Raw genomic sequence first — 55,283 nt, 5'->3', positions numbered from 1 at the left:
CGCAAATAATTCATCTAATAACTGGTTATCAAGCGGTTTGATGAAGCGAGCATTGACAACTTTCACATGAGTCCCTTGTGCCGCCAACGTTTCAGCAGCCTGTAATGCCATTGGAATAGTCGTACCGAACGTCAAAATTGCCGCGTCCGTTCCTTCGCGAAGTACTTCCCATGAGCCAATTGGAATCGGACTTAACGTTTCATCCATTGGGACACCTAGACCGTTACCTCTTGGATAACGCATCGCAATCGGACCATCATTGTACTCAATCGCTGTCTTAACCATATGCTGTCCTTCATTTTCGTCTTTTGGCATCATAATAACCAAATTCGGCATATGCCTTAAAAATGCAATATCGAAAACACCTTGATGGGTTTCTCCATCCGCACCGACAAGTCCTGCTCGATCGATACCAATGAAGACATTCAAATTTTGCCTTGCAATATCATGGAGCATTTGGTCATACGCGCGTTGCAAGAAGGTCGAATAAATCGCAAGAAATGGTTTCATGTCCTGTGTAGCAAGTCCTGCTGCCATAGTTGTTGCATGCTGTTCAGCTATCCCAACATCAAAGAAACGATCTGGGAATTCTGCCGCAAATGATTCCAGTTTAGAACCCACCGGCATTGCGGGTGTAATCGCGACAATACGGCGATCCTCACGTGCAATTTTCCGGACGGTTTCTGCCACCAATCCACTCCAAGAAGGCGCAATTGATGCAGATTTAACGAAATCACCTGTTTCAATTTTATATGGTCCTGTGCCATGCCAAGTACCTATCTTATCGTCTTCAGCAGGGCTGTAGCCTTTACCTTTTTTGGTAATGACATGCAGAAGAACAGGTCCATCCATCTTCTTCGCATACTGAAGATTGCGCTCCAACTCAGTGAAATCATGACCATCTACCGGCCCCAGGTACGTAAAACCTAACTCTTCAAAAAAGACACCTGAGACAAGTAAATACTTCAGACTATCCTTGACGCGTTCTGCCGCAGCGGCCACTTTACCGCCTACTGCCGGGATTTTTCTGAGAATGTATTCAAGTTCATCTTTGGCATTATTGTACTTGCCTGCAGTTCTCAGTTTCCCCAATACAGTGTGGAGAGCGCCAACGTTTGGTGCAATTGACATCTCATTGTCATTCAAGATGACAATCATATTCGTTTTCTCATGGCCGATATGATTCAATGCTTCAAGTGCCATACCGCCTGTTAACGCTCCATCACCGATAATTGGAATAACGTAATTGGATTCTCCCTTGACGTCGCGTGCAGCCGCCATACCCATCGCCGCCGACAAAGACGTCGAGCTGTGACCTGTTTCCCACACATCATGCTCGCTTTCAATCATTTTAGGGAAGCCGCATAAGCCTTTAAATTGTCTGAGCGTATCGAAATCACCTGCACGTCCTGTAAGGATTTTATGGACATATGCCTGATGTCCAACGTCCCAAAGAAATTTATCAGCCGGACTATCAAATAACCGATGCAAAGCAATTGTTAATTCTACAACACCCAGATTCGGTCCAATATGGCCCCCGGTGACAGATAATTTTTCAATAAGGAACTTCCGAATGTCTTCGGCAAGCTCTACCATCTGTTCCCTGTCGAGCTTTTTAATAAAAGATGGACTAGTAATTTCAGTGAGATCCATCAACATCACACACCTTCATAAATTGATTGTCACGTTTAACTCCTAAATTACGGCTGAGCGCAATTCACAAGTTGTGACATCCGTCGGAGGCTAACTTGATCCAGCCGGGTTAAAACCCTAACAGAAAAATATAGCTATTTCGTATTCATCCCAAAACTTAAAGAAATGGGGGATTTCGTCCGAAGCGAGTTTAGTACATTATATCAAGAAGGACGATCCGCACAACACTTTCGTTCCTTCACGATTGCCGATCGACAATATAATCCGCAAATAACCCAAGAAGTGGCTGGTCTTTTTCAAGAAAAGCAAGCGCTTCCCCTGCCAGACGATGATGTTCTGCAAGACGTTCTTTTGCACCATCAAGACCGAGCAGTGATGGATACGTCGACTTGTCACTACTGATGTCACTACCAACCGGCTTGCCAAGTGCTTCCGTTGTTGATGTAATGTCAAGAATATCATCTTGGATTTGAAAGGCAAGGCCAATATTCCATGCAAATGCCTTTAATTTTGCTGTTTTTTGTTGATGAAGACCTGCGAGAATAGCGCCTGCCTCGATAGAAAATGACAATAATGCCCCTGTTTTATTGACATGGACATTTTCCAATTCCATTAGCGATAAGCGTTTTGATTCGCCTTCGATGTCAAGCATTTGACCACCGACCATACCAGCAGAACCTGAAGCCTTCGCTAACAGCTGGATAAGTTGTAATGCATCCTCTGCCGACGTGTCCTGAAGGGTCGCTAATGCCTCAAATGCTAACGTCTGCAGTGCATCACCCGCAAGAACGGCTACTGATTCACCATACACTTTATGATTCGTCAATTTCCCACGCCTATAATCATCGTCATCCATACATGGAAGATCGTCATGGATAAGCGAATACGTGTGTATCAATTCAACAGCACAAGCTACCGTTACTGCATCGTCCGATTGGACTCCCAAATCTTCGAGCGTGGCAAGAACAAGAAGTGGTCGGATACGTTTCCCGCCGGCATTAACAGAGTAAGCCATCGAAGATTTCAATGTATCAGACACATTCGTGGCCGCAAGCAAATGATTCATTTTGTCCTCAATAATAGGTTGATAATCCGAGATAAAGCGTTGTAGTTTTTTATGCATTAGAATCAGCACCTTTTGTTGGATCGAATGGTGATGAATTGCCGTCTTTATCGATAATGGAAATAAGCTGTTTTTCAGCATCCTGTAATTTCCCATGACAGTATGCTGAAAACTCCATTCCTTGTTTATAAAGTGTGATAGCATCCTCCAACGGGACATCCCCCGTCTCCAACTTCTGGACAACTTCTTCTAATTTTAACATCGCTTCTTCAAAGCGAATCGGCTCTTTTTCCACTTAACTTTCCTCCCCATCATTCATTGTTATCGATTGGACCATCGCTTCCGCTGTTCCATCCTGCAACTTAATTTGAATGTTTGACCCAATTTCCATAGACTTAATAGAATTGGCGACGACACCATCCTGATAGATGATTGAATAGCCGCGTTCCATGACATTGAGCGGATTGAGCGCTTGTAGCATGCGAATAGATGCCTGAAAGCGTTCGCTTTGTATGTGGACATCGTGCTGAATCGTCCTTGTTAGACGTTCTGTTAACAGGGTCACATTCCGATGCTCAACCTTAATTCGCTGATCCGGCGAGAAAGTGGTAAGCATGCCACTTAATCTATGGAGTTCTGACGCTCTTCGACTCGTAATGTCTTGACTACTTCGCGACAATCTTCCTTCAAGCCCAATCAACCTTTCTGTAAAAGGCCGATAGAGACGTTCAGGGAATTGCAGTGGATAGGAAGTTTGTAAGGTGGTCAATCGTTTACGTTCATTCTTAATTTGATTGGATAAAGAATTATACATTGCACGTTTTCGATCCAATAATCTTTCGATTAACTCATCGCGAGCTGGAACCGCCATTTCGGCAGCAGCGGTTGGGGTTGGTGCTCTTCTATCCGATACGAAATCAGCAATCGTCGTGTCCGTTTCATGTCCAACAGCACTAATAATCGGGATTCGGCAGGAAAAAATGGCTCTTGCCACCGCTTCTTCGTTAAATGCCCATAAATCCTCAATCGAACCACCTCCACGACCAACAATCAGCACATCGATTGCCCCATGGGCTTCTGCCTGTGCAATCGATTGAACGATGGAAGGAGCAGCTTGTGCACCTTGTACGACCGCTGGAAATAAAATGATTTCAGCAAGTGGATAACGCCTTTCAATCGTTGAACAAATATCTTGGATCGCCGCACCTGACTGCGCAGTCACGACACCTATCTTCTCTGGAAATGCAGGTAGCGGACTTTTCCAGCGCGCATCAAACAATCCTTCTTTTCCAAGACTTTCTTTCAATTGTTCAAAGGCTAGATACAATGCACCGACGCCATCTGGTTGCATCGATTGGACATACAATTGATAGTTTCCAGTCGTTTCATAGACAGTAACATCTCCCGTAATCAGAACATTCATCCCATTTTCTGGTCTGAACTTCAACTGTGCCGCGCTTGAACGAAACATTGCCGACTGGATCCGGCTCTTTTCATCTTTTAATGTGAAGTATATATGCCCACTTGGATGACTTTTAACATTCGATAGTTCACCTTTAACAAAGACGTTACGCAGATGGGGATCCGCATCGAATTTTCGTTTAATGTATTTCGATAATGCTTGTACAGATAAGTAGGGATTTCCAGTCAACAGTCCCACCTCCCGATTTCCAACGTATAGAAACGCTGTCTTTCCGATGAAAAACAGCGTCCGTTCGGTATTTTATAGTTATCGTGAACATTTACCTTCTGCGCAGGCCTGCTCCGCACTTTGAAGAGTATTTTTCAATAACATCGTAATCGTCATTGGGCCAACCCCGCCCGGAACAGGAGTAATGGCAGAAGCTACTTCTTTTGCAGTTGCAAAATCAACATCTCCACATAACTTTCCATTCTCGTCACGATTCATGCCGACATCAATAACAACAGCGCCATCTTTAATATGGTCGCCTGTAATGAATTTCGTTTTGCCAATCGCGACAATCAGTATATCCGCTTGCTTTGTAAAGGATGCTAAGTCCTCTGTTTTAGAATGGCAATATGTCACGGTAGCGTCACGTTGCAATAATAATTGCCCCATAGGCTTGCCTACAATATTGCTACGTCCAACGATGACCGCATGCTTCCCGCTAATTTCTGTACCTGTACGTTCAAGAAGTTTGATGATGCCATAAGGTGTGCAAGACAAAAATGCTTGCTGCCCAATAATCATTTTTCCAACATTCTCTGGATGGAATCCATCTACATCTTTTGTTGGATCGATTGCACGAATAACTAGATTTTCATCGATATGCTTTGGCAACGGAAGCTGAACAAGGATGCCGTTGATGGAATCATCATTGTTCAATTTTGTTACATATGACAGCAATTCTTCTTCCGTTACAGTAGCCGGTAGCTCAATAAGTTCGGACTTCATGCCTACTTCTAACGTAGACTTTTGCTTGTTCTTCACATATGTATGAGAAGCTTGGTTGTCTCCAACAAGAATTACTGCAAGACCTGGTTGACACCCTTGGTCTTTTAGTGCAGTCACTCTTCCCTTGATTTCTTCTCTAATTTCTTTTCCAATCGCAATTCCATCAATTAATTTCCCAGTCATTCTAGTTCCTCCAAACGGCTCCGATTATTTTTCTTCAAATTTCGATAGCACACCATTGACAAAACGACCCGATTTTTCATCGCCAAACGTTTTACAAAGTTCGATGGCTTCATTTAAAACCACTCGATGTGGCACTTCTTCATTAAACATCAGTTCATAGACAGCAAGTCGTAAAACTGTACGTTCAATTTTTGGGAGACGATCCAACGACCAATGTTCCAATTTTTCCACCAATGTCTGGTCAATCGCTTCCTGATGCTCCATAGTTCCCCGAACCAATTGCTCGTAAAACGTGTTGACGGGTAGATCTACAATATACCTAATAGCCTCTTCAATCGTTAGTTCTGTGTTATCAAGTTGAAAAAGAGTTTGTACCGCTTTTTCCCTTGCTTCTCGTCGTTTCATAAAATTTCTCCTCCACTACTGTATCTCTAGGGCATTATCATAGCATAAACAGGGTGCCCGGATACAGTAAGACAAGCTGAAAAGCATCATCCGGCTAGGACGATGCTTTCAGATCATACCGTTTCCGTTCCCACTTCGAATTGGATTCCCGTTATATGGACGTTCACTTCTTTCGTTTCAAGGGAAGTCATATGGAAAACCGCATGGCGAATCTGCTTTTGAATTTCAGTTGCAATGCTAGGCACAGAATAGCCATAGTCAACGACACAATAGACATCGATGATTAAACCTTCTTCTGACCAAGCCGTTTTGACACCTTTACCGTGAACCACTTTGCCGAACTTCTCCGCAACACCTGTGGCAAAGTTTCCCCTAGTATTCGCAACCCCTTTTACTTCCGTTGTTGCGATTCCAATTATCACTTCAAGAACTTCGGGAGCAAGCTGGACACGTCCAATCTCGACATTCCCCGACGGAGCCATTCCAACGAATGATGGAATTGTCTTTTCAGGCATTCCTATTCTCCTTCCTTTTAGTCCATAATCGAGTATTTTTCAAGGAATTTTGTATCGAAGTCACCCGACTTAAAGACTTCATCGTCCATAAGTCTTGAATGGAAGGGAATAGTCGTATCTACACCTTCAATGATAAATTCATCGAGTGCTCGTTTCATCCTCGCTACCGCTTCTTCCCTTGTATCCGCATGAACAATTAGTTTGGCAACCATTGAGTCATAGAACGGGGGAATGGAATAACCTGTATACATAGCCGAGTCGACACGAACGCCAAATCCACCCGGTGGAATGTACATTGTTACTTTCCCCGGTGACGGCATAAAGTTTTTCGATGGGTTTTCCGCATTGATGCGACATTCAATGGCCCATCCGTTGATTTTGATGTCTTCTTGGCGATGACTTAATGTCTCACCCGACGCAATTTTCAATTGCAATTGAACCAAGTCAATCCCCGTAATCATTTCTGTAATGGTATGTTCGACTTGGATACGGGTATTCATTTCCATGAAGTAGAATTTTTGATTAATATGATCAAAAATAAATTCTACCGTTCCAGCACCACGATACTGAACAGCTTTTGCTGCTTTAACAGCTGCTTCCCCCATTGCCTGACGTAGTTCAGGCGTCAAAGCCGGTGAAGGCCCCTCTTCTAGCAGCTTCTGCATTCTACGCTGTATGGAACAGTCACGCTCCCCGAGATGGATGGTATTGCCGAATTTGTCTGCCATTACTTGTACTTCTACATGACGAAATACTTCAATGAATTTTTCAAGATAAACACCCGGATTACCGAAGGCAGCGGCTGCTTCCTTTTGGGTAATCTTGATGCCACTTTTTAGTTCTTCTTCATCCCTTGCTACACGAATCCCTTTCCCACCACCACCTGCTGTCGCTTTAATGATGACTGGAAAACCGATTTCTTTCGCAATTTGAAGTGCTTCATGTTCATCTGCAACAATACCAGTCGATCCTGGAACAATCGGAACACCTGCTTGTCGCATCGTTTCACGGGCAACATCTTTTGTGCCCATACGAGAAATGGCATCAGCAGTTGGTCCGATAAATTCAATATTGACTTCTTCACAAAGTTCCGCAAAACTTGCATTCTCTGCTAGGAAACCATATCCAGGGTGAATCCCTTCACAGCCCGTCATTTTTGCAACGCTAATGATATTAGAAAAGTTAAGATAACTGTCTTTCGATAGTTTAGGTCCGATGCAATAAGCTTCATCCGCTAGTTCAACGTGAAGGGCATCCCGATCGGCTTCCGAATAGACCGCTACGGTTTTTATACCAAGTTCTTTACAAGCTCGAATAATTCGAACGGCAATTTCACCACGGTTGGCAATTAATACTTTTTTCATTTGGCAGTCCCCCTCAATTTGATTTAACGAGGAAGAGAGGTTGTCCGTATTCAACGAGTTGTCCGTCTTTTACGAGAATCTCCACGATTTCCCCTGAAATTTCAGCTTCAATCTCATTGAAAAGTTTCATCGCTTCGACGATGCAGACGATGGATTCAGGCTTTACTTTATCACCATTTTGCACATAAGCTGATTCCTCCGGCGAAGGAGAGGCATAGAATGTCCCAACCATCGGTGAAATAACCTTGTGTAAAGATGGATCCTCCGTTTGTGGAGTAGCTACAGGTACTTCTTGTACAGCTACTGTAACCGGTTCTACCACTACCGGTTGAACGACAGGTGCTTCCTGCTGAACAATAGGTGCAGTTGCGATAACAGATGGTGCAGTGTTTGACTGTCCGTTACCTTTTTCCAGTTTGATTTTTTCTCCATTTGATTCAAAAGTAAATTTTTCGATTGAAGATTGATCGATTAATTTAATAATTTCACGAATTTCTTGAATTTTTAACATGATCGATTCCCCTGACTACATTATAATTGCGTTCCCCTCTATTTTAGACGTTTTCTCTCCATAATGAAATAGATATTAGTGATTTGTTATTGAAATCATCATTAAAAAAGAAAAAAGACCCTTATTTAGGGCCTTCACGTCTCCTTTTTTCATTCCTCAGTTCCACCTGTGAATTGAACTTTAACATCCCCTACATCCTCCCAGCTAGTTAACACATGCTGAGTGATTTCAGCCGCCAAAGTTTTGGACTGTCCCTCTGTGGACATGACTGTCACTTTCACTGCACCATCCTCCTCCGCACGTACGAATGCTTCCGGATAGCCAAGTGCGATAATTTCCAATTCCATAAGTGCTTCTGCAGTCTCCCGTTTGTCAATCTTCGCCATTTGATCTAACGCATCACTCTTCTCGGCGGCTGTATAGTCGGGAGATCCAACTTTCATCGTCAGTTGTTCACGTATTTTACTACGCTCATTACTGGCCTCCATGCGCATTGCTTCAAAAAGATACTGCTCTGCAAAAACGGGTGCTGTTTTGCCAGTGCCGTCCCCTTTCTCAGTTAGCGTCGGGGAGTCCTTCGACTCTTTCGCGAAAAGGGTTATGCCATCTAAAGTCATTGGTTTTTCCTTGAAGCTATAAATTGAAATCACTGCAACCAGACTAAGTAATGTTAAAAACCATACTGTTCTTTTATTCGTTCTCATTTGTATTCCCCCTATTATTCATTTCAACAATAACGATCCGATGTTCGGGTAATTGAAGGACGGTCGTCAAGATTTTGGACAATTGGTTTCGAATCTTGAGGTCTTTTGCACCTTCGGCAACGACAAGTATACCTTGTAGCTCATTCCCCTTTGCAGCTGTTGCGGTGGACGGTGAAAAGTAATTAGCCAACGGATTGGTAGCCTCTACATTTTCATAGTGGGGGTATAATAATACCTCTCCAATCCCTTCCACGTTCATCAATGCTTGTTCCAATTCTACGAATGCCCGGCTCTCCTCCTTCTTCCCCTTCTCCCCCCCGATACCTCCAAGACTAGAAGTAATAAAAATGATGACTAGGATAACGATCGTCCCGAGAAGGATGGGATGGATTTTACTTGTTGTTTTTTGCATATCATCACCATTTCCGTTCATTGAGCCGGTTATAGGACCTGTCATCAATGATTCATTTTATGCAATTTCATTAAAGGCTATGACCAAAAATTAAGAAGATTGACCGAATCATCCAAATGCCCATCGCAAGTTTAATAAGGGGCAGGAGATTATCTCCCGTTTCTTTCGGGAATATCAGTAAAATCGTGGAAGATAACAGCGTAATTAGCAAGACTCCTGTTAAAAAGATGCCATTTTCTCACCTCATTTCATCGTCGTCATTAGTTTGATAAGGATGACTGAAAAAAGTGCGGTATAGATGAAAGCGAAAGCAATTAGAAACGACACCGCACATAATACGAATAATGTTCTTCCGATATCATCTAAAATGCCTGTGATATCTTCATTGGCGAACGGTTCAATTAGCGCAGCGGTCCATCTATAGAAAAAAGCCGTTAGCAACGTTTTAATGGATGGGACGAGTGCGACTGTCCAAATGGTCGAAATGAGCCAGCCTCCAGCAAAAACGCTCACCCCCGACGAATAGCGGCCAATTGTCCCCATACTATCGGTCATGAATGAACCGATTAACGGGACATTTTGACGGATCAGTTCTTTAATTGGCTCGCTTGCAAAGCCTGACAACGCCCAAGACATCGAGCCACCCACAGTGATAAAGATAGAGTAAGCAGCCACCACAGCCGACACCGTTCCAAGAAGGGTCGTCCGAATAAGGTCCGCCATTTTAGAAAACGAAACTTCCGGGAGTATCCTCGTCACAAGGTCAAAAATGAGAGCCGCAGTCAATAATGGAATGAGGACCATTTCCGTTAGGACAACAGCACCATTGGCAAACAGCAGCATTGCAGGCTGAAAATTAAGTAGACTGAATGCCCCACCTGCCGCAATCATACTTGCAGTCAAAATTGGATAGACCCCGATGAACATCATCGAAATGGAATGTGCTATATCCCGAATCAGGGCCAGATGCTCGAACGCAGGTTGTAAGACGACAGCAATGACAATGAAGATCATCATCATCCTCGTCCACTTCGTAAATGAAGGGAATAAAAAATCGACCAACAATGCCATAAAGGTTGCAATGATTACGATGACGAAGCTTGATAGTACAGTTCCGAGTATCGATTCAATAAAGGTAATCATAGATGCCCAGTCCGATCATTTTGTAATGAGTGTCGACAGTATTTCGATGAGTTTGGTGGTCTGCGTAATCCACAAGGTAAGAATGGCAATTTTTACAGCAAAATGCATCAGCACCGCAAGCGAACCGTACCCCGCTTCTTCAATATGTTTGGCGATAAGCTCAGAAACATAAAACAAAATGGCGCTGCCAATCAATAGTTTTGCAAATGGATCCGGCAACGCTTCGAAAATGTTCGCAATCTTTTTACCAAACGGAAAAACGATCGTACTCAGTACGTAAAATAAAAAGAATAAAAAGAGGGATGTATACAACAGCGGTTGCAACTTAGGTACGGCAAATGCGATGAGCAGTAGAATGAGAAAGACAACTATCGTTTGGATTAGAATGAACATCAGACTGTCATCGACAACCATTGGAAAAATTCCATGATTTCCGAAAAGAAGATTTTAAGGAAACGCAACATTTCCGCAGTGATGTAAATATAGGCTATAAAAAATAGGAAATAGGAGAATTCCTTTTTGCCGGTCTGTTCGAAAAAAACATGTAGTAAACCGATAACTAAACCAATACCGGCAACACGTAGTAAATCATTCAACTCCATCTGGCGCTCCCCCCATTGCACTATCCTATGTGCAATGGGCTTATCATATGAATAAAAAAACACTTTGCTCCCCAATTGGGTTGCAAAGTGTTTTTTGTCTCTATTCCATATTAAGCACGTGAAACGTATTCGGATTCTTCCGTGTTGATGATTAGTTTATCGCCTGCGTTAACGAAAAATGGCACTTGAACAATAAGGCCTGTTTCAAGTGTAGCGGGCTTCGAACCACCGCTTGACGTATCACCTTTAATACCTGGCTCTGTTTCAGCAACTTCTAGTACGACAGTTACTGGCAATTCAACACCAAGAATTTCTTCTTTATATTGAATCACATGCACTTCCATATTTTCTTTCAAGAATTTTAATTCTTCTTCGATTTGTTTTGCAGGAAGTTCGATTTGTTCATAAGATTCATTGTCCATGAAGACATGATCGTCACCATTTGCATACAAATATTGCATACGTTTATTGTCGATTTGTGCTTTCCCAACTTTTTCACCTGCACGGAACGTTTTTTCATTGACGTTCCCTGTACGTAAATTACGCAATTTCGAACGGACGAATGCCGCGCCTTTTCCCGGTTTAACGTGTTGGAAATCTATAACGCGCCAAATATCCCCGTCTACTTCGATTGTTAAGCCTGTTTTAAAATCGTTTACTGAAATCATGATGATTCCTCCATTTACTAGATTATTAGATAGCTCGGTGATTTTCGAGCCCGACAGGAAGGTGGCCAAAAGCCACCAATTCCTGTCAACAGCAGTGCCGTAGTGGCCCTTATATAGGGCATCCAAGAACTTCTACTGGCTTACCTTATAAGATAAGTAGTTCTTTTGGTGAATGTGTTAGACGTACGTTGCCGTCCTCCGTCATCACGATATCATCTTCAATACGCACGCCGCCGATTCCCGGAAGATAGATCCCCGGCTCAACAGTGACAGCCATATTTGGTACAAGAACTGTTTCCGAACGGAAGGATAGTCCAGGTCCTTCATGTACTTCTAAGCCGATACCGTGTCCCGTGGAATGACCGAATGCCTCACCATACCCTTTGGACGAGATGTAATCGCGTGCAATCGCATCTGCTTCGATTCCTGTCATCCCAGGTTTAATCTCTTGTAAAGCTAGTTCTTGTGCAGCACGTGTTACTTCGTAAATTTCTTTTAGTTTGTCCGAAGGTTCCCCAACTGCAACCGTACGCGTAATGTCTGAAATATAGCCTTCATATAACGCACCGAAGTCAAGCGTGACAAGATCACCTGATTCAATCACTTTATCTGTTGCAACACCATGTGGCAGCGCCCCACGTAAGCCAGATGCCACGATAATGGAGAACGATGAAGATGTTGCCCCTTGTTTACGCATCGCGAATTCTAGTTCATTCGATACTTCAAGCTCGGTTACGCCAGGTTTGATGAATGTGCAAATATGTGCAAATGCATCATCGGCAATTTTAGCAGCTTTTCTCAAAATCACAAGTTCGTCTTCCGTTTTTACCATACGTAGTTTTTCAACAAGTCCCGAAACCGGTTTTAACGTCGCTTTAACTTGTGCATTGTATAACTCATAAAGACCATATGTCAAATCATCTTTTTCAAAACCAATTGTTTGAAGGCCCATACTTTCGGCTTGTACGGCAACTTCTTCTATAATGGTTTTCGCATGTTGGACAATACGGAAGCCCTCAATTTCTTTTTCTGCTTGTTCCGTATAGCGGAAATCCGTGATAAACACAGCGTCGTCAGATGAGATAATCGCCAGTCCAGCTGTCCCCGTAAAACCTGTCATGTAACGACGATTGAATTCATTAGTAACAAGTAGTGCATCAATTTCTTGTTCTTTTAGTAATTCACGTAATTTTGTCAGTTTCATCATTTCATTCCCCTTTTCTACGGAGGAGAAAAGCTTGAAAGGCGAGTTCATATCCGTCTGTGCCGAATCCCGACAGCTGGCCAATGCAGACCGGTGCAATGACTGATGTCTGCCTGAATGGTTCTCGACTATGTATGTTCGAAATATGGATTTCGATAACAGGTACTTGAATCGAAGCAACCGCATCACGTAAGGCAATGCTGTAATGCGTAAATGCACCTGGATTGAAGACAATGCCATCGAGACCGATGTCTTCCGCTTCATGGATCTTGTCGATTAAAGCACCTTCTATATTGGATTGGAAGAATGCCAATTCAACTCCGTGCTGTTCCGCAAGACTATCCAGTCTACGTTCGATATCCTCCAACGTTTCCGCACCATAAATGCCCGGTTCTCTTTTTCCAAGTCTGTTTAAATTAGGACCATTCAGAATTAATAATTTCACCCCATACCATTCCCCTCACCGTTTTCTTTCTTATTTTATCATATCGGTGTTGTCTAGCAACTCATTTCATACTTTCCCCTGAAAATTTCTTCATAAAAACAGCTGTCCCGGTGATAAATCGAAGAACGATGGCGATGATTGCAAGAAATGGGATAGACACAGATTTGATAGCATCGAAAGGCGTTTTAGGCGAACCAATCGTCCATTCAATAGCAAAGACAGCTATGATTGCAATGATAAGTGAAGTTACGGATGGCGGAATAGACGTTGTAAATGAAACAGCATAATAGACAACAGCTAATACAATGGTAAGTGCAATAAAAAGTAGCGTCCACTGGATTGTAAAATGAGCTGATGTAGCGAATTGCCCTTTCTTTGCCCATCCAACAGGCGACCAGTCGATGAAATTGAAAAGATGCAAAAACATGAGCGATAGTACCGTAAATAAAGCACTGAAAAGTGCCGTCCACAGTAAGGTTTTATTGATCATGGAAATCCCTCCTGTCTAAAGTGTCGGATGGTTCTCTATTTTTTAAACATCAATTGTGGAGTGTACGGCCGTTTTTTAGTACAATGGTTAAATAGGTTTTAGTTGATACGATAGAAAGTGTGGGAATGTATATGGGAAAAGAACAACAACCTCCTACTTATGGAGGACAAGCACTTGTAGAAGGGGTTATGTTCGCTAGCAAGGATCATACTGTGACAGCCATCAGGCGCAAAGATGATTCCATCGATTATTATCATCTGCCGAAAGAAAAAAATAATACGCGGATGAAATTGAAAAAGATTCCGTTTGTCCGTGGTATCGTTGCCTTGATTGAATCAGCCGGTATCGGTTCGCGTCATTTGACATTTTCTAGCGATCGTTATGATGTCATGCCCGGGGAAGAACAACAACAGGAGCCCGAAGAAACATCCAAATTAACCATGGTTCTCGGCGTAGCTGCAGTCGGTGTTTTGTCGTTTCTGTTCGGAAAATTCGTTTTCACACTTGTCCCGGTATTCCTAGCAGAAATGCTGCAGTTTATCGCACCTGGGAAACCCGCACAAATCTTACTAGAAAGTTTGTTCAAACTCATTTTATTACTTACGTATATTTCACTTATTTCGATGACTCCTCTCATTAAGCGAGTCTTTCAATACCACGGTGCGGAACATAAAGTTATCAATGCCTATGAAAATAATTTACCGCTGACAGTTGATAATGTACAAGCACAATCCAGGCTTCATTTCCGTTGTGGCAGTAGTTTCATTCTCTTCACAGTAATTGTCGGCATGTTCATCTACTTCCTGGTGCCAACAGATCCGCTCTGGCTACGTATTGTTAATCGGATTCTTCTGATCCCGGTTGTACTTGGTATTTCTTTTGAAGTATTGCAGCTAACCAACGCAATGCGTAATGTTCCTGTGCTGAAATATTTAGGCTACCCTGGATTATGGCTACAGTTATTGACGACAAAAGAGCCCGATAACAAACAGGTAGAAGTGGCGATTGCATCGTTTGAAAAATTATTAGAGATTGAAGAATACGGCATTAAAGTATTGGAAGCACCCGCTAAGACGGATACGAATTCTACAATTGAAACTATTCCTGTGAATTAAAAAAACGGAAGGCGCCGAATCAGGCACCTTCCGTTTTTTCAACTTGATTCAGCTGAAGTCAGCCACTTCAATAAATTGCGGGATGAATGTAAGAAGACATTCAAAACCGGGGGCTCAAACTCACTGCAGATTAAGGAGGAATAAAGTTCAATTCCTCCCAGTTGAGTCTCCGGCGGATGTCATAAACTTTGAAGGGAATTAATTGCGAAAGCGCAATTAAAAATTTGGACGCAATTACGCCAAGTGTAATTTTTGAATAAAGTTTGAGTGAATGTATGGGACCAACCCTTATTTAGTAGCCAAAGAAACCATTTTGAAAAAAGGTTGATCAAAGTGGTTTCTTATCTTATCGACGAGTTTGCTGTTTTGATAAAAAAGATTGGATATTTTATTTAATTTTCTCAGCCAGCTCCAAAATTATTCCTTCTGGACCACGAACGAAGCATAATTTATAAGCGTTTTCGTAGTTTTGTATCTCACCAATAAGTACTGCGCCTTTCTTTGTCAATTTGGTAACAAGGGCTTCAATATCTTCAACAGCAAAGGCAATATGCTGGATACCCAGAGTATTTGCTAAAGGACGCTGGATGCCATTTTCATCTGATGGCATGTGAAATTTTACTAGTTCTATATTTGCGTCACCGTCTGGCGTTCCCAACATTACTAGTTCTATATTTGCATCACCGTCTGGCGTTCGCAACATTGCAGCTTCCTCTTTAACGTCTTGAAGCCCTATCATCCGCTCCATCCTCTCCGCCCACTCACCTTCCACTTTTCCTTCCCCTAGCATTTCAAGGCCAAAGTCAAGAAAAAATGCTTTCGCGGTTGGAAGATCATTGACTATTATACCCACATGATCTATTCTACGGATTTTCATATCTCATACCACCTTTTTCCTAGTTTTATCATATATGTTCCTAAAGATTTCTTCTCGACTGCTTAATAGCTTTCCCTCTTTATTCAACAAACTGTCCCTTTAACGGAACAATTTATTTTCAATTAACAATTCATTAATCCACCTTTTAATTCAGATGTTCTTTCCCTTCATTATAAAAATACCCCTTTAGATAACCATATCCAAAGGGGGAAAACATCTCGACTTTATTCAAAACATCGTATCTTTTTTTATAAACATCGCGACTTTATTTCAAACCTACACCAAGGCGTAATTGATTTGATTATAAACCGCATTTCAATTGTGCATTACAGTTTGTACATGTATTACAGCCGCCCATTTCTTCAACTGTTCCTTGACGACAGACTGGACAAGTATCGCCCACTTCAGAGCCAATTGTGACGTTAGTTGACCGTAAGTCATGAACGGTATTGACTAGTACGACTTTCGGCTGTGCCGAAACGACTTCTTCGGTAATATCTGCATCCATATTATTTTCTTCAGCTTTCAACGTCAATACTTGGGAATCACGGCTACCATCAACATAAACAGTACCGCCTTTTGCTCCACCTTTATATAGACGCTCATAGACGCTCTCGACCTGTTCAACCGTATAGCCACGTGGCGCGTTAACCGTCTTAGATATTGAGCTGTCAATCCAGCGCTGAATGATACATTGGACATCCGCATGCGCTTCAGGTGCAAGGCTCATCGAAGAGATAAACCATTCCGGTAACTGATCCGGATCTGCTTCAGGATTATTCTGTAAATATTCTTCTACGATACCCGCTTTAACCTCGATGAATTTCCCGAGGCGACCACTGCGATAGTAAGTGAAGGAGAAATATGGTTCTAATCCTGTGGAAACTCCTACCATTGTCCCAGTGGATCCCGTAGGTGCAACAGTTAGTAGATGCGAATTGCGTATACCATATTCCAAAATCGATTGACGGATATCTTCCGGCATTTTTTTCATGAAGCCCGTGTTGATAAATGCTTCACGAAGTGCTTTTGTTTCTTCATCTGTTTGGCCGATGAGGAATGGGAAGCTGCCTTTTTCTTTTGCAAGTTCGACTGATTCACGGTAAGCCGTCGTTGCAATCGCCTCGAATACGTTGTCAACAAGTTCGTTACCTTCTGTCGAGCCGTATTCCTTTTCACAATAGATGAGCAAATCAGCAAGACCCATGACACCTAGTCCTACACGACGCTCGCCGAGAGCTTGTACTTTATTTTCTTCAAGGAAATAAGGTGTCGCATCGATGACGTTATCTTGCATACGAACACCAACTCGTACCGTTTCCATCAATTTTTCATAATTGACTGATTTTGTTTCTTTATCTGCAAATTCGGCAAGGTTGACGGCAGCAAGGTTACAAACACTATACGGTGCGAGCGGTTGTTCCCCGCATGGGTTTGTCGCTACGACTTGCTGACCATATGCTTTCGCATTTGTTTCATTGTTGGCATTGTCGATGAAGAAAATGCCTGGTTCTGCGGAATATGTTGCACAGATATTAATTAGGTCCCAGAGTGCACGCGCTTTGATGGTGCGGTAGACACGCACAGCGAATCCTTGACGCTCCCATTCGCGAACATCCCCAACTTTATGCCACTCTTCATTGTAAGCTGTCATTTCAACTGGTGAATATTTTTCCACTGCTGGGAACCTGAGCTCGTAATCTGCATCTTGTTCGACAGCTTTCATGAAATCATCCGTCAATGTGACCGAAATATTGGCGCCTGTGAGGAATTCCAAATTATGTACGGAATACGTCCCACCGTCGCGTAATTTCGATTCAGCATCGCGCATGATTGCTTCATTGAAGCCCCCCATACCTGGGATTGTCCGATAGTTCAAAATACCTTGATACATCGCTTCCTCTTGTACAGTCAGCGGTTTGAATTTCAGTTTATCACTGGCAAGCTTTTTAATCAGTTCGTCTTCTGTATGCTCCAGAAGGTAACGAAGAATACGCGGATTCTGCATTTTAGAGATGATAAATTCATAAATGTCAGGGTGCCAGTCCGCCAACATAATCATTTGAGCTCCACGTCTTGATCCACCTTGTTCCACAAGATGTGTCAATTTCGCTATATCGTCTAGCCATGAAACCGACCCAGACGATTTACCGTTGACACCGCGTGCAAGTGTGTTGCGTGGTCGTAATGTTGAACCATTCGTCCCTACACCGCCGCCTCGGCTCATAATCTCCATCACCTGTTTGCGATGATCGGAAATGCCTTCACGGGAGTCTGCCACAAAAGGCATAACGTAACAGTTGAAAAATGTGACTTCCGTATCTGAACCAGCCCCGTATAGTACTCGGCCCGCCGGGATGAAGTTCAAGTTCGACAGCTGATCATAGAATCGTTCAAATGATGCTTGGCGCTTGTCTTCCGTCGTTTCAACAGAGGCCAACCCAGTCGCATTACGCTTCGCAATCTGCTCATAAAATACTTCAAGTGGCTTCTCAACCGCATCGATTGGTCGTGTGATGATGCCTTTTTCCTGCTCTTCGGGATTATCAATCGCAGAACGAAATTCTTTTTCAATCCAAATATCCGCCTTGCCATTCTTATCGTCAATCGCAGTGATAAATCCAAGTCCACGTGCTGGGAACTTTGGATCCTCTTTTACTGTCAGTACGACAAAATCTCCCGCTTTCAGGGTTTTCTTTTCCGTATCCTTGAACGAATACCGATCAATCATAACGAGCCTCGAAACACCACTATGTTCGATTTTCATATCTGCTGTAATAGGATGCACTTGCGGGAATTTCGCAATATCTGCATTCAGTTGCACCTTGTCCAAAATTGGTTCTTGATGCTTTGAAACAATGACCATTCAAGCATCCTCCTTTTTAAATTCCTTCGTCCAACACAACATGTTGTGTTGGTTCTTTCTTTTAATCTACTACATATTGAGTAATTCTTCAACGACGACGTTTTTTACATTTTTCGTCAAACGCTTTATTCACGCCATTTGGATTGTCCGCACCACAAAAAATAGTACAAAAGTCACAGGCGTCATTTTTTAAATGTCCAGTCATTATTTGCATATTTTTGTCGTTCGATTTCCATGACAAATTCAAGTTGCTCCGATGTTAATTCCAATGGCTCAAGTTGCATTTCGAGCGCATCTTCAAATCCTTTCGCAAACGCCTCAACACATTCCTCAACTGACACCGTTCGGTCAATTAATCGATCAATCGCCACTGCTTTTTCCGGCAAACTGACACGCATTCGTTCGCGCTGCTCCTCCGATTTGAATTTAAATAAAGAAACAAGCTTGTCTTCGTCAAGACTTAAAAGTATCGCACCGTGCTGCAAAATGACACCTTTTTGCCTCGTCTGCGCACTACCGGCTACTTTCTTGCCTTCAACGACTAGCTCATACCAGCTTGGCGCGTCAAAGCACACCGCACTTTTCGGCTTTTTTAGGTCATTCGTTTGCTCGACCGTTTCTGGAACCGAAAACTTTGCGTCGAGACCTAAATTCCGAAACCCTTCAAGCACCCCTCCTGAAATAACGCGATACGCTTCCGTCACGGTTTCGGGCATATCTGGATAGCTTTCAGACACAATAACGCTATATGTAAGTTCATGCTCATGGAGAACTCCCCTTCCTCCGGTCGGGCGCCTCACAAAACCAAGGCCATGTTTATTTACTTCTTCCATGTCAATCTCTTTGTCAACGCTTTGAAAATAGCCAATCGAAAGCGTTGCCGGTTGCCATTCGTAAAATCGCAACACTGGTCCGATTTCCCCTTTGCTATGCCATTCCAACAATGCTTCATCAAGCGCCATGTTGAACGAAGCGCTGCATTTCCCCGAATTAATGAAGTGCCAAATCGTTTTTTTCATCCGAATTCCCCCTTCACAACGAATTTCATTTTATCATTCCCATTGAACTAGTGCCACCAAATCTTTATAATAGAAAAGTAGAAAGAAAGGGGAAAGTTGTTGTGGATTTTATTATCTTAGGGGCCGTTGTACTTATAGCGATTGGATACATGGTCGTAACGATGCTACGTCTTCGTAAAGCCGTTACAAATTTGACGCAAGATCAGTTTATCGAAGGTTACCGGAAAGCGCAGCTCATCGATGTGCGTGAGGCGAAAGATTACGATGCAGGCCACATTCTCGGCGCTCGTAATATCCCGTACTCCCAGTTCCGTCAACGTTTCAAAGAAATTCGTCCGGACAAGCCTGTTTACTTGTACGACCAAAATGGCGGAAAAAGTGCACGTGCTGCATTATTTTTAAAGAAAAAAGATTATGGACAGTTATTCCATCTACAGGGCGGTTTCCGTCTGTGGACGGGTAAAGTGAAAAGTAAGTAACGGCAAAGTTCTTCCTCCCGGAGGAACTTTTTTTCTAGAAAAAACCATTTTACCAAAAGAAATGGAGAGGCCTATGAAAAAAACAATATTATTCCCCATCGATCAAGATATGCGCGATCTACTACCCTTTTACGAAGATTATGCGACCGTCAATCGTCGCATCATCCAACAACTAAACAAGCGGCAACCACAAGACTGGCAAACCATACAAGCAGATGATTTGATCGCTCACTCAGAATTAGTCATCGATGAATTGATGAAAAAAGGACAATTACACTATGAATCCCTTTGCCATGTCTACGGCGTACGTCCGTCAGGAAAAGTAGAACGTTCCGATTCAGGGAATGGCTTCACATTACGTACTTCTGAAACAATTGAAAACCAACTAGTCTACCTTCCTGATTTTGATATCGCTTTCACCCAAATATTGTACTACGTTGGCAACGGTTCAACATGGCCTGAATTTCAATTCTTCGCATCCTCGGCGGAAAAAGTAAAGGTCTTCATCGAACAGGTCAATCATTTACAACGTGAAATGATGAAAACAACCGTCACTTACCTTGTCGATACAGACAATGGCGTTGAAAAGAAAAGCTTTGAACACGGAGAAAAAGTGGACCGGGATGATGTATTTCTTGGGGACACGATGAAAAACGATATATTTCGTGCCATTGATGAATTCTTCAAAGACGGCGGATTATTCTACAAGGAATATGGATTACCTTATAAACGGGGAATCTTGTTATACGGTGCTCCCGGAAACGGCAAGACAACGCTTGTCCGCTCTATCACCGGCTCAACAGCGGCACCTGTCATCTATTGGCAAATTACGGAGCATACGGGTAGCTATTCCGTGCAGGAAGTGTTTAATACCGTTGCAAGAATGGCACCCGCGATTCTTGTTATTGAGGATATTGACTCCATGCCCGAACATACGCGTAGCTCGTTTCTCAACACTTTAGACGGCGCTCGCGTGCGTGCAGGGCTGTTTATTATCGGCACGACAAACTACCCAGAAAAAATCGATCCCGCGCTTATTAACCGCGCTGGCCGCTTTGATAGTACCTATGAGATTCCATCACCTACTGCAGAAGTTCGACGTCAGTATTTGCAAAAGCTCGACAAAAAAGGATTGTTCAATGACGAACAACTAGACGACATGACAAAAAGAACTGCGGGATTATCCATTTCGCAGCTCAATGAATTATATATGTCCGCCGCACTCGGCTTTCATTATGATGGAACCATCGACTACGAACGCCGCATCAAAGATTTGCAAAAACAACATAAACGCTCTACAAAAGGTGCTTGGGAGCAAGATGGGTCGATTGGATTTTAAAAGGGAGCTGCCTTATCGGCCCTCCCTTTCCTTAGCAGATAACACTATTGTTCACCTTATTTCTTTCCACCATATATTTTTACTATGGATGAATTGCAAAAGAACCACCAAAATTAGAGCCACCACAGGGAAACATATCAATAATCTTATTTCATCTTCCGGAAACTTTTCTGTTGATGAAAAAACAAGCATAAAGTTAACATATACAAAAAGAATCGAAAAAAAGAATCCACTAGTCCCTATCACTTCTAAAATCCTTCCGACCTGATTTCCACTAATGAATAGATATACCAAAAATGGTAGTACACATAATACAGCAAGCAGCACGTAGCTTAGATTAGCCAATCCCCCCTCCAATAGATAATTGCCCAATGTCAATCGTAGGATGACTGCTGTCCCATAAACTAATAAAAATGCGCCTGCGATACATAGGATAAATAACATGCTTTTTGAATGCTTCAATTATCCACCCCTTTTCCTACCATCATATGAATTCAAGAAAAGCATCATCACCACTATTTTCTCTTAAACACGAAAAATAAGCGTAAAGAATCCCGATCAATATGGATTCTCTACGCTTATAACATTTTCAATTATTATTTTGTATAACGCAATACAGGTTGACGTGCTGCCTTCGTTTCATCTAAACGATTGATAACTGTCGTATGTGGTGCGTTTTGAACGATTTCAGGGTTTTCTTCGACTTCTTTTGCAATTTGAATTAATGCATCACAAAATGCGTCGAGTGTTTCTTTTGACTCTGTTTCTGTCGGCTCAATCATCATGCCTTCCTCAACATTTAGTGGGAAGTAGATTGTTGGCGGATGGTAGCCAAAGTCGAGCAGTCGTTTCGCCATATCGAGTGTACGAACACCCATTTTTTTCTGGCGACGGCCTGAGAGAACGAATTCATGCTTACAATGACGGTTATATGGAAGGTCGAAGTAAGGCTCAAGTCGACGCATCATATAGTTTGCGTTCAATACCGCATACTCCGTAACAGCTTTCAAGCCATCTGGGCCCATTGTACGAATATAAGTGTATGCACGAAGATAAATGCCGAAGTTGCCATAGAATGGCTTCACACGGCCAATCGATTGTGGAACATTGTATTCGAACGTGTAAACATCCTCTTTTTTCACAAGCACTGGTTTCGGCAAGAATGGAGCCAAATCAGCTTTGACACCAACTGGACCAGAACCTGGACCGCCACCACCGTGAGGACCTGTGAATGTTTTGTGCAAGTTTAAGTGAACCGCATCGAAGCCCATGTCGCCAGGACGAGCCTTAGACATAACCGCATTCAAGTTAGCACCATCATAGTACAATTTCCCGCCAACAGCGTGAACAATTTCAGCCATTTCAAGAATGTCTTCTTCAAAAAGTCCAAGCGTATTCGGGTTTGTCAGCATTAATGCTGCCGTATCCGGTCCAACGACACGTTTCAAGTCTTCTAAGTCAACAAGTCCGTGTTCATTTGACTTCACTGTAACCGTTTCAAAACCTGCAACCGTTGCCGATGCTGGGTTTGTTCCGTGCGCAGAGTCTGGAACAAGTACTTTTGTACGATGGAAGTCGCCGTTTGCCTCATGGAATGCACGAATCATCATCAATGCTGTCCATTCGCCATGTGCGCCAGCAGCTGGTTGAAGTGTCACTTCATCCATTCCTGTAATTTCAACAAGATGCTCTTGCAAATCATACATAATTTCCATTGCGCCTTGTACAGTCGACTCATCTTGCAATGGGTGAATGTTCGCAAATCCAGGGAAACGTGCAACAGATTCATTGATTTTTGGATTGTATTTCATCGTACAAGATCCAAGTGGATAAAATCCTGTATCTACACCATGGTTACGGTTAGATAACGCCGTATAGTGGCGCATGATATCGAGCTCAGATACTTCTGGAAGTTCCGCCGCTTCTTCGCGGACAAATCCTGTTGGCAATAAATCTGACAGGTCCAGCTCAGGCACATCTAGTTCAGGTAGACTGTAGCCTACTCGTCCTTCTTTCGTCAGTTCAAAAATTAACGGCTGATTATCTTTATGCATGAAGGGCCTCCATTTCCTGCACAAGTGCATCGATTTCTTCTTTAGTACGTTGGTCAGTCACAGCAATAAGTGCATGATTAGCAAATGCTGGATATGTCAAACCGAGGTCGTAGCCACCAAGAATCCCTTTTGTGAAGAGATGTGCATTGATTTCTTTAACTGACTGTTTGCAGTTAACAACGATTTCATTGAAATGAGCGCCGCCAAATGCCACATCAAAACCAGCTTTTTCAAAAGCATCTTTGGCATAACGTGTTTTCACGATATTTTGGTACGCAATTTCCTGCACACCCACTTTTCCAAGTGCAGTCATCGCAACAGATGCTGCCAATGCATTCAACGCTTGGTTTGAACAGATATTTGATGTCGCTTTATCACGACGGATATGTTGCTCACGTGCTTGAAGCGTCAATACATAACCACGACGTCCTTCATCATCCGTTGTTTCACCAACAAGACGTCCCGGAACTTTACGCATCAACTTTTTCGTCACAGCGAAATAACCACAGTGCGGCCCACCGAATGCTTCTGGTATACCAAATGGTTGTGCATCGCCAACTGTAATATCCGCACCAAGCTTACCTGGAGGTGTTAGTACTCCAAGTGCAAGAGGATTGGATGATACAACAAATAGTCCGCCTTTATCATGAGCTAGCTCACCAATTTTTTGAATGTCTTCAATTTGCCCGAAGAAGTTTGGATATTGAACGAGAACAGCAGCTGTATCCTCATCCATCAATTCTTCTAGTTTCGCAATGTCCGTTACGCCATCTTTTTGTGGAATCGTCACTACTTCAATCGACTGTCCAGATGCGTATGAAAGGACAACTTCACGTGATTCAGGGTGTACCGTTTCCGATACAAGCAATTTCTTACGGCGTGTGTGACCAGCTGCAAGATTTCCTGCCTCTGCAAGTGCCGTTCCGCCGTCATACATAGATGAGTTTGCAAGATCCATGCCTGTCAATTCACAGATCATTGTCTGGAATTCGAAAATCGCTTGCAATTCACCTTGTGAAATTTCTGGCTGGTACGGCGTATAAGCTGTATAGAACTCAGATCGTGAAATGACATGGTCAACAATGATCGGCTTGAAATGATCATAGACTCCCGCGCCAAGGAATGATGCATATGTACGCGCATCCGCATTCTTTGCAGCAACTTGTGCAAGTTCTTTTGTTAATGAAGTCTCGGATTTCGCTTTTTTAATATTATATTCGCCCTGAAAGCGAACTTTCTCAGGAATATCTGCAAATAGTTCATCTACAGAGGAAATTCCGATTGTCTGCATCATCTCAGCACGATCGGTTTCCGTCATTGGAAGGTAACGATGCTTCATGTCTAGTTAGCCCCTTTTCATCATTTCATTAGTTATCGTTTATAAAATGGTGTTGCAATAATTACTGCTTTCAACCGCTTATTACGGATTTCGACTTCCACTTCCGTACCTTCAGCAGTGTGCTCACTATTCAATAATGCGAAGCCAATATTCTTTTTAAGAGTCGGTGATTGTGTACCTGTCGTCACTTCGCCGATTACTGTATCTCCAAGGAACACTTTGTAACCCGTACGTGGGATACCTTTGTCAATCATTTCAATACCAATCAATTTACGCGGTACGCCATTTTCTTTTTGTGCAGTAAGAGCTGCTTTTCCAAAGAAATCCTGTTCTTTATTCAATTTCACAACAAAGCCAAGACCCGTTTCAAGCGGTGAAATATCTTTTGACAACTCTTGTCCATAAAGCGGTAATCCTGCTTCAAAACGAAGTGTATCACGAGCACCTAAACCTGCTGGAATCACGCCTTCTTCTTTACCAGCCTCAAGAATTGCAGGCCAAAGTGCAACGATTGCATCTGCTGATCCGTAGATTTCAAAACCATTTTCACCCGTATAGCCCGTACGTGAAACAAGTACAGAATGCCCTGCCACGTTTACATTTTCCTTGAAACGGAAAAATTTGATATCTGCTAGTGGCTCATCCGTTAATTTTTGAAGTACTTCTTGCGCCACAGGTCCTTGTAAAGCAAGAAGACCGTAGTCAGCTGATTTGTCTTCGATAACCACATCTGCAGTCGCATGACGTTTAATCCACTCAACATCTTTGTCGATATTCGATGCATTGACGACGAGCAGATAGTCGTTTTCTCCACGTTTGTAAATGAGAAGATCATCGATTGTTCCGCCATCTTCATAGCACATTGCCGTATATTGGGCTTGACCATCTGATAATTTAGACACATCATTCGTCACCAGTTTTTGTAGGTAAGCAAGTGCACCCGCCCCACTCACAAAAACCTCACCCATATGCGATACATCAAACAAGCCAGCTTTTGTGCGTACGGCTTCATGTTCGATTTTAATACTTGAAAATTGGACGGGTAATGCCCAACCACCGAAATCGATTGTTTTCCCGCCGTACTCGGCATAACTGTCAAAAAGTGCAGTTCGTTTTAGTGCTTCTGCCATCGCTAATTCCCCCTTGGTATTTAATAAAGAAAAGTGTAAGCGCCTTGAATAATGGAAAGGCAATCCACGTACACCGCGCCTCACTAGAAACTGGAGCCAGACACTAAAAAAAGACAGTGGTCCCCTTAAAGAGAACCCCTGTCCTTGTACCTGAAAGTTTACCTTGCGGCTTTCCTCGTCGGTGGCCGAAAAATCCCGGCACTCTCCAGAGATGCGTCATGTATGAGTCTTGTTACCTGAGAGATTCATAACCGCTGTTATTTGCTCCTTCGGCGACGCCAGTGCGTGCTCTCCCCATACAATCATTCGCGTTATTCAATTGGCGTGAATAAGAATACGAATAAGATTCGGACAATAATGCCCTTTCGCCTTATATCTTAACATTTGATATCTAAAAGCGCAATACTTTTTAATTGCTAGTTGAATTCACGAACATACATTACGCATAATCTACAATCGTTCGTGTTTTGGTCATAAATTAACTATTCTTCCTACGGATAGACAGAAATGCTGAAATCAATAGATGATTTCAGCATTTTTCTACAGCTCGCCTTTCAGTCTGCGGATTTGGAATGCAATGTAATCCATAATATCGCGCAATGATCGGTTCTCTGTTTCGACTTTAAAGTGGGCTGCGTGCAAATAGTGTGGCTTTCTTTCATTAAACAACTTATCAAGATCCCCACGCGTGGAGCGTTGGACGATTGGACGATTACGATCTGAAGCAATGCGTCGCCATATATCCCGGAACGGCGCATTCAGAAAAAAGACAATGCCAGTCCGTCGCATAATTTCACGGTTTTCTTTGCGCATTGGAACGCCTCCACCCGTCGCAATGATACAATATTCATCACGAAAAGTGCGTAAAAATTCCGTTTCAATTTCACGGAAACGCTCTTCCCCATACTTCTCAAAAATTTCTGGTATGGTCATACCCATTTTCTTCACAATTTCGGTATCCATATCGTAATAAGGCATTTTTGTCGCAAAGCTTAGCCGTTTACCAATCGCACTTTTTCCGCAGCCCATATAACCAATCAGATAAACTTTCTTCATTATCATCACCCATTCGGCAAGACGAATAGCATTATTCGTCCCGATTCATTGTCTTCTTCGTTTCATTTTCATAATATGTCTCAAGTGAATCGTAACTTCTTTGTAGACTATCATGCCATGAAACGAGGGTGAAAAGAAAGAGACTGACGAAAAATAATAAAATAATTGCTGCGACCAGCATGGCACCACGTTCATTCTGGATAGTAGCCAACAGCAAACCCCCTCACTTTAACGGAACCATCCTGCATCGTCACAGAAACCGTTAAAGCCATGCCATCAAAGGTATACGCGGCGGAACGTATACCCGTAAATAGCGGCACATGTCCATCCCCACTAACTCGCTTTCTAATGGTTGCGCCACTTTGCTCGATATCAATCGTTTCTTGATTACTCCGAAGACGAATTGCCGTTCCGTTACCCATTATTCGAATCTCACTTACATTCACGAGTAGTTGTTGCAAATCCGCCGAAAATAATTCCCACTCAGTTGATGTATAGTCGTTATATTGCTGTTCAATCGGCCCTTTCCAAAGAAAAAATAGTACAAAAAGATGGATGAAGGCCGTCATAATCAGCAGTTGAAAGATACTTTCTAATAATGTATAGCCACGCTCATCCAAATTTCTCATGGATTCACACATTTTTTAATATCCTCATCCACTACCCTATATTGCACACAGACAGAATGCCCTTCAACCGTCCAATTATATGCTACCTCATCCACCTGCCGGGTCCCCTCCGTCAAACCGTATGCTTGAAAATAGATCGCCCCTTGTAATGCCGTTTCCGTCGCGTACATTTGCATTTTTTTCATTTGTAACTTAGAGGTTATAACTGTGGCGAAAGGGAGTAGCGTGCCAAAGACAACCATCACAATTACTAGTGTAAGGATTGCCTCGGGCCATGAATAGCCCCCTTCATTTAAATTCATAAATGATCATCCTCCCACGCTGAAATTGGAATCGGATTTCGGTAAGCCCTGAACTTGATTCGAGAGTAAGTGTACCTGAGTTTACAATATTACTATTCGGGTGGAATTCAACCACTTTCATCCTGCTTGAATCTGACAGCCTCATTCCTTCGGGGAAAGTAGTCCTAGCGAATTCAAATTTCCCTGGCACCGATGAAACATACACCTTCCCAGAATCCCTAAAATCCATTTTTGTATACACTTGATTCGCCATCGAGTATGCCTGCAAATTTTGGATCGATGCAATAAATGCTTGACGTCCATCCTCTTCGGAAGCCGCACGAATCCATTTATCCCCCACGGGTAAGATGATGGCTGTTATGACGGTAACAACCGACAACACAAGGAGTAATTCAAGAAACGTAAAACCACTTTCCTTCTTTACCTTCACCATCGACCTATGGACTTAAAGATTCCCCTTCAACTTCTATTTTTCCTTCCGAAGTGATTGATAGTGTCCTTCCGTCAGGACACTGTGCAACTCCCGGTAAGTATTCCTTTTCCGTCAAATCGTCGATACTTTCGGGTGCCTGTTTCTCATCCATTTTATAAGCTTCTATTTGTCCTTCCACCATCTTCACATAAGCAGCACACCCTTTTTCATCGATTGATTTCGAATGCTTTGTCACATTCGGAATCGCGATTAGAAGGAGCACTGAGATAATAAGTAGAACGATCATCATTTCAGAAGGTTTTTCCCGTCCATTTCCGGTCATTCTTATGGGAGTAAAATAGCCTTATGAAGCGCTTTAACTTTGGATGTATTTTCTCTGGCGACCTAGCGATGTCTATTTTTGTGATTTAATTGTGGGAGGACCACTTAAAAGGACCACAAGTATGAATGTTTCATTGTGATTTTTATTAAAAGGACCACATAGGAATAATAATCTACTATTAAATAGCCCGAAAATGATTATCCTTTCAAATGTAAAACAGCCACTCCTCTATTTAATTGAAGGTGGCTGTTTTAATTGATACATTATAAGCGCAACTCATAATTACTTGTGGAACGACACTCTTGGCAACTTGCGTCTATTCGCACTAACTCTTTGAAATCCACATGCACCAATTCGAGCATACCGCTTGGGCATTGAAAACAGGGTAAGCCCCTAACCTCACCCTTTATGTATTCTGCAACTTCTTCTCGTGAAAAATTCATTTCTCCACTCACCCCTCCTATTGTCCAATTTCGACATAGAGGGATGAAAGTCCTTTTTATTTATTCTAACAATTCAATAAAAATAAACAACCTTTCCCTTTTCGGATTGGCCGTCTATTTCAATACATACTATTCACTTTGATAATGTCCCTGACCGGTATTCGATCTTGACCAAATGGACCTTCCACAGATATTGATTGTAGCCTATGATCCAGTTCCGTTATTTTTCCGATGTACGAATCGGTCTTCCCATTTCTCCAGACTGTTACATTTGCATCGCATTGCCGCTTGTAGGCTAATTCAAGTTCCATTTGGATTGCTTCAAGTTCCCAGTCGTCTAACTCTGGACGTTCAATGTTTTGATCCTTGTCTTGCCAGGTTTTTATCTCGACGTTGTGTTCCGTCAACATCATGCCCTGCCATTTTATAATCCCTCTATCTTTAATCATACCTGTCATCTATCCTTTATGACCGCCGACTAGCTCAGAGCGTTTAATTGCTGTACCCGCGTCAGTTAATGATATTGCCCTTAATATCGCCGTGGATCCAAAGCGATTTCGGATGTTGTCCATTACTGAACCAATTGCCCGTTCGCGCCAATTATCCTTGTCGAACAGACTAAGTTGTACAGATTGTTCATCCTCTAATTTCGTAATCGATAACGACACCTGGCGCACCGGCTGTGCATCATAATTTTCACTTAGCAATTCTTTGCAAACTGCATAGATTTTCATTGTCTCGTTTGTTGCTGCGGTAATAGTTCGAGACCTTTGAAATCCGCCGCCAAGTGCGTTTTTGCTGTAGCCGATACCTAAACTGATCGTACGTGCAGCCTTACCTGCATCTCTTGCCCTCTTGGCTACGTCTTCACACATTTCTAAGAGTACAGCTCTGACTTCCGCTATCGTGTTATAGTCTCGCATCAATATTTGACTCTTACCATAGCTGACTTGGCCCTCCGGCATGGGAGCGCCCAATTCTGACAGATCAATACCCCAAGCGTGGTGATATAGCTGGTTGCCCATGACACCGAATTTCATTTCCAACTTACTCAAATCGGTATTCGCCAAATCACCCACACAAAATATCCCCATGTCGTTCAGCGACTTCTCAGTTCGCCCTCCAATTCCCCACATCTCTCTTAATGGAGAAACCGGCCAAAGTTTCTTCGGAACGTCCTCAAATGTCCATTTTGCGAATCCGGTCTTTTTAGCTTCCAGATCTAGTGCCAACTTAGCCATTAGCATATTCGGACCCACGCCAGCCGTGGACGGTAAATTTAGTGTATCTAATATTTCTTTTTGAATTTTTTTAACGGTTTGTGCAGGGTCACCCCATAACCTCTCAGTGCCGGTAAGGTCAATAAACGATTCATCGACCGAATAGACGTGTATTGCCTCCGCAGGTACATATCTATGCAGGATCCTCGTGATGGACATCGACATTTCCAAAAAGTACGCCATACGAGGTTCGAACAACCGAATTTCAGGGTGATGCGGTATTTCATACAAACGCGTACCCGTTTTCACTTTGAACCTCTTCTTCATAGGTGGAGATGCTGCTAATACGACGCTACCCCGTTGCTTTAGATTGCCGACAATTGCGATTGGTACTTTACGAACATCCAAACTGTGCAATGAAGCCATACAACTGGCATAAAAACTCATCATGTCTATACAAGCAATTTGACGGTTAGGAAATTTGCTGTAGTCCATCATGAGACAATTCGCAATGTACGTGCTGATGTATTAACAAAGTCTACATATCCTTTATCTCTCATTCGATCTAAGTGGCCGTGAACTGTCGAAACTGATTTAAGTCCAACAGCATCAGTGATTTCTCTCATTGAAGGTGAATAATGGTTTTCGGCAATAAATTTTTTTATATAGTTATATATCAATTGTTGGCGTTCGCTCATTAAATAACATCCCTTTCCTTCTGGCTGACGGGAACAAGTGCTAAAACATTGTCGATGATAAATGTCCGTTTAGTTCCGCGTAAATAACAGTATGCACGGAATGATACCTCGCCAACCTGCAGCACCTTGATTCGTCTTTGAGTAATCGTCCCGTCTTTCGCTAAATACATCATATCCAATAAATCACCATAACTTACCGACTTGACTAATATTTTCAGCACACTTGTTCCCCTCCTTGTTTCTCAGTATACAGAATGAATGTTCGTATGTAAAGTAAACAAAAAGACCGTCAATAGACGATCTCCTGTTGTTCAACTAAAGCACCCCGTTAGTTTAAGTACAATCATTCACATACTAAAGGGATCGTTAGTCGAATCGTTGAATTAACCTTAGAATTGATTCCAGTCTCTTTTTAACAAAGAAAAAGAGTAGTGGTCATAATACTTACCTCTAAATAAATGCTTATCTCTGTAAATTCCTTCATTCTTAAATCCTAGCTTTTCTAATAATTTTATAGAATTGATATTTTCCAAAGCTACAAATGCGTTAATTCTATTCAGTGCCATATTATTAAAGCCACTTTCGATAGCAATTAACAATCCCTCTTTCATATATCCCTGTCCCCAATATTCGTGCCATAAATCATAGCCTATCTCCGCTATATGGTTCGTTCTATCCCAAGAATCATATCCACACGTTCCAATTTGTTGCTGATTATTTTTTTCGACTAATATCCAACGATTAAATCCTTTTTCTTCAGGATTTGAATTCCATTCAACAAATTCTGTAGCTTCTCTAGTCGTAAACAATTCTTCATCATATAAAAATTCACATACTTTTTCGTTGCTGAAGAGTCGATAAATAAAATCAATATCCTCATTTCCCACATTCCGCAAAATCAATCTGTCAGTTTCTAAATTAGGGAATTTACTATGTACAGTCAATTTAAGCACTCCTTAAGATAACTAAATTAGGAACGTTTATTCTTAGATGAACAACGTTAAATCTTTACGTCTTTAATATTTCGACAGTCTTTAAAATATCCCTTCTTATTCAACTATCCTGCACCGTTAGTTGAACAAGAACAGGTCACTCCTGATAATTTGTTCATCATTCTATTGTTCGGCATTTTAAATACGAATACCTCTTTAATTCGACAAACAAAAAGATCGTCAATAGACGATCTCCTCTTGTTGAACTATATGTTGCGTACAATTATATAGCGTACAATCCCACGTACTTTCATTATTATTGAGAATAGTTAATGAAGTATTTTCTATATGTGTACTTGAGAATTCTTCTGGTAACAATCTTTGTAATGTTAGGCCTATTAAAGCCCCATGACTGATTACCAATATTCGTTTATCAATATATGTAGTAGCTAATTCTGATAAAAATTCACAACCTCTTTTAGATACATCTTCAAACTTCTCCATTCCTAGGTTCAATTCTCTCCAATTACTCCCCCACCTATTTAGCCTTTCTTCTTCAGTCGTTCCTTCGATTTCTCCACAGTTAATTTCCCGTATTCTTTCTTCAAACATACTGATAGGAATATTTAATTTAGAAGCGATTATTTGTCCAGTTTCTTTGGCACGTGATAGATCACTTGTCACAATAATATCCCACTTTTCCTCTAAAGAGAGTCTATTTGCCAAAGCCATTGCCTGTTGTTTACCGATTTCAGCTAAAGGAATATCCGATATTCCCTGTGACCTACCAAGTACATTCCATTCAGTAATTCCATGCCTTATAAGTCCTATTGTAGTCAATTTTTATTACCTCCCTTTATTTTACCTACAATCTAAGTTCTTCAGTGAATAGTCTTTATTTCACTAACCTGTCCGTTAGTTGGAAAGAACAGGCGAATCTCAATATTTTATTGTTCGGCACTTCAAATACGAATACCTCTTTAATTCGACAAACAAAAAAGGCGATCACTCAATTAAGAGTAATTGCCTTTTGCATGTGCGTATTTTGCTGTATTAATGATTAAGTAATTGTAACCAATAACCAAGGCGACTCACCTCACCAATTTTCAATTGTTTAAATTCACACTAACTAGTTATTTAGAACCCATTTAAATAGACTAAATTAAAAACTATGAACGTAAAATGAAATCTGGTAAACAGATTATTTCCAGTAACCGAACGGTAAGACCTATAGAAGAGCGATACACCCAATTACCAAGGAACTAATTAACTATAAATCCACAAAATGTATTATTTTTGTAAAATAATACATTGAATGTTAGTGTATAGCCAAGTATCGATAATTAATTACTATTCACTAAATTATCCATCTTATGTCCTAAGCATGACGTTAAACTGCAAAAAAACAAAAATGGGAGGAATAAAATTGAAAAAAACATTTTTTTTATTTTTAACAACTCTACTCGTTGCAAGCACTCTATTTTTGCCACAGAATGCCTCCGCAAGTAATATTGATGTAGTCGCAGAATCTAAATCTATCTATGTGACGTATTTTCAGCAAGGAAAACATGTAGATAAAACAAAACTAAGCCTAAGTCATAATGGATACGGTTCAAAAAACAGTACGAATCCCGGGTTTTTCCGAGCAGCACAAGATGCTTTATTTTTAACAAGTTTATATAATCGATTAAACAAAATTAATGATCCTTTAGCTTCATCCGTTCGTGCGGATGCAATTGCCACTTTGGATCACATAAAAGCACGAATGGATTTAAGTAAAACGAAGGATTCTCAGGGCTGGTATAATAGTGCCACACACTCACCTGATACCAGCATGTTATTATTAGCATTTTCAAAAGCTTACGGACAGTTGGATTTAAACTCAACACAAAAAGCCAGTTACAATACGATTATGAATGAAATGTTAGTTGCTTTACAAACAGCAAAAAACCGTCACATTAGTAATGGTAGTGTAGATAAGTGGGTAGCACCATCGATGGCTAGTTGTGGTGCTGTAAACAAATCAAAAGCTTCAAATAATATTTTTGCACTTGCAGCTGGGGGAATAGGCTCATATGCTCTGAATGTTGGAGGTACACAGAATCCGTATCGTGGTGTAATGACAGACTTCGCATCATACGTTCGTGATACTCAACTTTCTAATGGTCTATGGCTTATCGGCGGTGGAAGACCGGTAGAAAGTTGTCAAATGGCTGTTGGATACGATACATGGTCCGTTATGGGTTCTGCTCTAGCTGGTATGGGATCAACAGGGGTGACTACAAATCCAAATTCCTCTTTCTTTACTGCAGCCACTAAAGGAGTCAGCGGATTAAATGCTCACTACTTAGCAACCAACCGACTCATGACTGAATATAGTAATGGAATAACTGGTAGCGGGATCGCAGCAGAAGGAAGTTCTGTCCCATCGTATGCATTGGCTGTTTCATATGTGGGAACTGCTGAGGCAAAAACATTATTTAACTCTTTGTACCCCGCAGCAAAAAGCAGTATTGAATTGCCTGGTGTTATCAATAGCGATAATGGAGCTCCAAAGTTCCATCGTTTAATTCAAGGTTTATCAGGGGCATTAGATAACAATTTTTAATAAAAAACTAACACCGTTACAATTTTAGGTACAAAAACAAGCGATCTGTCCAATTAAATGGATAGGTCGCTTTTACTTCGTTCTTATTTCTTATTTCTTTAAGATTCGATTCATCCGTTCAAGCATGGACCAAACTTCTTGTCTGGTAATCGCACGGCGTGGATAAGTTCCGTCTGATATCCCGCTTGCTTTTACGAAGTCTTGTGCTGATTGGAATGATTTATCGGCACGTGCATTTTTTTCTTTGTCCTCCACAGGTAACTCCTCCTTTTCGGGTAATATTGTCTTCCTCTTCAAATTAAACGCTTTTGCAATTCCGTCAGAATGACCGCGAGCAACCTTATCAAGAAATGTATCATCTTTCAACAATTTAGCATCATTAGGATTATCAATGAATCCCGACTCGGTTAATACCGACGCCATTTTAGACTCGCGTACCATATGCAAGTTGCCGCGCTTTTTCCCTCGATTACGCCAACCAGTCGCTTTGATCACTTCTGCGTTAATCACGTTTTGTGCTGCTATTGATTTTGAATTAGTTGTCTTCTCGTATACCCAGTCCTCATAGCCGTATCCGCTTGGAGTAGCATTGATATGGACCGACAATAAGAAATCAGCATTCCAGCCGTTTGCTGCATTAGTACGCTGTGCAAGCGATAGGTAAACATCCGTAGTACGGCTCAACCTCACATCTGCATTGCTGTATTCTTTTTGCAAAATATCGCGGATTTTAAGCGATATTTTAAGCGTTATATCTTTTTCTTTTAGCCCGAATCCGACAGCCCCAGGATCTTTACCACCGTGACCGGGGTCAATGAAAATCTTCACCATTTCACTTCAACCCTTTCCGCTTTAATTCCTGTTCCTGCTTCTTCGCCTTCTCACTCAAACGGTACGAGTTTTTGTAAATCCCGTAAATTGCGATTACAAACGGCACCGAGGCCATCAACACAACCTCGAACGCCCCAATTGATTCCTCGTTAAACCAATCGAACTTAACGTTTAATGTCCCCATAAATAAAAGGACAGCTGATAGCCATCCTCCGAACAGTGCTACGTATTGTTTTAATTTGTCTGTATTCATTATCATTCATCTCCTAAATATTTTTGTTTGTCTGCAATTCTTTTTCGAGACCGAGCAATTTTGTGCTCAATTTCGTCAGCAACAATATTGAGAACTGAAACAGGTATCCACCTATCCCATCCAGCTCTGTACACGTTTGCCGTCATCGATTTCCAAACATGAAAGCCGAAAGAAAGTAACGCGAATCCGAAAACGACATTCGGTGTACTCATTAATAGATCAACGCCATGTGCCAGGGCAGGGACGATAAATAAGAAGATGGTCCGAAAACCACCATCGATGCCATATTCACTTGCATAGCTGCCGTCCTTCTTTGACGCTCTATAACCACTTATCCAATCAAGTGCAATCACGCCTGTGTAAAGAGACATTCCAACAGTAGCGACAATGCCTTCTCCATACAAAAACGTGAAAACAGTTAAGAATACTGCCCCAATCGCACCCATAACCGGATGCGAAAACGGCTCATACGTATAATCTTTAATCATTGACCATTCCATTCTGCACCTCTATTTTTCTATTTTTTGGTAAAGAAAAAGAACGCCCGATGGACGTCCTTAGTTGATATTTATCGATTTGCTTACTACCATTTTTGTTCCTACTGCGAAATAAAAAGCCAACAAATAGTATGTTGACTTCAGTAATCCTTATTAAACTAAAGCACCCGTTAGCTTAACAAGTAAACACTAATTTTCAATTATTTTGTTCTCTGTTCCAATTACAATTCTCTTTATATTTTGTCGATGTAGAATGATTATCGATACGCTTATTAGTAGAGAAAGTGCTATGAAAACTTTATCTTCAAATATAAGACTGTAAATGAATAATGCTATACTAGCCAACATTGAACTTAGTGATACATACTTAGTAATTAGCAAAGTTAACACAAACACAACAAAACCAACAAAAACACCTAAAGGAGTCAAAAACAAGAAAACTCCAGTTGCTGTCGCAACTGCCTTTCCACCTTTAAAACTAGCAAAAACTGAAAATATGTGCCCTAATATGGCTAATAAACCACATACAATAGGGTTAACTGTAGAACCAAGTATTAGGGGAAGTAAACAAGCAAATGTACCTTTTAATATATCAGCAATTGCAACAATTACTCCTGCTTTTATGCCTAAAACTCTATAAGCATTAGTTGCACCAAGATTACCACTACCGTAATCACGAATATCTTTCTTATAAAATATTTTACCGATTACTAAAGCAAATGAGATTGAACCAATTAAATAACTTAGAATCAAAGTTAAAATGTTCAAAGTATTATCTCCTTACATAGTTTGTTAAGTAAGTATTTCTATTTATCGCACATGATTTCCTGCACTCCTTCTTACATTAACCTGATTCGTTAGTTGAACAAGAAAAAAGAGCCGTCTAAGCAGCTCAACAATCTCCAAGTAAAGCACCCGTTAGTTTAAGTGTAAACCTTCACATTCTTTGATTGTAGACACTTATTCCTTCCATCCTACTGCTATATCGTTGGAGGGGAATTCAATAACCAATTTAATTTGAGGTGAATAAATATATCTGTCCCAATTTCTAACTTCTTCAACTCTGTGAATAATTTTAATCAGTTTTGTTTTAATGACATGTTGAAAATTAAGGTCAATAATGTAACATATTTCATTATTGACTTTATGACTGTTAATTACTAGTTCTGCTAATGCACTTTCATAGTCAATAAAGTTAGAAAAAATAGTTTTATAAAACATAAGTCCCCACTCTATTCCACTATTACAAAACGGAAATACTTCAAATAATTCATCTTTAATTTTGTTAGATTCTTCTTTAGATAAAATTTCTACTTCTTCTTGATAATCCATATGATTCGGAAATAACTCATTAACTTCCTCTAAAACAGCTTCGTATTCTTTTTTTTCCTCTTCTTCTATTCCTTTTTGTTTTTGCTTGTTTAGCAACTCTTTTAAACGTTCCTTTTTATCCTTCACCATATTCATCCTAACTATTTATTTGATTGATATATCAATTCCATCTTTCACTAACCTGCCTCGTTAGTTCAACAAGTAAGAAGAGCTGCCTAAGCAGCCACATGAGCTTTCACTAAAGCACCTCGTTAGTTGAAGAAGGAACAAGTTTCTATTCACTGGTTTCTAAAAACCAACGGTCTCTTTGATGGCTGACCATTGTATTTCAGATTTAGATTCATTGTTGGTCATCATCGTTCCAACAAAAACGTCATCAATATCTTTATTATTTAAATAGTGTTCAATAGTTAAATTGATAATTTTCGAAGTATATAAATTAGATAATTCATTCTTAGGAACCCAAAATAATTCCCCTTCGTCTGAAGGAATAAAGTTCATATGCTTTGTTTCTCCAAGGTAGACATATTGTTGGCGTATTTCTCCGCTATTTTTTTCAAGTAGAATATATTTAAGCCTAAAGTTTTTAATGTCATCTTTTTTAAATCCCGTCTCTTCTTCAATTTCCCTGAAACTTGCCTCTATTGGTGAATTAAGTTCATTGGGTTCCATATGACCTCCAATTCCACCCCAAAATGCAAAATTAAAAATTTTACTTTTTTCCTTTTTCATCATTAACGCACTTCCTTGATGAATTAGGAATGCAGTTGCCATTTGTCGGACTTCCAATAATACCATCCTCTCTAAACTTCCCACTATTTTTATTAAACTAAACTGCCACGTTAGTTCAACAAGTAATAAGAGAAGCCTAAGTAACTACATGATCTTTCACTAAAGCACCCGTTAGTACAACAAAAATTTTGATAAAAAATGCTTTTAAACCATTTATTAAATCTCTATTTCATGGGGTTTTCCAATTCATCTGATTGAAGAACTAACGCAGTTAATCCCGTTTCACTTCCGCTAATTTGTCCTTCAAAACTCCGCAGAGGTGGCTCAATTCGTATGCAATAATCAAGTGACACAAGTATTATTAAACGAAACCGAACGTGCAGAAGCAAAAGGACTGATTAAAAAAGCAGTAGTAGCAGGCATATTTGAAAAATCTCATTTGGATAAATTAGATAAGTATTCAGATGTTGAATTAATTAGTTATTCAATTTCTTATGTAAATCGTATACCTATGAGGGCTAAGATCTGAAGCACTAAATTCATAACATCTTCTTTATTATGCTTTGATTAAAAACGCTGAAATACACATATAGAAATTAAAATGGTGTAGTAGATACACGAACCGTAGCAGTTCCCGAAACTATTCCAGTTGAAGATGCATAACTAAGACCAAACAGTTTACCATTTCCCGGAAGCACTGTTAGTGGTATAGAGACAAATGTTTTTGAAGATTTAGCAGGAACAGTACCCCAATAATTAGAATAACCGTCTTCTAAAATATACACTTTTAACGTATCAGTGCTTGTATTATTAATATTCAAACGGAAATATTTATATCCACCAGGTTGATGCCAGTAGTTCCCGTTGTTACTAAGAGGTGCATCCAATGCTACATGATTTGCTCTTAGCATAGGATTAACCGTATCCTCAGTAGTTTGGATAAGTTGAGTAGTCGGCACATTAAGATTTTCTGACGTAGCAGTTTGACTAGTACTTGCTGAATCTGTTGAACCCATAAACGCACTGGCAACTAAAGTTGCGCCTAACGTTAGTTTTGATAAATTTTCAAAAGACTTGTTCATATTATTTTTCTCCTCCATCTTTAGTAAAAATATGTTGAAATAGTACATCGAAAAATATTACACTAAAAATGATAGAGCTGGTAAATATTTAAAGTAATGCCAGAATCAACGGATGAATTAGCTGTAGCGAAATATGATATCTCTTGTTCAACTAAACTGCCCGTTAGTTGAACAAGATAAGGGTGCTTAACCCTAATCAAAGTAAAACACCCCGTTAGTTGAACATGAATATTTTTAACCTTTACTAACAAACTCATAAATCTCTTGGACTGAATTACTGGATAATGCATAAATCGTGTGTGTGTCTTTTGTGTTCTTTAATGTCCCGGAATCTTCAGTAATCCAAAGATAATAGGATTCTTCACCGATACTAAATTGATATTGGTGATTTGTCATGTTGACAATACCAGGCTCTTTCTTTGAATCACTTACTGCTTTTGCGAAAATTTCTATTTCCTCTGTTTCCTTTAGTTCTAAGGAAATCGCTTTAGTGGTAGTGACTGTTTCAGAACTGCTTTCATTTTGAGCTTCACTTAATTTATTTTCTTGTTCTTGCGAGCAACCAGCTAATACGAATCCAAATGCGATAAATAAAACAAATAATTTTCTCATTAATATCCCCCCTCTGAAATTAGACTTTAATTCTTAAATTAAGTTACAAATCCTTGTTTCACTAAACTGCCCCGTTAGTTGAAGAACCATTTATTATCATAGTACCACAATTATCCAATTATTAGGTATTCAAAAACACCTAATATAAGGTGTTTTTGCTACACATAATGGTCCTAAGCTGTCGCATCTAGAGGTTGACCATAACCATCATATCCACGTTTGTTCAATTCCGTTATAGTCTTGGCATTCCATAGACTCGGGACGTTATCGATAGTAAATCCATTTTCTTTACCGACATCTGCAACGATGCGATTTGCGTATAAATTTACCATTATTCATTCACCGTCCCCGCTAGAATTTTGGCTAACTCAAAAATAGCTTGTTCTTGCGCCGCTAATTGATTTCTCAAAGATCTTCCTTCTTTTTCTGAGTCATCAAGTTTCTTTAATAGTTGATATGCAGGCGCAACCTGCTTCGTTGTCGATGTAGCCGTAACTATACCGTCTTCGTTAACTGTATCAACGGTGATAACAAATTCTAATTCCATGCCTATATCAAACCCGTCACTCCTAGCGACGGAATGACCTTCCGCTACCGACTCCGGCTCTACTTCATGGATTTTTACAACTAATTTTGTATCGTTTTCATATTCTAAATAAAACACTTTATCTCCTCCTTTATGATAGCAACGTAGTAGCGTATGGGTTCGGTTGCGAAATGCCTAAAGCTAACAAAGTGTTATAAACGTATTCGTTAGATGACCCAGACAAGATAGCTACTTGAATGACGTCGCCAACTTGTAACGTTGCCGTTTCGGTATACTCCGCAGGATGGACGCTACTGTGACTTCTTCTAGGTCCTAACAACGCGTTGTTTAAATACAATTGAAGAACTGCAGTCAAACCGCTTCTGGTTATCAGGTTTGTTTTTATTTGATACGTTCCCGCTATTTTAACTTGGAACCTTTTCGCGTTCGTTAAAGTAGTGTCGGTTGTGCCAAATGAATCAGTGATGGAATAAGCGTTTACAGGTCCCGCAATGGCAGGGGGTAAAAGAGTTCCGGCTTTATCAACTAAAGATTTCAGAGATTCAGCGCCCGTCGAGGGTTTTCCGCTAGCACTTAACTTTGAGGCGAGTGAAGTCTTCTGCGTCTGAATATCGCCCACTTGCTTACCCACAGCATCAGTAATTAAAGTAGGCGCTCCGATAACGGTCGCCAATTCCGATTGCTGATTAATACCCGTCATGTTTTGCAACGCTGTTACTACCTGTTCTAACGTTGCATCGTTTGGTAATGGCATGTTGTACCTCCTTTCTTATTTATATCAAAACAATATCTGACACTGAATAACTAACGTATCTCCCTTGCGACCCTCCATCGGAAACTCTGTGCACTCCGAAAGACACGCTTTGAAGCCCTGATAATTGTGTTATATCAATAAAGCACCACGCGCCTGAAGTGTCTCTGTTGGTCTTTACTTCAGTATTTCCGACCCTGAAAAAGTAAAAGTCTGTCGAAATAGACCTGTCAAATCTCAAATCAGGTAGTAGTTTAAAAAGGGCAAAACTTTTGCTTGTTACATCGAAAGTGTTATTTGAAGATACTCCAGTAGTAACTGTGCTGGAACCGTAAGAGCTTTGTCCTACGTATATCTGCGCAGGCAAGATGTTAACACTTGCCCCAGGCGAGTTAGAACTAAGAGGGGTGAAGCCTGCATTCGTGACGTTAGGCTTAAATAAAACTTCTATATTCGCTTTGCCATTCCTTATTGCGTCAACTAAGACCACCCATGGGTCAGTGGGGCTTGTAGTGCCACCGCGGTCATTAAGGGCGTTAGAAACGTTAGTCCTGATAACATCTTCATTCCGTTCAGCTCCGTTGGTGAGCACAATGAGTGCCTCTAAATCCGCTTTCGAGAGTCCCCCTTTATTCCGTAAGATAAAAAAATTCGCGTAAGCTACCACCTCCACAAAACCTTTATCTAGTGACGTGATTTGTTCGCCGTTGACATCGATTAAATTCTTGCTCGTAGTACCTCCATCGAGTGAGATAGTAATCGCGCCAGTTAAGTTTGCGTCCAATTTAAAAAACAATCGGTTCGTTTCCGATTGTCTCGTGATTCTGATTTGAGTGCCGACTACGGTCGGTGTTTGATACTCATAATCCGCCATATGCGTCTCAAGCTCCTGCGAAACATTTCCGATTCCGGCCAGACCGTCATGAGCTTCTTTGATACCCAGTTCAATCTTATTCATGTTGTCCGCAATGATAGGGGTTCCAGCTTCAATGACATCACCCTCAGCCGGAATAAGTGTTATTGATCCATCAGGATTGTTTTGCTCTCGAAACGTCCGTGGTCGTTCTACTTCCCTGTTCTTCCATTCAGTTGGCGTGTAAGCCATTAGATCACTTCCTCTCCGCATGTAACCATGCCGCAATACTGACGAGCTTCATAATTTCCGTGATAATAAAAATACAGCAAAGCTAGATTACTCTCCAGCCGTGCTGCATCTCTATAATCAAATGGTGCATTCGGTTCCCAGTCAACTTTGTTAGCTAGCCACCCAACAGGCGTGAATCGTTGACGTAGCAAGTCTTGATTGTTTTCTACACGATTCAAGCTATCCGCAAATTCAATGCGCTTCATGGTCCGATTCGGTACCGTAACGATAGCGGGCAAGGTGCCAAAATGACTGATTAAATCAGCAACAACCTCTGTATTGTTTTCGACTCTGTTCAAGTCCCCGTAATTATAGAAATCCGATGGACTCCATTCTAAGACAGGCTCTACCCAATCAGCCATTTAAACACCACCTTTCGTTTCGGTCTTGCCTTTGAGGTAACCAGAGAACTCATACTCTTGCTTGGTAATTCGGCTTTGTTTTTTCATGCCAAAACTGTCCTCGACCAATACGATGTCCCCCGGTTCCAATGCCGGATTCTGGCGCCAATTGATGGAGTATAGCGCCCGAAGATTACTTTCCTCTATAATCCATTGTGCAATTTCCTCGGCGTGCTCAACAGTTTGGATAAGAGGATTGTCACATTTAAGTGTGGAACCTTCTTTGACACCTTCATTCGTAAAGGAGTGCTCCACCTTTTCACCGTTGATGTAGACAGTCATGATAAGAGATTGAATCAATTTATCAAGCTTGATTTGTGGCTCCTTGAAGACATTATCAAACGTGATATTCTTCATATCCCAACCTGCATCAACCATAGGAGTAACCATGCCTGTAAACATGTCTGGTCCTGCAAAATGGACATAACTTGTACTTTCATCGAGAATGACGAATTGTTTAATAATCAACGTACCAGCACGGTCTTGGTATACGGCACTTTTGCTTGCGATACCGATGCACTGCAAAGCTTTACGTGCTTTTATTTTCTCTTTGAATCCATTTGTCGGGATATCCCTTAGCCCTTCATCGATTGAATAATGAGTGACACCAGAACTTATTAAAACGTCCTCAGCTAAGTCGTAGAGCGTCCCGTTTGCCGACACCAAGTATTCCTTCTGCTCGAGCAATTCGAGGATGTTACGAGCCGTAAAGGTTGATGTTAACGCCCCTTCATCCGATTGCCAATCAGTGAGGTAATACTTTTCGATATCGATATATTCGAATTGATCTTCCGCAATTTCAACGCCGATGGATAAACTCAATTCCTGCCTGTCTTTTAAGAAACGGTAAAAGCCATCTGGGTTCAAGATGTTAAACTCTCGGCTCGAATTATCGATGGTAAATTTGATTTCATTGGCTGGAAGCGTATCACCGACCACATTCATTTCTTCAATAAGTTTGACGTTGATCAATTTATCGCCTTCATACTCCTGGATGATTCCGAAATCAATTTCAACGATGCGGGCACGACGATACGGTTTGGCCCATCGTTTGATAGTGACTCTGATTTTGCCGTAATTGTCCAGACCGTGAGTCCATACATAAGACGTCTTGGCGTTTCCTACAATTGATTCATGTGCAATTAACGTGTTATCGGCTCGATAGATGTCAATATCGAAATCAGCCGCATATTCATCCGTCTTATTGTCGAAATGGATTGTTAGACCCATCGAGTTATGTTCTTCGAGAAAGGTGAATTCGACCGTTTGATGGACGGCGAACACGCCATCAGCACCGCACAACTCCCCACTCCACCAACCTAGTTCATCGTCACCCTCAATAGGTCTTGGAGGAATGAAGAAGCTACCATCAAGCTTGAAATAGTCCTGTTCGAAGGTAGCGAATTTACGTGACATGTTACGGACTTTATTGGTTAACTGGTCTTTCCTGCTGATTTCAGCTTCCGAGGAAACAACGGAGGTATTATCCAGATAAGCATCGTTGTCGAGTATTTCAAAACTCACTTTTGCAGCAGTCTTACGGATAGGTGCATAGACCGCTTGTTTGTACCCGGGGCTCACTTCAATCAATCTATACACCTACCTTTCGACGACATTAAATTTTACATCTTTCCACCGGATGTTACCGTTTATATAATCAAGCGCACCCATATTCCTGTCGCCCGCATAGAAAGTTCCCGTCTTTTTACGATTGTCTTGCGGATCAAGATATTCCACTTGGAAAAACACTGGACTAACAACACTCATAACTTTCGCTAGATCCGCTTTATCTAAGTGTCTCCAAGCCAACTCTATCTTTCGTTTGGTAGCTATTCGTTCGATAATCATCGTTCCGTTAGCATTCCGTTCAGCCTTGGATATATCTTGTATGCCCACTGAATAATCAGAAGGAGTGGGGATTGCCACTCCATTAATTTTGATCATGGTCCCACTCCTTTAGATTGGTTGAATAATAGTTGAACCGACCCGTTGGTCTTCTCTTGCAAGATAAGGGCTAAGGATGCGGGCTAATGTCGTACCATCGATATTTAGAACAACATCTCCGCCTTCCCCGTTCGATTGTTGACCCCCGCTACCCATTTGCATTGCTGCCATTACAGCTGTGCCTAATGCGCTTGCCAACTTGTCGACGAACGGCGTATTTTCAAGCGGGACAACCATCTCTGTTCCGGCTTCTCCCGCTATGAAGTTCCCGAAGTTAGTTGCACTATCAACGATTCCGCCTCGGGCCAGTTTCGGGATTTTCGGCACTGTTATAGGCGAAATATTAATGTCAACGCCCGGCACTTTATTGATTAGATCAATCGCACCTTGAATCATCCGATTAATATTGTTCATGACTAAACCAATAGCTGCATTCAGGACGTCAATCGTTACATTGAGCACGGCTTTGAAAATTCCTGATATCATCGTAACGATACCTTCGAAAACCGACACTAAACCTTTCCAAACCCGACTCCAATCATTTGTGAAAATACCGGCTAGAAAATCTATCAAACCGCCGAATACTTTTAGCAATCCACTTATTAAATCAGATATATAAGCTATCGTCGTACCCATGAGATCCACTATAAAGTTAAAGACGGTTGTGAAAGTCGGACTAAGCTTTTTAACCAGATAGTCCACGATAGGCAAGATGAACTTGTTCAGAATATCCAGTGCAGCATTCACAAGTTTCATAACAAATTCTCCGACCGCCTCAACTAATCCTTTCAAATGCTTGTCCCAAAGCCACGTTAGCATTTCGAGGAATGGTGTGATAATCGGCTCCAATATGTCATCCCATAAACGTTGGAATATGTTTCTGATATTCTCGAATAGCTCTGAGAGGTTATCTAGTAAAGTCTGGCCGTGTTTCTTCCACAAGTCCTCAACGATTTTCAACGTATCCAACACAATCTTCTTAAGTAAATCAAAAACCGGTTGAATAACAGATTTGTAGATGTCGTTAATCAAGTTGGCTAACCACTCGAACGTCTTGGCTGTTTCTTTGAAAGCGAACACCAAGATATCCGTAAATATAGGCACCAGTACCTCGTTGATTCTTTGGGCGATTGGGATAACGAATCCGTTGATGATGAAATTCACCAAAGGCTTTATAGTACCGTCTAATAAAGTTTGCAAATATTTAGCTGCAGATGAACTCATATCCATCCAAGCGAATTTCAGCTTATCCAAAGAGGGTAACCAAGTACCATTCCACAGACTTATCATCATATTAGTGAGGTTCTTGAAGGTGTCGGCCAATAGTTGAACGGCAAAAACCGCCACATCAGCTATGACTGGGGCGAAGTCTTTAATGAACCCGATGACAATACTTGGGATGAAGTCTGTAAGCAAGTACGCTACAACGGGCTTTAAATATTCCTCTAGCAGAACTAAAAAGGTTTCTCCGATATCCGCAAAGGCTGCTTTAATTGGCTCCACCGCATCAAAGAGGGGTTGTACAGCTACCACTAATTCTGCGAATATCCCCGCGAAGTGCTCATTGAAAAGCTCTCCAAAGGAAGCAACACCATCGTTAATTCCAGTAAAAATCCCTTTGATCTTATCTGCCATCTCTTGGATGTGTGCCGGTATCGTTTCGGTATCAATTCCAGGCATGTCTAAACCTCCAAAGTCCATATCACCTATATCACCGATTCCACCACCTGCACCAGCGCCTTTTCCGGCTCCGGAACCTTCACCAGAACCTTTAGATGGTTCTTGCAATGTGTTTATTTCATCAAACCCTGCAACGGACCGTTTAGCTTCCTCTGCAGCCTTCTTAACTTTCTTGCCCGACTTCTCCGCTTTCTTCCCTGCGTTTTCTGCCGCAGTACCGAGTGAATCCTGTGCTGCGACACCGCCGCCGATGGAAGCCCCGGCTTGTTTGTTGGATTTGGAAACGCCAAATAAAGCTTGCATAAAGAATTTGAAATAGGCCGTTACCCTAACTAGCCAACCAGCTACTCTCTGAAGTATCGGGATGACAGAATTGGCAATTGGCATGAATGCTTCGCCGATGTTGGTTTGGATATCTCCTAGCGTTTTGTTGAGGTAGGCTAACCGCCCCGCAAATGTGTCAGCATATCTAGCTGCATCACCAACTTGGAAAGTGGTTTCAGCCATAATGCCGCTAACCTCGGCTTGTATCTTTTGTTGCTGCGATAGCTTGTCGGCAGTAGTACCGATTGATTTGGCATACTCGTCCCACATCTTCGCGACGTTCTTTGTAACACCCGCGTTATCGACTAAGACGGAGTTTTCTTGCCGTAAACCTTCAGTAGCCGTGACGACAGCTTCGCCCAATGTTAACCCCGCTTGACGTCCGAATGCCGCCGCATCCTTTAACCGTTCCATCGTTTGTTGAATCTGTTCATCGTTATATCCGCGTGACGCAAGGTTTTTATAGGCGTTAATTGCATCCGTCAACGGCACAAGACCATCGTTAATATATTCGTTGATATATCCCTTCGCTTTACTAAACGATCGTCCTTGCCCATCCAGAATCGACTTCAAACCAACAAAAGCACCCTCTAGGTCACTGGCCGCCATAACAGCATCTTTGACGTACTTACCGATACCAAGAGTTACAATGGTAGCCGCGACAGCTTTAAATGCATCTTTCATACTGTCAGTCGCTTTTGTAACGGCTCTATCCATAGTACCTAATTCACGTCTCACGCTGTCTAGCTCTCGCCTTAAACCAGATGTTTCAGAGGTTATCAGTATCTGGAGTTCCTCCAGAGTCGTTGCCACGGCGTTCACCTCGTTTCCGCTTCTCGGTCGCATACGCTTCGATTCGAGATTTCATGATTTGCCAGTGTTGTTGCTGCGCTTTCTCCATTTCCGCTTTCCGTTCAAGTTCAGGGAATACGCCCGGAAACGCTTCGTAGATAGCGGGGGCTTCCTGTTTGTTACCTATCATGATACCGACAAGTGAAGCGATTTGATCCGCTTGACGATACGCAATAATCGATTGGATACGCATGGAAGTCTCTTGCTGTTTGTTGTAAGCGGATATGGCCGCTGTAATTTCTTCATATGTCATATCCCAATAAAAAACTGCATCCACACCGCATTCACATGCAATCGGATACAGCTTCTCGAAAAGTTCTGTCAAGTTTTTTAACGGTTCATTTTTAGGCGCGTCACTCTTATTTTCTTCGCTTACGCCTTGTTCGGGAAAAAACCCGACACTTTGAATACCTCGATTAGAGAAGGTAGCAGATCCGTATAAGCGTTGCCGTCCTCGACGTATTGGTCATACAGATTTACAACATCTTCAAATTTAAAGCCGTGGTGGAACTTTTGGATGGACGCATGAAGAATCAGTAACACGCTACTGATAGATGGAAGATTCCCACCCTCGATGGCCGCCAGTATATCTAAGGGATTCCGTCCACCTAGCTTCTTTTCCAAGTCAATTGCCGACGCTGCTGTAATTCGAAGTTTGAATTCTTCTCCACCAAAATTTAGTGATGTGTATTTCATAATAGATTTCCTCCTCATAATAAAAAGCACCCTCGAAGTGAGAGTGCTTTTAGCCGTTTGTTATATTCGTTGTTGTTGAATTGCTTTGATTAGCTTGTCGTTTCGCTTATCTGCATTGTACTGATTAACCACTAATACCGCATGAATAATTCCGGGGATGTAGAAACAAAGAGATAAGATGCAATTTATAATGAATTGCCCCGGCTTTTTGCACGACAGAATCGCTAAAGGTGGTAAAAGACACAATAAGTAACGCATTTGAATAACCTCCGCTCGGTGTTCTTTATAAGAATATTCTACCATACGGAGAAAACTCATGCCACTTAAGGTGTGGGATTAGTTACTGTAATATCACTCTGCAAACTCATTCCAACCGTAAATGTCATCGCCGCATTAACTGCCGCTGCATCCATCTTCACGTTAACATATGCACTGAATTCATGCCCAGTACCGTCCGGATATTCTACTTTCAAATCGGACGCTTTGTTTGCATCCTGCATAGCCTTCAGTACGCGGTAGTTACTCGTTTCCGTTCCGTTGTCGTACAAAAACTTGAACGTTAAATCACCAAGGTCTTTTACGCCGTTGATATACTTCTTAACACCATCTGCCAAAGTGGTTACTTCCACCTTTTCGGGGTCTCCACCCATCTCCGGTACTTCCATAAGATGCTCAAGCACCGTATATGTTGAACCGCTCGCTTTATAGCTCAGCGTTGTGTCTTTCGATAATAGTCCTGCCATTCTATACACTCTCCTCTATTGATGAACTAAGTTCGTTCGTTTATCCACTATCCCTCGATAGCGCATTGTTTTACGTTTCATACCACTTGGATCGTTTAAATCTGATGTAAATTGTCTCAGGAAACCAATACTTGTCATCTTAACGTCCACTTCTGCTGCAATAGCTCCAGTAGATTTCGTGTTCCAAACGTCAATCAAGATGATAATTTCAGACTGCAATTCCACCCGCATCTTATGATAGTTCGAGTTATCACCTTCTTTAAAAGTGATATGCGGTGTTTTCTCGGGACCCGCAGGGAACTCGTCAGAAACACTCACTCCGTGGATGGACGATAGCAACGAGAATACTTCTGGTTTAACGTCGTACATTTAACCACCCATTTTCTGAATATCCTTTTTCAATTGTTCTTTTACGATGCCTACCGCTTTGTCTTTGTTGTTCTTAAGAGCAGGATACAGAAAAGGTTGAGCGTCCATCCCTGCCCAATCCTGCCTGTATTTCACGTTTTTATCCGACTTAGGTGGAGAAGGTGATGCCTTCCCGCGTTTACCAGTCCCGAACTCGACATAAGCTGCGTAGTATAGGTTGCTCGAAATAATCCCGGTAATTTTACCGTTTTTAACAACGACTTTTTCCTTGATACTGTTCCGTAACATACCACTATCGCCAACTGGCGCAAGCCCTTTAGCTTCACCCTGCGCCATCTTAGTTGCTTGCTGTATTCCAACTTTAAGAGATTTTTGGCTATTACCACCGAGTCGGTCGAGTTTCTTCATAAGGCCATTCAACCCTTTGATTCCACTCATGACCTCACCTTCTCCAAATCAACTACGTAATGGGTATTCCAACGTCTAATAGCGACTACCTTGTAGTCTGGAGCTTCATAGGGCGACACATAGACGCATACACCATCAGACTCCGATATATGGGCGTTTACGTTGACATAAGCAGTCAACATGTACGCTAGTCGTTCACCATAGACTTCCATCATCATCTTCCCACCTGCAGGTTGGATGTTGCCGCGAATGATAAATCCTACTGGATCCATTTCCTCGGATTTCGTGCCATCCGGTTCAGTGATAATGATTCGACCTTTGACTGTGTAATTCTTTAGATCACGTTGAAGAAGACGCATAGCGCACCAACTTTGCTAAACGTTTTTGGTTAATAGCATTCTGAATTGATTGTGGCAAGTCTTCAAACGAACGACTGATACCACCTTCGGAATGGGATGACTGACCCTCGACGCCCTGCTTGTTATAATGGATGACAGCTATTTGCCGTTGAACCGATTCGAGAGTCTGAGGTAGTTCTGTCCTGTTTGTCCATGTTAAAATGTCATCTTTAACATCATACAGTGACAGCTGCAACGCCCTGTCCTGCTCCTCGTCAATAATGCCGAGTTGTATCTTCAACTTATCTAGCTGAGTTAGTACATACATAAATACCACCTCCAAAAAAAGGAGAACGGATTTAATCCCCGCTCCCCTTCTCTTTATTTTTCGGCTTTTTTGGTTCTTTTTTCGAATCCGCTATTTTGACGAAAAGTGATTCATTGAAATCATTATCGTCAATCTCAAACTCCTCACCAACCTTATATGACTGGTGATTATGTCGAATGGGAATATCTTTCACTTGTACAATCATTTGAATACCTCCTTACGCAATTGGTTGCGCTTGGAATACTTCATCCGCGCCCGGGAATGATGGAATAGCTGTAGCTACCGCTTTAGTCCAAGTGGAAACCGGGTCTACGTTTTCTTCATAGACCATCGCAAGCACATTACCAATTTTGCTAGTTTCAATAGACGGATCACGTGTCAGACGAATTTCTTCTGCAGTAGGACCGAATAGCGTTTCACCAAGAGCTCCATCACCGAACATAACGAAAGCATTTTCCGGGAAGTAACGGTGCGTTGTGTACGTACCATTAGCTGCCTGCTTACGGAATTTAGCGTCATAAGATGCGATTTTCGGCAATTGAAGGCTTTCAAGGAATGTATTCAACTCACCAACAGAGACGATTCTGCCTGAATCTTTCCCGTACAATGCCGATTTGACATTCGGATTAGTCAAAAGTGCCGCTAGAACTGTATTAGATGTCAATGCACGTGATGGTACCAGTGAAAGAGAATTTGCCCAACGGATCATATCCTCGATAGGATTAGAGTCGGGATTCGTCCATAGATTCGCACCGGATAGCGCTTCTTTGTTTTCTGTCGGCACACCATAGTCCAGTACGGCATTCAAACCATTTTCAGCAAGCGTCAACGTCCCTTTTGCAAGAACCTCCATACGCATTTGTTCAACACGTGCGTGAACTCCGGCGACCAATACATCAACATCGTTGTAGACATTTTGCATTAGATATTGTTGCTCGGCCGCATTACGCGGGTTCTCCAATGCAATGATTTCCTTTTCCGTCAGTTGCATCTTACGTTTGATTAAAGCCATTTCAAGTGCCATTTTGCTCGCTTCACGTGATCCGATTTCTGCCTCTGAATCAAATGAATGAACAGAAGCTACTACTGGCGTACGTCCTGCCCCTTTGATTAAATCGAATTCTAGTGATTGTTTCTTGGTTTCCGGGAACAAAGATGCTCCTAAAAGTGGTGCATATTCACGGTTTTGAAGATAGTTTAGTACTTCCTTTTGATTAAACATATCTAATAGGTTTGCCATGTGTTGTTTCCTCTTTTCTGTTGGTTATTTTTATCGGAATTTGATTTCTGTTAACGCTGTTTTAGCCGCTTCATCAGGCGCAACGGGTAAACGAGCTTCTAAGATATAAGCTTCAACAACTAGCGCTCCTGGTTGCGGCCCTTCTGTTACGTCCACATCATTCAGCAAGATACCTTTAGCTGTTGCATCGTTCTTAGGATAAATAGTTCCAGCAGGCACAATCTTACGCCCCTTTGCATTAGCGGCAACCCCCGTCTGTTCTACCTGTGTCGTAAACGACTGGTATCGCGCGCTCGCTAAAAAGTTAATTTGTTTTGCTGTTTCTACTTTTGATACGTACATGTTGTTTCTCCTCTCTTAATCCCATAATGTTGTTGCAGCTGGTTTGCTTTTTTCGTTTAATGATTTGGCGAAGTTTGCGCCTACACTCGTTTCTCCAGCGCCTTTAGAACCGCCACCACCGGGAGGGGTGCCACCGCGTAGACGTTCATTCACTCCTGCTTCGACCGATTCACGGAACGCTTTCTCAACGGCGTCAAGGCTTCCGTTTGTTGATGCAGCATCTGTAAACACAAGAATTTCAGCCAACTGTTTCGGTAAACCCTTTTCAGCAAGCGTTTCAAGTGCAGATGCCCGTAACTCTCTACGAGTGATGTCAGCTTCGCGTTCCAAAATCTTTGCTTCACGCTGTTCACGTTCATACTCCGCTTTTTGATCAGCATTCATCTTGGCGAGCTTTTCGGCTTCCGTCTTGGCCGCTTCGATGTCCTTGTCACGATTAGCACGTTCTTTGGCAACAGTTTTAGCGATAAGCGCGTCAATCTTGGCTTGTTGGTCTGCTGTAAATCCGACTTCTTTTTTCTTCTCTTCATCCTCTTTTTTGTCGTCGCCTTTATCGCCCTTGTCGTCATCACCTGAACCATCTCCACCTTCATCTGCGAAGAATTGGATGTTTAGTCTCAAAGGAAGTTCAGGGCTTCTAACGATTGACTGGACAGGTTTATTTGGTACGAATAGCGATTTGAAAAATGACATTAATAGCGTGATATATTTCATAAATACCTCCACCGTTTAACGCCCGTCGGCTTTATCCATGCACCTTTTTATGTCGTGGGCACGTTTTGGACCGGCTACATAACGGAGTAGCGAACCGAGATGTTGGATCACTTCCTTTCGGATAATTGATCGCGGAATTGATATTTACCGCATATAGAACATACCCACTCAGAGCGTTTGCCGTTTCTGTGATTGATTTCATCGCCATAAATGTCACGCTTGTGAACGTAATCATGTTTGTGCAGTAGCCCAAATCCAATCCACAGAGCCTTAAACATCAATCCGACTGTCTTTAGCAAATTCACACCTTCACCCCGCTTTCATATACTTTTCTTTCCACTCTGGATAAGCCATGCTAGCCGAAACCAGTTCATTCTTACCTGTAGCTGGATTCCTTGCCCTGCGTTGAATGTTATCGAACGTTTTCGGCCCAAAATAACCCCGAGTTGTTGAACGACAAAAAGGATGCATCGGAGGCATGTTCTTCCCCGGCATCGCATCTTTAACTTTATAAACCTTCAAATCTTGATTCTGGCAAAACTTCGATGTTTTCTTATCAAGAGTTGCAAGGAACATATACTCGTCAATCTCGGCTTCTTCATAGGATTCCATCTCGGCCATGTTAGCCATGTACGTTGTTTCTGTACGGACTATGCGGTTAGCAGCATGTTTGCCTACATCCATTCGTTCAGCCAGTTCTTTGCTCATTTTGGCTGTCCCCGCGCCACTGACAAATCCTGCAGTAACAACTTCATTGACCTGCTTAGCCAAAACATCCGTGTTGTCCCAAATCCTCGATGAAAACTGCTTGCCTGCCCAAGGTTGCTTAAGGATATTTTGAATCACCTTATCTGGCATTGAAGCGAATGCAAACCCTACCCCGAGACCTTTCTGCACATCGAACATCGTTCGATGATAAGCATCCTTCATAGTCTTGATATAAAGGTTTGTGCCTGCTGTTATCTCCACGTCTGCAATGATTTTGGACTGTAGATACACATTTTCTTTCAACGCTTCCAAACGAGTGATACGTGCCCTATAAGCAGGGGCATTAATCTTCGCTAACAACCATTTTTGTATTCTCTTATCCTTTATTTTCGGATAAGCCTTTTCCGCTATCGCCAGTAGTGGGTTAGGGATTCTTTGGTTCAGCATCTTTTTAGCTGCAGCAGGATCAAGTTGTCCATTCTTGCTAAACGTAGCGAATATCTGGTCAATCATTACTTGGATGTCCATCTTTGCTTTGTCATAGGCATCGTTGACGGTTTGAATGGTCGAATCAGCGCCTTTGTGGTACTCTTTCATGCGTTTCATCGAACGTTTATCCCAATAGGCGTTACTCCGCTTCTTCATCAACTTTCACGTCCTCTGGTGGGTCCATAGGGAAACCGAACTCACTTTGAATACGTTTCGTTTTCTCGGCGCGCTGTTTTATCAAGCGTTTGAACTCCTCAGCTGCATCTTCTACGAATGGGATTTGGGTAAGTAGCGTTTCGTCGCTCACCTGGTCAACCAAGGACACAAGTTCTTGAATCGTTAAATCATTTTCGGGTAGGTTGCGAACCATCGTAATAATAACGTCCGTCACACCCGTTTCTTTACCCTTGACCCCTAAGATATTAGAGAATAGTTGCAGGCGCTCACGTAATCCTTGGATGAAATAGCGTTCCTTGATAACAGCCAATTGCTCTGTACCAAACAGCTTGTATTTCATAGCCACACCAGAACTATTCCCGCCAAAATTTTCATCTGCTAGCATTGGGACCATGGCAAAACGATGAATATCATTGCTTATTGAATCTTTCAGTATTTCGACTTCCGCTTCGTTCAGATTCTTGGTCAGCCATTCAGCATTCGCACCTGCATCTGGCATTTCTAGGATTTTCAATTTCTTAAGTAACCTTGCTGTCGCAAAAGTTTCCTCTTCATCGTCACCAAACGAGAACCCCGAAACCTTCAGTATCGCATCCACCAACTGTTCTTTGTCATTGACACGATCCGACTGCAGAACGTTGTACGCATCAATCAACGATAACTGTTGCTCGAAGTCTCCTTGTTGTTCCTCGTTGTTCCAGTACTCAACGATCGGTACAGCTTTGTAAAAATGCGAATTAGATTCTCCCTCTGCAAAATCCTTACTATCAACATCTTTAATCGTATAGCGCAGTATTTGATTCTCCGTGTATACATTGACGTTGTAGCCTATTACCTTGTTGTCAACATCTCGTTTCTCATAGTAATGAACCCCGAACATCGGCTTATATTCAACCGTGTCATCTACCACAAGGAAGATTTGCCGAGGATCTACTACCGCAATCTTTGGAATAGGCACGTCTTCACGGGACATAAAATGCAATTCAAATCCAATGCCGAATGTCGATAGATCCTTTGCTAGTTCCGAATCCTTAGACGTTATATCGATAGCTTTATACGCTTGCAATATCGACTCTATCTTTTCACCCTCGTACTTAACAGGTTTACCAA

At 41.7% G+C, this 55,283-nt stretch carries 72 protein-coding genes and 1 riboswitch (2 of these 73 cut by a window edge); of the genes, 5 read left to right on the top strand and 67 right to left on the bottom strand.

The features are described 5' to 3' along the window. From dxs to ACIQ0H_RS05175, 18 genes are all read right to left on the bottom strand, one after another. Positions 1–1,653, bottom strand: the 5' portion of a protein-coding gene (gene dxs / locus ACIQ0H_RS05260) for a 1-deoxy-D-xylulose-5-phosphate synthase (protein ID WP_403411916.1). The gene continues 249 nt to the left of window position 1, outside the view; 1,653 of the gene's 1,902 nt are visible here — the first part of the coding sequence; the start codon lies at positions 1,651–1,653; the stop codon falls past the left edge of the window. Between the two features lie 238 nt (positions 1,654–1,891). Further along, positions 1,892–2,776, bottom strand: a complete 885-nt coding sequence (locus ACIQ0H_RS05255) for a polyprenyl synthetase family protein (RefSeq protein ID WP_403411913.1) — start codon at positions 2,774–2,776, stop codon at positions 1,892–1,894. Continuing rightward, positions 2,769–3,011 (bottom strand): exodeoxyribonuclease VII small subunit, encoded by a 243-nt coding sequence (locus tag ACIQ0H_RS05250; protein ID WP_403411910.1) that lies wholly within the window; start codon positions 3,009–3,011, stop codon positions 2,769–2,771. The genes ACIQ0H_RS05255 and ACIQ0H_RS05250 overlap by 8 nt, the downstream gene beginning before the upstream one ends. Then, on the bottom strand, positions 3,012–4,367 hold the full coding sequence (xseA, locus tag ACIQ0H_RS05245; RefSeq protein WP_403411907.1) for an exodeoxyribonuclease VII large subunit: 1,356 nt from the start codon (positions 4,365–4,367) through the stop codon (positions 3,012–3,014). 78 nt (positions 4,368–4,445) lie between these two features. Next, positions 4,446–5,315, bottom strand: coding sequence for a bifunctional methylenetetrahydrofolate dehydrogenase/methenyltetrahydrofolate cyclohydrolase FolD (gene folD / locus ACIQ0H_RS05240; RefSeq protein WP_403411904.1), 870 nt, complete (start codon positions 5,313–5,315; stop codon positions 4,446–4,448). A 24-nt stretch (positions 5,316–5,339) separates the two neighbouring features. Further along, the gene (gene nusB, locus ACIQ0H_RS05235; RefSeq protein WP_403411901.1) at positions 5,340–5,720 is read right to left on the bottom strand and encodes a transcription antitermination factor NusB; all 381 of its coding nucleotides are present in this window, start codon (positions 5,718–5,720) and stop codon (positions 5,340–5,342) included. A gap of 113 nt (positions 5,721–5,833) precedes the next feature. Continuing rightward, complete coding sequence (locus ACIQ0H_RS05230; protein WP_403411898.1) at positions 5,834–6,235, bottom strand: Asp23/Gls24 family envelope stress response protein; 402 nt, start codon at positions 6,233–6,235, stop codon at positions 5,834–5,836. Between the two features lie 17 nt (positions 6,236–6,252). Then, positions 6,253–7,599: an acetyl-CoA carboxylase biotin carboxylase subunit gene (accC, locus tag ACIQ0H_RS05225; protein ID WP_403411895.1), complete on the bottom strand. Its 1,347-nt coding sequence runs from the start codon at positions 7,597–7,599 to the stop codon at positions 6,253–6,255. 13 nt (positions 7,600–7,612) lie between these two features. Next, positions 7,613–8,110 carry an acetyl-CoA carboxylase biotin carboxyl carrier protein gene (gene accB, locus ACIQ0H_RS05220; RefSeq protein ID WP_403411892.1) on the bottom strand — a complete coding sequence of 166 codons (498 nt, stop codon included), beginning with the start codon at positions 8,108–8,110 and terminating at the stop codon, positions 7,613–7,615. Positions 8,111–8,259: 149 nt separating this feature from the next. Then, the gene (locus ACIQ0H_RS05215) at positions 8,260–8,814 is read right to left on the bottom strand and encodes a SpoIIIAH-like family protein (protein ID WP_403411889.1); all 555 of its coding nucleotides are present in this window, start codon (positions 8,812–8,814) and stop codon (positions 8,260–8,262) included. Further along, complete coding sequence (locus ACIQ0H_RS05210; RefSeq protein WP_403411886.1) at positions 8,801–9,271, bottom strand: hypothetical protein; 471 nt, start codon at positions 9,269–9,271, stop codon at positions 8,801–8,803. Before ACIQ0H_RS05210 ends, ACIQ0H_RS05215 begins: the two co-directional genes overlap by 14 nt. 198 nt (positions 9,272–9,469) lie before the next feature. Next, positions 9,470–10,369: a stage III sporulation protein AE gene (locus tag ACIQ0H_RS05205; protein ID WP_403411883.1), complete on the bottom strand. Its 900-nt coding sequence runs from the start codon at positions 10,367–10,369 to the stop codon at positions 9,470–9,472. Between the two features lie 15 nt (positions 10,370–10,384). Further along, a complete protein-coding gene (locus ACIQ0H_RS05200; protein WP_403411880.1) occupies positions 10,385–10,762 on the bottom strand; it encodes a SpoIIIAC/SpoIIIAD family protein in 378 nt (125 codons plus the stop codon). Next, complete coding sequence (locus tag ACIQ0H_RS05195) at positions 10,762–10,971, bottom strand: SpoIIIAC/SpoIIIAD family protein (protein ID WP_403411877.1); 210 nt, start codon at positions 10,969–10,971, stop codon at positions 10,762–10,764. The genes ACIQ0H_RS05200 and ACIQ0H_RS05195 overlap by 1 nt, the downstream gene beginning before the upstream one ends. Before the next feature lie 110 nt (positions 10,972–11,081). After that, a complete protein-coding gene (gene efp, locus ACIQ0H_RS05190) occupies positions 11,082–11,639 on the bottom strand; it encodes an elongation factor P (RefSeq protein ID WP_403411874.1) in 558 nt (185 codons plus the stop codon). Between the two features lie 145 nt (positions 11,640–11,784). Continuing rightward, positions 11,785–12,846, bottom strand: a complete 1,062-nt coding sequence (locus tag ACIQ0H_RS05185; protein ID WP_403411871.1) for a M24 family metallopeptidase — start codon at positions 12,844–12,846, stop codon at positions 11,785–11,787. Position 12,847: 1 nt separating this feature from the next. After that, positions 12,848–13,288 (bottom strand): type II 3-dehydroquinate dehydratase, encoded by a 441-nt coding sequence (aroQ, locus tag ACIQ0H_RS05180; protein ID WP_403411868.1) that lies wholly within the window; start codon positions 13,286–13,288, stop codon positions 12,848–12,850. Between the two features lie 61 nt (positions 13,289–13,349). Continuing rightward, on the bottom strand, positions 13,350–13,778 hold the full coding sequence (locus ACIQ0H_RS05175) for a hypothetical protein (RefSeq protein WP_403411865.1): 429 nt from the start codon (positions 13,776–13,778) through the stop codon (positions 13,350–13,352). A 131-nt stretch (positions 13,779–13,909) separates the two neighbouring features. Here ACIQ0H_RS05175 and ACIQ0H_RS05170 point away from each other — a divergent pair, with 131 nt between their 5' ends. Next, entirely contained in the window at positions 13,910–14,893 is a 984-nt protein-coding gene (locus ACIQ0H_RS05170; RefSeq protein ID WP_403411862.1) for a DUF1385 domain-containing protein, read from the top strand. 388 nt (positions 14,894–15,281) lie between these two features. Here the strand turns inward: ACIQ0H_RS05170 and ACIQ0H_RS05165 are convergent, their stop codons facing one another. The 3 genes from ACIQ0H_RS05165 to ACIQ0H_RS05155 all read right to left on the bottom strand — a co-directional run bounded on the left by ACIQ0H_RS05165 (position 15,282) and on the right by ACIQ0H_RS05155 (position 19,655). Then, positions 15,282–15,770 (bottom strand): VOC family protein, encoded by a 489-nt coding sequence (locus ACIQ0H_RS05165; protein WP_403411859.1) that lies wholly within the window; start codon positions 15,768–15,770, stop codon positions 15,282–15,284. 301 nt (positions 15,771–16,071) lie between these two features. Beyond that, positions 16,072–18,636: a vitamin B12-dependent ribonucleotide reductase gene (locus tag ACIQ0H_RS05160; RefSeq protein WP_403411856.1), complete on the bottom strand. Its 2,565-nt coding sequence runs from the start codon at positions 18,634–18,636 to the stop codon at positions 16,072–16,074. A 182-nt stretch (positions 18,637–18,818) separates the two neighbouring features. Continuing rightward, on the bottom strand, positions 18,819–19,655 hold the full coding sequence (locus ACIQ0H_RS05155; RefSeq protein WP_403411853.1) for a lipoate--protein ligase family protein: 837 nt from the start codon (positions 19,653–19,655) through the stop codon (positions 18,819–18,821). Between the two features lie 149 nt (positions 19,656–19,804). Between ACIQ0H_RS05155 and ACIQ0H_RS05150 the strand changes: the two genes are divergently transcribed. Then, on the top strand, positions 19,805–20,134 hold the full coding sequence (locus ACIQ0H_RS05150; RefSeq protein ID WP_403412385.1) for a rhodanese-like domain-containing protein: 330 nt from the start codon (positions 19,805–19,807) through the stop codon (positions 20,132–20,134). 73 nt (positions 20,135–20,207) lie between these two features. Then, positions 20,208–21,473: an AAA family ATPase gene (locus tag ACIQ0H_RS05145; protein ID WP_403411850.1), complete on the top strand. Its 1,266-nt coding sequence runs from the start codon at positions 20,208–20,210 to the stop codon at positions 21,471–21,473. Positions 21,474–21,524: 51 nt separating this feature from the next. Here the strand turns inward: ACIQ0H_RS05145 and ACIQ0H_RS05140 are convergent, their stop codons facing one another. The 16 genes from ACIQ0H_RS05140 to ACIQ0H_RS05065 form a co-directional block, all read right to left on the bottom strand. After that, complete coding sequence (locus ACIQ0H_RS05140; protein ID WP_403411847.1) at positions 21,525–21,935, bottom strand: hypothetical protein; 411 nt, start codon at positions 21,933–21,935, stop codon at positions 21,525–21,527. Positions 21,936–22,069: 134 nt separating this feature from the next. Continuing rightward, positions 22,070–23,527 (bottom strand): aminomethyl-transferring glycine dehydrogenase subunit GcvPB, encoded by a 1,458-nt coding sequence (gene gcvPB, locus ACIQ0H_RS05135; protein WP_403411844.1) that lies wholly within the window; start codon positions 23,525–23,527, stop codon positions 22,070–22,072. Then, positions 23,520–24,866, bottom strand: coding sequence for an aminomethyl-transferring glycine dehydrogenase subunit GcvPA (gene gcvPA, locus ACIQ0H_RS05130; protein WP_403411841.1), 1,347 nt, complete (start codon positions 24,864–24,866; stop codon positions 23,520–23,522). The genes gcvPB and gcvPA overlap by 8 nt, the downstream gene beginning before the upstream one ends. 32 nt (positions 24,867–24,898) lie before the next feature. After that, a complete protein-coding gene (gene gcvT / locus ACIQ0H_RS05125; protein ID WP_403411838.1) occupies positions 24,899–25,996 on the bottom strand; it encodes a glycine cleavage system aminomethyltransferase GcvT in 1,098 nt (365 codons plus the stop codon). Between the two features lie 214 nt (positions 25,997–26,210). Next, a riboswitch (glycine riboswitch) is annotated at positions 26,211–26,302 on the bottom strand. Positions 26,303–26,536: 234 nt separating this feature from the next. After that, positions 26,537–27,052, bottom strand: coding sequence for a shikimate kinase (locus ACIQ0H_RS05120; RefSeq protein WP_403411836.1), 516 nt, complete (start codon positions 27,050–27,052; stop codon positions 26,537–26,539). Positions 27,053–27,083: 31 nt separating this feature from the next. Then, positions 27,084–27,263, bottom strand: coding sequence for a hypothetical protein (locus tag ACIQ0H_RS05115; protein WP_403411833.1), 180 nt, complete (start codon positions 27,261–27,263; stop codon positions 27,084–27,086). Beyond that, positions 27,244–27,681, bottom strand: a complete 438-nt coding sequence (comGF, locus tag ACIQ0H_RS05110) for a competence type IV pilus minor pilin ComGF (protein ID WP_403411831.1) — start codon at positions 27,679–27,681, stop codon at positions 27,244–27,246. The genes ACIQ0H_RS05115 and comGF overlap by 20 nt, the downstream gene beginning before the upstream one ends. Beyond that, positions 27,678–27,983, bottom strand: a complete 306-nt coding sequence (locus tag ACIQ0H_RS05105) for a Sec-independent protein translocase family protein (protein ID WP_403411828.1) — start codon at positions 27,981–27,983, stop codon at positions 27,678–27,680. The genes comGF and ACIQ0H_RS05105 overlap by 4 nt, the downstream gene beginning before the upstream one ends. Next, positions 27,970–28,416 carry a prepilin-type N-terminal cleavage/methylation domain-containing protein gene (locus ACIQ0H_RS05100; protein WP_403411826.1) on the bottom strand — a complete coding sequence of 149 codons (447 nt, stop codon included), beginning with the start codon at positions 28,414–28,416 and terminating at the stop codon, positions 27,970–27,972. The genes ACIQ0H_RS05105 and ACIQ0H_RS05100 overlap by 14 nt, the downstream gene beginning before the upstream one ends. Before the next feature lie 4 nt (positions 28,417–28,420). Next, complete coding sequence (gene comGC, locus ACIQ0H_RS05095) at positions 28,421–28,738, bottom strand: competence type IV pilus major pilin ComGC (protein ID WP_403411823.1); 318 nt, start codon at positions 28,736–28,738, stop codon at positions 28,421–28,423. Positions 28,739–29,300: 562 nt separating this feature from the next. Next, positions 29,301–29,639 carry a YolD-like family protein gene (locus tag ACIQ0H_RS05090; RefSeq protein WP_403411820.1) on the bottom strand — a complete coding sequence of 113 codons (339 nt, stop codon included), beginning with the start codon at positions 29,637–29,639 and terminating at the stop codon, positions 29,301–29,303. Beyond that, entirely contained in the window at positions 29,640–30,899 is a 1,260-nt protein-coding gene (locus ACIQ0H_RS05085; protein ID WP_403411817.1) for a Y-family DNA polymerase, read from the bottom strand. It abuts the gene before it with no gap. Further along, complete coding sequence (locus tag ACIQ0H_RS05080; protein WP_403411814.1) at positions 30,896–31,099, bottom strand: LexA family protein; 204 nt, start codon at positions 31,097–31,099, stop codon at positions 30,896–30,898. Before ACIQ0H_RS05080 ends, ACIQ0H_RS05085 begins: the two co-directional genes overlap by 4 nt. Then, on the bottom strand, positions 31,099–31,320 hold the full coding sequence (locus ACIQ0H_RS05075; RefSeq protein WP_403411812.1) for a transcriptional regulator: 222 nt from the start codon (positions 31,318–31,320) through the stop codon (positions 31,099–31,101). Before ACIQ0H_RS05075 ends, ACIQ0H_RS05080 begins: the two co-directional genes overlap by 1 nt. 168 nt (positions 31,321–31,488) lie before the next feature. Beyond that, positions 31,489–32,043 carry a GNAT family N-acetyltransferase gene (locus ACIQ0H_RS05070; RefSeq protein WP_403411809.1) on the bottom strand — a complete coding sequence of 185 codons (555 nt, stop codon included), beginning with the start codon at positions 32,041–32,043 and terminating at the stop codon, positions 31,489–31,491. 228 nt (positions 32,044–32,271) lie between these two features. Continuing rightward, entirely contained in the window at positions 32,272–32,871 is a 600-nt protein-coding gene (locus tag ACIQ0H_RS05065) for a histidine phosphatase family protein (RefSeq protein ID WP_403411806.1), read from the bottom strand. Positions 32,872–33,457: 586 nt separating this feature from the next. Between ACIQ0H_RS05065 and ACIQ0H_RS05060 the strand changes: the two genes are divergently transcribed. After that, positions 33,458–34,639, top strand: a complete 1,182-nt coding sequence (locus ACIQ0H_RS05060) for a hypothetical protein (RefSeq protein WP_403411803.1) — start codon at positions 33,458–33,460, stop codon at positions 34,637–34,639. A gap of 90 nt (positions 34,640–34,729) precedes the next feature. On the opposite strand, the gene ACIQ0H_RS05055 is transcribed toward ACIQ0H_RS05060, so the two are convergent. The 6 genes from ACIQ0H_RS05055 to ACIQ0H_RS05030 form a co-directional block, all read right to left on the bottom strand. Beyond that, positions 34,730–35,470: an N-acetylmuramoyl-L-alanine amidase family protein gene (locus ACIQ0H_RS05055; protein WP_403411800.1), complete on the bottom strand. Its 741-nt coding sequence runs from the start codon at positions 35,468–35,470 to the stop codon at positions 34,730–34,732. A gap of 1 nt (position 35,471) precedes the next feature. After that, entirely contained in the window at positions 35,472–35,723 is a 252-nt protein-coding gene (locus ACIQ0H_RS05050; protein ID WP_403411797.1) for a phage holin, read from the bottom strand. A 2-nt stretch (positions 35,724–35,725) separates the two neighbouring features. Continuing rightward, positions 35,726–36,223, bottom strand: a complete 498-nt coding sequence (locus ACIQ0H_RS05045) for a phage holin family protein (RefSeq protein WP_403411794.1) — start codon at positions 36,221–36,223, stop codon at positions 35,726–35,728. Between the two features lie 186 nt (positions 36,224–36,409). Then, a complete protein-coding gene (gene plsY, locus ACIQ0H_RS05040; RefSeq protein ID WP_403411792.1) occupies positions 36,410–36,988 on the bottom strand; it encodes a glycerol-3-phosphate 1-O-acyltransferase PlsY in 579 nt (192 codons plus the stop codon). A gap of 192 nt (positions 36,989–37,180) precedes the next feature. Beyond that, positions 37,181–37,678, bottom strand: a complete 498-nt coding sequence (locus tag ACIQ0H_RS05035) for a CDI toxin immunity protein (protein WP_403411789.1) — start codon at positions 37,676–37,678, stop codon at positions 37,181–37,183. A 162-nt stretch (positions 37,679–37,840) separates the two neighbouring features. Beyond that, positions 37,841–38,326 (bottom strand): NUDIX domain-containing protein, encoded by a 486-nt coding sequence (locus ACIQ0H_RS05030; protein WP_403411787.1) that lies wholly within the window; start codon positions 38,324–38,326, stop codon positions 37,841–37,843. Between the two features lie 304 nt (positions 38,327–38,630). On the opposite strand from ACIQ0H_RS05030, the gene ACIQ0H_RS05025 reads away from it, so the two are divergent. After that, entirely contained in the window at positions 38,631–38,813 is a 183-nt protein-coding gene (locus ACIQ0H_RS05025) for a hypothetical protein (RefSeq protein WP_403411784.1), read from the top strand. A 67-nt stretch (positions 38,814–38,880) separates the two neighbouring features. Here ACIQ0H_RS05025 and ACIQ0H_RS05020 read toward each other — a convergent pair whose 3' ends face one another. The 24 genes from ACIQ0H_RS05020 to ACIQ0H_RS04905 all read right to left on the bottom strand — a co-directional run. After that, on the bottom strand, positions 38,881–39,384 hold the full coding sequence (locus ACIQ0H_RS05020; protein ID WP_403411781.1) for a hypothetical protein: 504 nt from the start codon (positions 39,382–39,384) through the stop codon (positions 38,881–38,883). A 216-nt stretch (positions 39,385–39,600) separates the two neighbouring features. Beyond that, the gene (locus ACIQ0H_RS05015) at positions 39,601–39,978 is read right to left on the bottom strand and encodes a YhfM domain-containing protein (RefSeq protein ID WP_403411778.1); all 378 of its coding nucleotides are present in this window, start codon (positions 39,976–39,978) and stop codon (positions 39,601–39,603) included. A gap of 173 nt (positions 39,979–40,151) precedes the next feature. Next, the gene (locus tag ACIQ0H_RS05010; protein WP_403411775.1) at positions 40,152–40,310 is read right to left on the bottom strand and encodes a CBS domain-containing protein; all 159 of its coding nucleotides are present in this window, start codon (positions 40,308–40,310) and stop codon (positions 40,152–40,154) included. Continuing rightward, positions 40,310–40,642 (bottom strand): hypothetical protein, encoded by a 333-nt coding sequence (locus ACIQ0H_RS05005; protein WP_403411773.1) that lies wholly within the window; start codon positions 40,640–40,642, stop codon positions 40,310–40,312. The genes ACIQ0H_RS05010 and ACIQ0H_RS05005 overlap by 1 nt, the downstream gene beginning before the upstream one ends. A gap of 13 nt (positions 40,643–40,655) precedes the next feature. Next, positions 40,656–41,279, bottom strand: a complete 624-nt coding sequence (locus ACIQ0H_RS05000) for a hypothetical protein (RefSeq protein ID WP_403411770.1) — start codon at positions 41,277–41,279, stop codon at positions 40,656–40,658. A 19-nt stretch (positions 41,280–41,298) separates the two neighbouring features. Continuing rightward, on the bottom strand, positions 41,299–42,381 hold the full coding sequence (locus ACIQ0H_RS04995) for a hypothetical protein (RefSeq protein WP_403411768.1): 1,083 nt from the start codon (positions 42,379–42,381) through the stop codon (positions 41,299–41,301). Next, positions 42,381–42,782 carry a hypothetical protein gene (locus ACIQ0H_RS04990; protein ID WP_403411765.1) on the bottom strand — a complete coding sequence of 134 codons (402 nt, stop codon included), beginning with the start codon at positions 42,780–42,782 and terminating at the stop codon, positions 42,381–42,383. The genes ACIQ0H_RS04995 and ACIQ0H_RS04990 overlap by 1 nt, the downstream gene beginning before the upstream one ends. Beyond that, positions 42,783–44,402 (bottom strand): hypothetical protein, encoded by a 1,620-nt coding sequence (locus ACIQ0H_RS04985; RefSeq protein WP_403412382.1) that lies wholly within the window; start codon positions 44,400–44,402, stop codon positions 42,783–42,785. A gap of 18 nt (positions 44,403–44,420) precedes the next feature. Beyond that, positions 44,421–44,765: a DUF6711 family protein gene (locus tag ACIQ0H_RS04980; protein ID WP_403411763.1), complete on the bottom strand. Its 345-nt coding sequence runs from the start codon at positions 44,763–44,765 to the stop codon at positions 44,421–44,423. A 12-nt stretch (positions 44,766–44,777) separates the two neighbouring features. Further along, positions 44,778–47,507 (bottom strand): tape measure protein, encoded by a 2,730-nt coding sequence (locus ACIQ0H_RS04975; RefSeq protein ID WP_403411760.1) that lies wholly within the window; start codon positions 47,505–47,507, stop codon positions 44,778–44,780. A gap of 31 nt (positions 47,508–47,538) precedes the next feature. Continuing rightward, on the bottom strand, positions 47,539–47,946 hold the full coding sequence (locus ACIQ0H_RS04970) for a hypothetical protein (RefSeq protein WP_403411757.1): 408 nt from the start codon (positions 47,944–47,946) through the stop codon (positions 47,539–47,541). A 47-nt stretch (positions 47,947–47,993) separates the two neighbouring features. Next, positions 47,994–48,317: a DUF6096 family protein gene (locus ACIQ0H_RS04965; RefSeq protein ID WP_403411754.1), complete on the bottom strand. Its 324-nt coding sequence runs from the start codon at positions 48,315–48,317 to the stop codon at positions 47,994–47,996. A 60-nt stretch (positions 48,318–48,377) separates the two neighbouring features. Beyond that, positions 48,378–48,575, bottom strand: coding sequence for a YqaE/Pmp3 family membrane protein (locus tag ACIQ0H_RS04960; protein ID WP_403411751.1), 198 nt, complete (start codon positions 48,573–48,575; stop codon positions 48,378–48,380). A 65-nt stretch (positions 48,576–48,640) separates the two neighbouring features. After that, positions 48,641–49,060, bottom strand: a complete 420-nt coding sequence (locus tag ACIQ0H_RS04955) for a phage tail tube protein (RefSeq protein ID WP_403411748.1) — start codon at positions 49,058–49,060, stop codon at positions 48,641–48,643. A 15-nt stretch (positions 49,061–49,075) separates the two neighbouring features. Next, on the bottom strand, positions 49,076–49,429 hold the full coding sequence (locus tag ACIQ0H_RS04950) for a hypothetical protein (RefSeq protein WP_403411745.1): 354 nt from the start codon (positions 49,427–49,429) through the stop codon (positions 49,076–49,078). Next, a complete protein-coding gene (locus ACIQ0H_RS04945) occupies positions 49,430–49,867 on the bottom strand; it encodes an HK97-gp10 family putative phage morphogenesis protein (RefSeq protein WP_403411742.1) in 438 nt (145 codons plus the stop codon). Then, positions 49,864–50,196 (bottom strand): hypothetical protein, encoded by a 333-nt coding sequence (locus ACIQ0H_RS04940; RefSeq protein ID WP_403411739.1) that lies wholly within the window; start codon positions 50,194–50,196, stop codon positions 49,864–49,866. Before ACIQ0H_RS04940 ends, ACIQ0H_RS04945 begins: the two co-directional genes overlap by 4 nt. Next, positions 50,177–50,503, bottom strand: coding sequence for a phage head-tail connector protein (locus tag ACIQ0H_RS04935; RefSeq protein ID WP_403411736.1), 327 nt, complete (start codon positions 50,501–50,503; stop codon positions 50,177–50,179). Before ACIQ0H_RS04935 ends, ACIQ0H_RS04940 begins: the two co-directional genes overlap by 20 nt. Positions 50,504–50,534: 31 nt before the next feature. Then, positions 50,535–50,708 carry a hypothetical protein gene (locus ACIQ0H_RS04930; RefSeq protein WP_403411733.1) on the bottom strand — a complete coding sequence of 58 codons (174 nt, stop codon included), beginning with the start codon at positions 50,706–50,708 and terminating at the stop codon, positions 50,535–50,537. 12 nt (positions 50,709–50,720) lie between these two features. Next, complete coding sequence (locus tag ACIQ0H_RS04925; RefSeq protein ID WP_403411730.1) at positions 50,721–51,743, bottom strand: major capsid protein; 1,023 nt, start codon at positions 51,741–51,743, stop codon at positions 50,721–50,723. A gap of 30 nt (positions 51,744–51,773) precedes the next feature. Next, positions 51,774–52,085 carry a hypothetical protein gene (locus ACIQ0H_RS04920; RefSeq protein ID WP_403411727.1) on the bottom strand — a complete coding sequence of 104 codons (312 nt, stop codon included), beginning with the start codon at positions 52,083–52,085 and terminating at the stop codon, positions 51,774–51,776. A 15-nt stretch (positions 52,086–52,100) separates the two neighbouring features. Then, positions 52,101–52,799, bottom strand: a complete 699-nt coding sequence (locus ACIQ0H_RS04915; protein ID WP_403411724.1) for a DUF4355 domain-containing protein — start codon at positions 52,797–52,799, stop codon at positions 52,101–52,103. 309 nt (positions 52,800–53,108) lie between these two features. Continuing rightward, positions 53,109–54,152, bottom strand: a complete 1,044-nt coding sequence (locus tag ACIQ0H_RS04910) for a minor capsid protein (protein ID WP_403411722.1) — start codon at positions 54,150–54,152, stop codon at positions 53,109–53,111. Then, positions 54,136–55,283, bottom strand: partial view of a phage portal protein gene (locus tag ACIQ0H_RS04905; protein WP_403411719.1) — the 3' portion only. 235 nt of this gene lie beyond the right edge of the window; only the last 1,148 of its 1,383 coding nucleotides appear in the window; the start codon falls outside the window, past its right edge; it ends in the stop codon at positions 54,136–54,138. The genes ACIQ0H_RS04910 and ACIQ0H_RS04905 overlap by 17 nt, the downstream gene beginning before the upstream one ends.

Source organism: Sporosarcina sp. NPDC096371, from assembly GCF_044762865.1.
Taxonomy (GTDB): Bacteria; Bacillota; Bacilli; order Bacillales_A; family Planococcaceae; genus Sporosarcina.
Note: the sequence above shows the minus strand (reverse complement) of the source record. Positions and strands in the feature narration are given on the sequence as shown.

Excerpts from the sequence above, each read along its gene's own strand:
- ACIQ0H_RS05255 (WP_403411913.1), bottom strand. The coding sequence starts at position 2,776 with ATGCATAAAAAACTACAACGCTTTATCTCGGATTATCAACCTATTATT.
- folD (WP_403411904.1), bottom strand. The coding sequence starts at position 5,315 with ATGACTGGGAAATTAATTGATGGAATTGCGATTGGAAAAGAAATTAGA.
- nusB (WP_403411901.1), bottom strand. The coding sequence starts at position 5,720 with ATGAAACGACGAGAAGCAAGGGAAAAAGCGGTACAAACTCTTTTTCAA.
- ACIQ0H_RS05230 (WP_403411898.1), bottom strand. The coding sequence starts at position 6,235 with ATGCCTGAAAAGACAATTCCATCATTCGTTGGAATGGCTCCGTCGGGG.
- accC (WP_403411895.1), bottom strand. The coding sequence starts at position 7,599 with ATGAAAAAAGTATTAATTGCCAACCGTGGTGAAATTGCCGTTCGAATT.
- accB (WP_403411892.1), bottom strand. The coding sequence starts at position 8,110 with ATGTTAAAAATTCAAGAAATTCGTGAAATTATTAAATTAATCGATCAA.
- ACIQ0H_RS05215 (WP_403411889.1), bottom strand. The coding sequence starts at position 8,814 with ATGAGAACGAATAAAAGAACAGTATGGTTTTTAACATTACTTAGTCTG.
- ACIQ0H_RS05210 (WP_403411886.1), bottom strand. The coding sequence starts at position 9,271 with ATGACAGGTCCTATAACCGGCTCAATGAACGGAAATGGTGATGATATG.
- ACIQ0H_RS05205 (WP_403411883.1), bottom strand. The coding sequence starts at position 10,369 with ATGATTACCTTTATTGAATCGATACTCGGAACTGTACTATCAAGCTTC.
- ACIQ0H_RS05200 (WP_403411880.1), bottom strand. The coding sequence starts at position 10,762 with ATGTTCATTCTAATCCAAACGATAGTTGTCTTTCTCATTCTACTGCTC.
- ACIQ0H_RS05195 (WP_403411877.1), bottom strand. The coding sequence starts at position 10,971 with ATGGAGTTGAATGATTTACTACGTGTTGCCGGTATTGGTTTAGTTATC.
- efp (WP_403411874.1), bottom strand. The coding sequence starts at position 11,639 with ATGATTTCAGTAAACGATTTTAAAACAGGCTTAACAATCGAAGTAGAC.
- ACIQ0H_RS05185 (WP_403411871.1), bottom strand. The coding sequence starts at position 12,846 with ATGATGAAACTGACAAAATTACGTGAATTACTAAAAGAACAAGAAATT.
- ACIQ0H_RS05175 (WP_403411865.1), bottom strand. The coding sequence starts at position 13,778 with ATGATCAATAAAACCTTACTGTGGACGGCACTTTTCAGTGCTTTATTT.
- ACIQ0H_RS05170 (WP_403411862.1), top strand. The coding sequence starts at position 13,910 with ATGGGAAAAGAACAACAACCTCCTACTTATGGAGGACAAGCACTTGTA.
- ACIQ0H_RS05165 (WP_403411859.1), bottom strand. The coding sequence starts at position 15,770 with ATGAAAATCCGTAGAATAGATCATGTGGGTATAATAGTCAATGATCTT.
- ACIQ0H_RS05160 (WP_403411856.1), bottom strand. The coding sequence starts at position 18,636 with ATGGTCATTGTTTCAAAGCATCAAGAACCAATTTTGGACAAGGTGCAA.
- ACIQ0H_RS05155 (WP_403411853.1), bottom strand. The coding sequence starts at position 19,655 with ATGAAAAAAACGATTTGGCACTTCATTAATTCGGGGAAATGCAGCGCT.
- ACIQ0H_RS05150 (WP_403412385.1), top strand. The coding sequence starts at position 19,805 with ATGGTCGTAACGATGCTACGTCTTCGTAAAGCCGTTACAAATTTGACG.
- ACIQ0H_RS05145 (WP_403411850.1), top strand. The coding sequence starts at position 20,208 with ATGAAAAAAACAATATTATTCCCCATCGATCAAGATATGCGCGATCTA.
- gcvPB (WP_403411844.1), bottom strand. The coding sequence starts at position 23,527 with ATGCATAAAGATAATCAGCCGTTAATTTTTGAACTGACGAAAGAAGGA.
- gcvPA (WP_403411841.1), bottom strand. The coding sequence starts at position 24,866 with ATGAAGCATCGTTACCTTCCAATGACGGAAACCGATCGTGCTGAGATG.
- gcvT (WP_403411838.1), bottom strand. The coding sequence starts at position 25,996 with ATGGCAGAAGCACTAAAACGAACTGCACTTTTTGACAGTTATGCCGAG.
- ACIQ0H_RS05120 (WP_403411836.1), bottom strand. The coding sequence starts at position 27,052 with ATGAAGAAAGTTTATCTGATTGGTTATATGGGCTGCGGAAAAAGTGCG.
- comGF (WP_403411831.1), bottom strand. The coding sequence starts at position 27,681 with ATGAGAAATTTGGATGAGCGTGGCTATACATTATTAGAAAGTATCTTT.
- ACIQ0H_RS05105 (WP_403411828.1), bottom strand. The coding sequence starts at position 27,983 with ATGAATTTAAATGAAGGGGGCTATTCATGGCCCGAGGCAATCCTTACA.
- ACIQ0H_RS05100 (WP_403411826.1), bottom strand. The coding sequence starts at position 28,416 with ATGGTGAAGGTAAAGAAGGAAAGTGGTTTTACGTTTCTTGAATTACTC.
- comGC (WP_403411823.1), bottom strand. The coding sequence starts at position 28,738 with ATGACCGGAAATGGACGGGAAAAACCTTCTGAAATGATGATCGTTCTA.
- ACIQ0H_RS05090 (WP_403411820.1), bottom strand. The coding sequence starts at position 29,639 with ATGACAGGTATGATTAAAGATAGAGGGATTATAAAATGGCAGGGCATG.
- ACIQ0H_RS05085 (WP_403411817.1), bottom strand. The coding sequence starts at position 30,899 with ATGATGGACTACAGCAAATTTCCTAACCGTCAAATTGCTTGTATAGAC.
- ACIQ0H_RS05080 (WP_403411814.1), bottom strand. The coding sequence starts at position 31,099 with ATGAGCGAACGCCAACAATTGATATATAACTATATAAAAAAATTTATT.
- ACIQ0H_RS05055 (WP_403411800.1), bottom strand. The coding sequence starts at position 35,470 with ATGGTGAAGATTTTCATTGACCCCGGTCACGGTGGTAAAGATCCTGGG.
- ACIQ0H_RS05050 (WP_403411797.1), bottom strand. The coding sequence starts at position 35,723 with ATGAATACAGACAAATTAAAACAATACGTAGCACTGTTCGGAGGATGG.
- ACIQ0H_RS05045 (WP_403411794.1), bottom strand. The coding sequence starts at position 36,223 with ATGGAATGGTCAATGATTAAAGATTATACGTATGAGCCGTTTTCGCAT.
- ACIQ0H_RS05030 (WP_403411787.1), bottom strand. The coding sequence starts at position 38,326 with ATGGCAACTGCATTCCTAATTCATCAAGGAAGTGCGTTAATGATGAAA.
- ACIQ0H_RS05020 (WP_403411781.1), bottom strand. The coding sequence starts at position 39,384 with ATGGAGGAGAAAAATAATATGAACAAGTCTTTTGAAAATTTATCAAAA.
- ACIQ0H_RS05015 (WP_403411778.1), bottom strand. The coding sequence starts at position 39,978 with ATGAGAAAATTATTTGTTTTATTTATCGCATTTGGATTCGTATTAGCT.
- ACIQ0H_RS05010 (WP_403411775.1), bottom strand. The coding sequence starts at position 40,310 with ATGGTAAATTTATACGCAAATCGCATCGTTGCAGATGTCGGTAAAGAA.
- ACIQ0H_RS05000 (WP_403411770.1), bottom strand. The coding sequence starts at position 41,279 with ATGCCATTACCAAACGATGCAACGTTAGAACAGGTAGTAACAGCGTTG.
- ACIQ0H_RS04995 (WP_403411768.1), bottom strand. The coding sequence starts at position 42,381 with ATGGCTTACACGCCAACTGAATGGAAGAACAGGGAAGTAGAACGACCA.
- ACIQ0H_RS04990 (WP_403411765.1), bottom strand. The coding sequence starts at position 42,782 with ATGGCTGATTGGGTAGAGCCTGTCTTAGAATGGAGTCCATCGGATTTC.
- ACIQ0H_RS04980 (WP_403411763.1), bottom strand. The coding sequence starts at position 44,765 with ATGATCAAAATTAATGGAGTGGCAATCCCCACTCCTTCTGATTATTCA.
- ACIQ0H_RS04965 (WP_403411754.1), bottom strand. The coding sequence starts at position 48,317 with ATGAAATACACATCACTAAATTTTGGTGGAGAAGAATTCAAACTTCGA.
- ACIQ0H_RS04960 (WP_403411751.1), bottom strand. The coding sequence starts at position 48,575 with ATGCGTTACTTATTGTGTCTTTTACCACCTTTAGCGATTCTGTCGTGC.
- ACIQ0H_RS04955 (WP_403411748.1), bottom strand. The coding sequence starts at position 49,060 with ATGGCAGGACTATTATCGAAAGACACAACGCTGAGCTATAAAGCGAGC.
- ACIQ0H_RS04950 (WP_403411745.1), bottom strand. The coding sequence starts at position 49,429 with ATGTACGACGTTAAACCAGAAGTATTCTCGTTGCTATCGTCCATCCAC.
- ACIQ0H_RS04945 (WP_403411742.1), bottom strand. The coding sequence starts at position 49,867 with ATGAGTGGAATCAAAGGGTTGAATGGCCTTATGAAGAAACTCGACCGA.
- ACIQ0H_RS04940 (WP_403411739.1), bottom strand. The coding sequence starts at position 50,196 with ATGCGTCTTCTTCAACGTGATCTAAAGAATTACACAGTCAAAGGTCGA.
- ACIQ0H_RS04935 (WP_403411736.1), bottom strand. The coding sequence starts at position 50,503 with ATGTATGTACTAACTCAGCTAGATAAGTTGAAGATACAACTCGGCATT.
- ACIQ0H_RS04930 (WP_403411733.1), bottom strand. The coding sequence starts at position 50,708 with ATGATTGTACAAGTGAAAGATATTCCCATTCGACATAATCACCAGTCA.
- ACIQ0H_RS04925 (WP_403411730.1), bottom strand. The coding sequence starts at position 51,743 with ATGGCAAACCTATTAGATATGTTTAATCAAAAGGAAGTACTAAACTAT.
- ACIQ0H_RS04920 (WP_403411727.1), bottom strand. The coding sequence starts at position 52,085 with ATGTACGTATCAAAAGTAGAAACAGCAAAACAAATTAACTTTTTAGCG.
- ACIQ0H_RS04915 (WP_403411724.1), bottom strand. The coding sequence starts at position 52,799 with ATGAAATATATCACGCTATTAATGTCATTTTTCAAATCGCTATTCGTA.
- ACIQ0H_RS04910 (WP_403411722.1), bottom strand. The coding sequence starts at position 54,152 with ATGAAGAAGCGGAGTAACGCCTATTGGGATAAACGTTCGATGAAACGC.